This window comes from Mesorhizobium sp. B2-4-19 (assembly GCF_006441315.1).
Classification (GTDB): Bacteria; Pseudomonadota; Alphaproteobacteria; order Rhizobiales; family Rhizobiaceae; genus Mesorhizobium.
The window spans coordinates 1-48,395 of sequence record NZ_VFUV01000027.1; the positions used below are offsets into that span (position 1 = coordinate 1).

Sequence of the window (48,395 nt, forward strand, 5' to 3'; positions counted from 1 at the left end):
AACGTGTCGCTGGCGGCGCGGTCGATGAAGCGCCGCGCCCTTGGCCTCGCAGTGAACGATCCGCTCGCGGGGACGGCATTGGCGCCTTCGGCAGGAAGGACGAGGCGACGATGAACACGCCCTATTACCTGATAGACGAGTCAGCGAACTGGTACTTTTCTTGTCCGTCATCTCTGACCTCCTCTGTTCGCGGAAACCGGGAAACTCCCAGAACATCCGACCTCGGCTGCTTTTGCTCTCTTGCTTCTTTTATGACGCCGCAGGGCGGCTCCTGTCGCCACGCTGCACAAGTTAGGACGAAATTCTGGACTTCGGACGTGCTAGTTTTGCCATTATTGATGCGAGATCGTCATGAATGGTTTGTGGCCTGAGGCTCTGAACTGGCTTTGTCGCAAATCTGAAAACGGCTAACGATTGTTGACCGTGGGGCGTCGTCACGCTGCGGATTCGAACTGTTCAGCAATTGGATGGTAGGCGTAACTCTCCTGCCGCTTGCGCATCATGTGGATCATCTCGATGCCGGATACGGTTATCCCGGCACAAGTCATAGACTTGATGCCGAGCATGGATTGGATCCGGCGCCTTTGTGACCACGGACGTCACGCGTAACCGGCTTGCCGGCAACTCGCTGACTGAGGCGGTGGTTGCCAAATCGATGGCGGACAGCATGACTGAGGCAGTCGTCCGACGCAGGCGCAGCCTGTCATCCCGAGCATGCGGCCTGATCCGACACCATGGACTCCTGTGCTCCCCGTCTTGGATGCGCCCAGAGAGTTAACCCCTTCGAAGCGCTGTTGGTGTGCCACCTTCATGTTGCCGATATACGCGGCTGAAATGCCCAGCATTTGGAAAACCACACCTGTACGCGATTTCGCCGATTTGTAGGTCGCTAGTTCCCAATAGCGTTTTCGCGTACTGCAGACGCAGCGCCAGATAGGCGGCCATAGGGCTGGTTTCTATTTCTGTGGCAAACAATCGCTCAAGCTGGCGGCGTGAGATGCCAAGCTTGCTCGCTACGTCAGTCACTGTGATTTTTTCTTGCAGATTGCTCTCCATCAGAAGCAATGCACGCCTGATGTGGCGGCTTTTCGCTTTGGGAAACAATTCTCCGTTAGGCTGCACGTCGCGGCCGGTTCTAATTCTGTCGAGAACCAAAATTTTTGAAGCTTTCTCCGCAGCTTTGTTGTCAACATGCTTGGACACAAAGTAACTCGCCAAATCGGCTGCTCCGGCACCTCCGGCGCAGGTGGCCCTATTTCCATCGATTGAAAACAACGTGTCAGCGTGCGCACGAACGTCCGGGAACGCATCTCGAAATTGCTTGATGTGAAACCAGCTTACACAGGCCCGATAGTTGTCGAGCAGACCATAGTGGGCCAGCACGAAACTGCCCGTGCATAAGGCCGTAAGAGGCACATCGCATTCTGCCGCACGCCGCAGAAAGTCCTGTTTTTCCTCACTGAGGTACTGGGTGCCATTGAGCAGCCCACCGACAACAACGATATTGTCATAATCCTGCGGATCAGTGATTTGTTTCGTGGGCAGCAACTCCACACCGGAACTTGAGCGGATGGGAAGACCTCGCTCACCGATAATCTGCCAGTCAAATCGCCCCCGCCGACTACGATCACCGTCATCACCCGCAAGGCGCAGCGTATCGATGAAAAGCGACATTGGAGACAGTGTAAAATTTCGGGCAAGTAGGAATCCGAACCGCAATGTCAGCCGCCCTATTCCCCCGGCAGAATATGGCTCGCTTCAGCGCGCCACGACATCCAGATTCTGGCGCCCGGCACCAAGTTGAGCCGCTCCAGTTCGTCATGGCTCTTCTGCGCCTTGAGTTCCAGCCCGTCGGCGCTTTCGAGGTGGATGACGGCAGTAGCGCCGACGAATTCTTCGCCGACCACCGAAGCTTGCATGCCGTTGACGTCGCCGGCAGGCTTCTCGTTGGTCAGCTGTACGCGGTCACCGGACACGACGAAAGTCGCTTTGTCGCCCTTGACCAGCGCCTTGGCCGGATTTCGGGCAACGCCGAAATCGCCTGAAGGCGTTGCGATCCTGATGAGGTCGCCGTCTGTCGCCGAAACCTTGCCGGCGAACACATTCGAGGAGCCAAGAAACTCGGCGACGAACTTTGTCCGCGGCGCGCGATAGATCTCCTGCGGGTTGCCGATCTGCTCGATGCGGCCGCGGCTCATGATGACGACGCGGTCGGCCATCGAAAAGGCCTCCGACTGGCTGTGCGTGACATAGACGAAGGTGATGCCGAGTTCCTTTTGCAGATTGGACAACACAGTCTGCATGCGCACCTTGAGATGCGCGTCGAGCGCCGACAATGGCTCGTCGAGAAGCAGGATTTCCGGCTCCGTCACCAGCGAGCGGGCCAGAGCCACGCGCTGGCGTTGGCCGCCGGAAAGATGGGCGACGTTGCGGTCGGCGAATTCGGTGATCTGCATGCGTTCGAGCCATTTGTCGACGCGCTGCCTGCGCTCGACTTTTTCAACGCCTCGCATGCGCAGGCTGAACTCGACATTCTCGCGCACCGTAAGGAACGGGAATAACGCCAGACTCTGCCACACCATCGGCGTATCGCGCCGCCAGGTCGGCAGATCGTTGATGCGCGCACCGGCAAGGCGTATGTCGCCTTCGGTCGGCGCCTCAAGGCCCGCCAGCATACGGAGTGTGGTTGTCTTGCCGCAGCCGCTCGAGCCCATGATGGCGAGAAATTCGCCCTTGCGAATCTCAAGATCCAGGCGCTCCACTGCAACAAAGTTTCCGAAACTTTTGACGACGCCGTCGAAGACGACGAGGGCTTCATCGGTCATGGGACCAACTCCGGCGCGTTGCTGCCGGCCTGCGGCGCGGCGCTGCGTTTCATGAGAAGAATCTGGGCGAGGATCACCAGCGTCATCGAAGCCAGGAAAACGAACGTGCCGATGACATTGATGCGCGGGCTGACCTGTCCCTGCAGGAAGCCGAGCACCTTGACCGGCAGCGTTTCGTGCAGGCCCGACACGAACCACGACACCGCGAATTCATCGAACGATACCGCCATGGTGATGAACAGCGCGGCGAAGATGGCGGGCCGGCAGAACGGCACGATGACATGCCGCATCGCCATCCATTCGGACGCACCGAGGTTCCAGGCGGCGGCTTCAAGCGATGGGTCCATCTGCGACAGGCGAAGCCGGCAGATCGCCATGGCGAACGGAGCGCACATCACCACATGGGCGATGATGACGGAATGAACCTCGCCGGACAGGCCGACATTGGACAGGAAGGCCAGCATCGCCAGGCCGAGGATGACAACCGGGATGGTCGGCGGCAACAGCGCCAGCGCCACGTAGAACGGCTTGCCGAAGAATTTATAGCGGAAGTCGGTGTAGGCGGCGCCAAAGCCAAGTGCCGTGGCCACGACCGAGACGACGACGCCGACCATCAACGTGTTGCGCAAGCCCTCCCAGACCAGCGGATCGGCATAGACGGTCTCGTACCAGATGGTCGAGAAACCGCCCAGCGGCAAGGACGGAAAACGGTCGATATTCAAGGAGAAGACGAAGCTCGCGGCGATCGGCGCGAAGATGAAGGCAAAGGAAAGCACGATGTAGAGCTTGAGCGCCCAGTCGATCAGCGGGTTGCGGTTGAAGTCGCTCATCGCCCGCGCTCCCTGTAAGCGTAGCTCACCGCCGCGAACGCCACCGCGAGCAGCGTTGCGATCATGGTCAGCGCGATGACTGCCGCGCGGGGCCATTGCTGGCCCGACTTGGTGGTATCGGTGATCAGGATGGAAAGCGTTGGTGGGTCGCCGCCGCCGAGATAGAGCGGGCTGACGAAATCGCCGAAAGTGAGGATGAAGCAGAACAGCGCCGCGATCACCAGTCCAACCTTGGCCGCCGGCACCACTACCTCGAACACGGTGCGCAGGCGTCCGCAACGAAGATTGTGCGCGGCCTCGATCAGCGTGCGGTCGACGAACATCAGGCTGAACAATTGCAGCAGCACGACCAGCGGAAAGCTCAGCGTCAGGTAGCCGATCATCGTGCCGAAGACCGAATTCAGCATGCCGAGCGGCCCGAGACCCGCCTTTGCCAGCAGCGCATTGATGATGCCGTTATCGGACAGGAAAATCTGCCACGAATAGACGCGCACGAGATAGCTGGTGAAGAACGGTATGACCATCAGGAAGATTGCCCAGCGCCGCGCCGTCTCCGACAGCTTGAAGGCGATGCCGTAGGCGCAGGGCAAGGCCAGCGCGCTGGTGACGATCGCGGCCGCCGTCGACAGGACCAGGGTCCGGAAATAGGCCTCCCAGAACACGCCGCGGCCAAGCATCCTGATCCAGTTGTCCGGATTGAAATCCGGCTCCATACGGAAATTCCGGACCGTCCAGAAGCTCAGCGCGATCAAGAAGACCAGCGGCGCCAGGAAGAACATCACCTGCCAGATCAACATCGGCAGCGAGAATGTCAGTCCGTAAAGGGTGATCGATTTCCGCATCGATGCAGGTCCTGCCCGTTGAAGCACGGCTCATCCGTCTGAACGACGCACGACGACGTTTCAGGAAATGCCGGACGGGCCCGAACGCCCGCCCGGCGGTTTATGACCGTTACGATCCCTTGTATTCGGACCAGAAGTCGTTCCAATCTTCAAGGCTCTGCTGAACCGGCAGTTGGCGATATTTGATGCGCCCGTCGCGGATCATGTCCATGACATTGCTCTGGTTGAGCAGCATGCCCTGCCGCTTGGCCTCAGCCGGCGTCTCGGTGGCCAGGAGTTCCCAGCCCTTCTTGTTCGGGATAAGGCAGGGATAGGCGACCATGTTGGCCGACTTAACCTGGCCCTTGGCGGAAGTGATGTATTGGATCCACTTCTTCGCCAGATCGGCCTTCTTCGAGCCCTTGCCGATCGAGAAGGATTCCGTGAACTGCAGGCCGCCCTCTTCCGGAATGACTGTGCGTACTTTGGCGCCGCCCTTTTCCAGCGCCCCGGTGATCCAGTCGCCGATGCCCGCCATGGCCAGCATCTGACCGTTTTGAAGCGACGAGAAGGTGCCGCCATAGTCAAAGAAGCCGCCGATCTGCGGACGCAGCGATTTCGTTTTTTCCTGTAGCTTGCTCCAGGCCGCGTCGTTGATGTCATAAGGCGAGGCGTTGCCATTGAGCAGGCTCATCTGGCCCAGATTGGGCAGATGCCAATCGAAATGCCCAACCTTGCCCTTCAGCTTCTCGGCCCAGTAGACATTATAGGTCGAGGCCTCCTTCTCGGTGATCGCCTCGGTGTTGTAGGCAACACCGAGGAAGCCGAAACGGGTGATGACCGAATAGAGATCGTTGCCCTGCCAATGCCCTGGAAAATGCTGGAATTCGGGGAAGAATTCGTCGAACGGATAGTCGGCCGGGTCGAGCTTCTCGATATAACCGGCGGCGTTGAGCTGCTGCACATACTCGGCATCAGACAGGATGACGTCGAAGGTTCCGGGAGGCGATTGCGCGATCAGCCCGAGCATGTTGTCGCCGCCGGTGTAGTATTTCGGCTTGAACTTGACGTTGTTGGCGGCCTCGAACTCGGCGACCACGTCGGGCTCGGCATGTCCATACCAGGCGAGCATATTGAGTTCGACCGGATCGGCAAAAGCCAGCCGGCTTACGAATGGCATTGCCAGAACGCCGCCACTCAGAACAGTTGCACCCTTCAGAAAGTCGCGGCGCGTGCTGCCGTTGAACAAGCTTTTTTTGATTGTCATGGTTGTTCCCCTTGGCTTGTAGTTCCAGCGAGCCTACGAAGGGGTCAACTATTTGAAAAATTAATTCTCATAATAAATGCATTTGCGCCCTTTATTGGCGGTCCAGTTCGATCGGCCGGCGCACCGGGTCGCCGGAGACGCCGGCTTCATCCAGGCGCGCGACGATGTGATTGACCAGCCTGATTCCCGCATCGGACAGGCGGGGGTGCTTGTAGAACAAGCCGACCCGGATTTCCGCAAGCGCTGGAAACCCGTCACTTTCGTCGAGAACGCGCATGCCGGGCAGCATTGTGTAACGCGTGAGCGCGCTGACGCCAAGGCCATTGACCACGGCATTCTGCAAACCCGCGATGCCGGAGCCGGTATAGGACACCCGCCAGCGAATTTGCGCGGCATCCAGGGACTGGATCATCCGCGCCCGATAGGCGCAGCCTTCCGGGTGCGCGGCCAGCGGCACTCCGGTTCCCAGGTCAAAGCGAGCAGCTTCGGCGGCAGCCCAGACCGGCCGCTCGATCCACGAACGGGACAGATACTGCGAACGCTCATTGTTGACCATCGCCACCGCCAGGTCGAGTTCGTCGGCGCGCAGCCGATCGAGAATGTCGGCGCTCCAGCCGCAGTGGATTTCCAGCGAAATGCCCGGATGCTGGCTGGTGTATTCGGTGATGACGCCCTGCAGGAACGCGACCGCATAGTCATTCGGCAGGCCGATCCGCAACACGCCGGCTATCTTCGACCGATTGAAATAGGATGCAGCCTCGTCGTTGAGCCGCAGCATCTCGCGAGCGTAACTCAACAATACCTCCCCTTCGCTGGTCAGGAGCAGCGTCCGTCCGACCTGTTTGATGAGCGCCGAGCCGACCAGTTCCTCGAGCCGGCGGATCTGCAGCGAGATGGCCGGCTGGGTGCGCCCCAGCGCATCGCCAGCTTTGGTGTAGGCACCAAGATCGATGACCGAAACAAAGGTCCGCAGCAGGTCGGTCTGAAAATTAACGATGTTGCGCATGGATTTCGATTTCTCATACATGGATCATGAATATAAATTTTTCATATCATGATTGTCGCCACTAATCATCAACCCAACAGCTGAAGTTGGGAGACCATCATGCCGGATGCCACCGTTTTTGCCGCCGAACTGCCTTGGCCGGACTACGACGCGAAGGTTCGGGACGGCGCCGTGCCTATCCTGCTGCCGGTCGGTTCGATGGAACAGCATGGCCACCACATGCCAATGCACGTCGACGTGCTGCTACCGGTCGAGTTCTCCCGCCGCGTCGCCGGCGAGATCGGCGCACTTGTCGCGCCGCCCTTCACCTATGGCTACAAGTCGCATCAAAAATCGGGCGGCGGCAATCACCTGCCCGGCACGACCAGTCTGGATGGCGCGACGCTGGTCGCGGCGCTGCGCGATGTCATCAAGGAATTCGCCCGCCACGGCGTGCGCGATATCTGCTTGATGAACGGCCATTTCGAGAACTCGTGGTTCATCGTCGAAGGGATCGATCTGGCGCTGCGCGAACTGCGCTGGGGCGGCATTGGTGACATGAAGATCGTGGTGCTGTCCTATTGGGATTTCGTCGACAAGGCGACGATCGCGCGTCTCTATCCGGGTGGCTTTACGGGGTGGGACCTGGAGCACGGCGGCGTACTCGAAACGTCGCTGATGTTAGCACTGTACCCGAACCTTGTTCATATCGAGCGCGCCGTCGATCATGAGCCGGCCAGCTTTCCGCCGTATGATGTGTACCCGCCCAAGCCTGAATGGACACCGACGAGCGGTACATTGTCGTCCCCCAGGGAGGCGTCGAAGGAGAAGGGCGACATTCTGCTGGATGTTTGCGTGAGCGGCATCGTCAAAGCCCTGAATGTCGAGTTTCCGCGCTGAACCTTGGGCTTCCGCTTGAGTTCCAATGCGCCTTTGGGCAGCGCGCGAAGGCCACGCCAGTCAAGCGAATCTTGATCGACACGCGTCGTCAGTATGGAAACGGCCAGTTCGGTGGCGCCTGCCCTCTCACGGTGTCGGCATTTTCGTCGGGGCAATCATTGCGTTCCACGAGCGTGTCGACCGTGAACACTCTTATCAGCAAAATGAAGAATTCGTGGGCGAAGCCATAAACAGGCGACGCCGCGTAGGGGTTGGGCGGGTTTGTCCGGCCCTCGCCTCGCGGATGCCAATCGTGAGGAATGTAAAGCACTCCCGTCAGTTCCTGACGATGTTATGGTCGGGGCCAAAGGGGAAGCCGGTGATGTTTTCCGCGCTGTCCTCCTTCACGATCAGGATATCGTGCTCGCGATAGCCGCCCGCACCCGGCATGCCTTGCGGCAACATCACCATCGGCTCCATGGACACGACCATGCCGGGCTCCAGCACCGTCTCGATGTCCTCGCGCAGTTCCACACCCGCCTCGCGACCATAATAATGGCAGAGCACACCGAAGGAATGGCCGTAGCCGAAGGAGCGGTACTTCAGCAGATCCCATTCCCGGTACATGTCGTTGAGTTCGATCGCGATGTCCTTGCAGCGCGCGCCCGGCTTGATCAGTTCGAGGCCTCGGCGGTGGACAGCGACGTTCTTCTGCCAGATGTCGAGGCTGGCGTCGTCGACATGGTCACAGAACAATGTGCGTTCGAGCGCGGTGTAATAGCCAAAAATCATCGGGAAGGTATTGAGCGACAGGATATCGCCGGATTTGACGAGACGGTTGGTGACCGGATTGTGGGCACCATCGGTGTTGATGCCGGACTGGAACCACGTCCAGGTGTCCATAAGCTCGACATAGGGGTGCGACTTCGCGATCTCGCGGATCATGGCGTTGGTCGTTGCGATGGCGACTTCGTGCTCGGGCACGCCGGCCTTCACGGCTGCCACACAGGCGGCGCCGCCGATATCGCAGACGCGTGCGCCCTCGCGGATCAAGCCCTGCTCCTCAAGCGACTTGATCGAACGCATCCACATGGACGGCTGGGCGACATCAACGAACTCGACGCCCGGGAGCGCCTCCTCAAGCTGGCGGCGGAAATCAAGGTTCACATGGTCGAACTCGATCCCGATGCGCCTTGAACTGGCGGTGAGTTGGCGCACCGCGCGATAGAAATTGTCGCGGCGCCAGTCCGTGTAGGTGACGTTGTCGCCAAAACTGCGACGATAGGGCTGGCCGCCATCGATGCCGGCGGAAATCGTCGTGGCTTTGTCGTGGTCAACGACCATGCCGTATTTGCGGCCGAAGTAGCAGTAGAGCCAGCCGGAATAATAGTTGATGCAGTGATAGGAGGTGAACAGCACCGCATCCACGTCGTTGTCCGCCATCCAGCGGCGAACGTCGGCCTGACGGCGATTCATCTCGGTGTCCGAGAACGGCGAGTACTCCTTCTCGCCATTGTGCCACGCCATCACGTGCAACATGTCGTCGGTCATCGGGAGCTTCCTGCAATGATAATGCGAGGAGGCTACGATTGGCGCGCGCATCAGGACAATTTATTCACCTGATATGTGCATTTCCAGAAGTTATGGAAGTCCCCAATGTCCCCGCAGCGCGGCCGACCGATTAGCAACCCTAATCGGATGATATCGACTTCTAATTTCCAGTGGCCCGGCCGAATTTTTATAGTCCGCTCCAACCTGAAACCGACCTGGATGCGGAGGAAAGAATGAACGTCTACGCCAAGGGCATGCCCAACGAGTTGTTGCGCCTGCAGAAGATGCACAATGGCGAGAAGGCCGTCGCCACCTTCAGCGCCGCCGAGATGACGCGCCGTCAAGACGGGCTGCGCAGCATTCTGGCTGAACTGAAGCTCGACGCAGCCGTGCTCACTTCCTACCACAACATCTGTTATTTCTCGGACTTCATGTTCTGCTACTTCGGCCGCCGCTATGCCTTCGTGGTCACGGCCGAGAAAGCGGTGTCGGTTTCGGCGGGCATCGATGCCGGCCAGCCATGGCGCCGTACCTTCGGCGACAACATCACCTACACCGACTGGCAGCGCGACAATTACTTCCATGCCCTGCAGCAGGCGCTGCCCGGCGTGAAGCGTATCGGCATCGAGTTCGATCACGTCAACCTCGAATTCAGGAAGCTCCTGCAGGATGCCTTCCCGAACGTCGAGTTCGTCGATGTCGGCGCGCCGACCATGTGGCTGCGTACGATCAAGTCGGCCGAGGAGATCGTGCTGATCAAGGAAGGCGCGCGCACCGCCGATATCGGTGGCGAGGCCATTCGCAACGCGATCCGCGAGAACGTTCCTGAATACGAGGTGGCGCTGGCCGGCACGCAGACCATGGTCCGGCATATCGCCAAGACCTTTCCGCATGCCGAGCTGATGGACACCTGGGTCTGGTTCCAGTCAGGAATCAACACCGACGGCGCGCACAACCCGGTGACATCGCGCAAGGTTCAGAAAGGCGACATCCTCTCGCTCAATTGCTTCCCGATGATTTCGGGCTACTACACCGCGCTCGAGCGCACGCTGTTCCTCGATCATGCCAGCGACGAGCACCTGCGAATCTGGGAGATCAACTGCGACGTCCATCGTCGCGGGCTGGAGCTTTTGAAGCCGGGCGCACGGTGCGGCGACGTGGCGACGGAGCTGAACGAAATCTACCGCAGTCACAATCTGCTCGGCTACCGCTCGTTCGGCTACGGCCACTCCTTCGGCGTGCTGTCGCACTACTACGGTCGCGAAGCTGGCGTCGAACTGCGTGAGGACATCAACACCGTGCTGCAGCCGGGCATGGTCGTTTCCATGGAGCCGATGCTGACCATTCCGGAAGGCCTGGCGGGTGCCGGCGGCTATCGCGAACACGATATTCTCGTGATGACCGAGGACGGCGCGGAAAACATCACCAAGTTCCCGTTCGGCCCGGAGCACAACATCGTCAAGGCGTGACCGCTGACCACCGCGGTTTCTGGCGGGCCTTCCTGACAGGGAAGGCCCGCTTGCGTTTGTTTGGAACCGCGTGATCTAATCGGCCAATGAGGAGCTAACCATGCGCAGCATCCCGACCGACCTCCTCCGCGCCTTTGTCACCGTCATCGACCTGCGCGGCTATACGCGTGCGGGAGAAAAGCTGGGCCGTACGCAGCCCGCGATCAGCTTGCAGATGAAACGGCTTCAAGAGCTGCTTGGCGTCTCCCTCTTCGCCAAGGAAGGCGGCGCGCAGATCACCGAACAGGGCGAAATCGTCGCCGGCTACGCGCGGCAAATCCTGGCGCTCAACGACGACATGATGCTGAAGCTCTCGAAGCGTGACAGCAAGGGCCGGCTGCGGCTCGGCATTCCAAACGACTACGCCGATCATTTCCTGCCCAAGCTGATGGCGAGCCTCGCGCGCGACGGCGGCGACCTCACCTTCGACGTCGTCTGCGATCTGTCGCACAATTTGCTGCAGGGCTTGCGCAACGGCGTCTTCGACATCGTCGTGGCGATGACGCCGGACGGGCCTTCCGAAGGCGCGTTCATGACCTGGAAGGAGACGCTGGCCTGGGTCTGCGGAGCGCAGTCCCCGGATCCAGCGGCGGATGCCGGGGGACAAAGCGAACTGCGCATCGTCTGCTACCCCGAGGGGTGCCTCTATCGACGCAACATGCTGACCGCGCTGCAACGCGACGGCCGCAATTTCGAAATCGTCTACACGAGCCCAAGTCTCGCCGGCCTGGAGGCGGCCGTGGGTGCCGACTTCGGCGTGACGGTCCTGGCGCGCCGAATCATCCCGGCAAAACTCAGGATCGTCGAACCGTCGAGCCATCTGCCGCGGCTCGCGGATGTCGTGGTCGGCATCTATGTCAGCCCCGACCGCAAGCGGTCCTCGGTGGCGCAGAGTTTCGCCGCTCGCTTCGCCGATATGTTCGTCGCCGGTGAGGCGGCCACCAGGGTCGGTTGAGAGCCGCCTTCGGCTCCTTGCCCGAAACCGTGGTGGACAGGCTATTTCACGCGGCGCCGGGTCAGCAGCGCCAGCATGGCGAACAGGACGATCGACAACGCAAGCAGCAGCGTCGCGGCGGCCATGATGGTTGGATTGATCTGGTCGCGGATGCCGGAGAACATCTGCACTGGAAGCGTGCGCTGTTCGGCCGCCGTCATGAACAGGGCGACGACGACCTCGTCGAAAGAGGTGGCAAAGGCGAAGATCGCACCTGAAATGACCCCCGGCATGATGTTCGGCAGCGTGACGCGAAAGAACGCCGACGACGGGGACGCGCCGAGGCTCAATGCCGCCCGGGTCAGGTTGGTGTCGTAGGTGGAAAGCGTCGCCGTCACGGTGATGACCACGAAGGGCGTCGCCAGCGCGGTATGCGCCAGGACGAGGCCGGTGCGGGTGTTCGTCAGGCCGAACTGGCCGAAGAAGAGATAGCTGCCGACAGCCACGATGACGATCGGTACGATCATCGGCGAGATCAGCAATGCCATGACCAGGCGGCGCGCCGGGAAATCGGGACGCGAGATGCCGAGTGCCGCCAGCGTGCCGAGCGTGGTGGCCAGGATCGTGGTCATCACGGCCGCGACGGCGCTGTTGAAGATGGCGTTCATCCAGCGCGCGTTGCCGAAGAAGTCCGCGTACCAGCGCAGGGAATACTCCCGCACGGGCAAGGTGAAGAACGGGTCTTTGGAGAAGGACAGAGGCGCGATGATGAACAGCGGTGCGATCAGGAACAGGAGCACCGCGACGGCGAATGCTATCACCAGCGTGCGCATCAGGCGTTCGGACGGCGTCGCGTAAGAAGGCAGCCACATGGCGTCACCCCAGCTTGATCTTGTCGGCGCCAACGAGGCGCAGGAACAACAGGTAGATGGCAAGCGTCACGACAAGCAGGACCACGCCGAGGGCGGCGGCCAGCCCCCAGTTGAGATCGCGGTTGATGTAGACCGATATGAAGTTGGATACCATCTGGTCGCGTGGCCCACCGACAAGCGCCGGCGTGATGTAGTAGCCAAGCGACAGGATGAAGGTCATCAGACATCCGGCAACAACGCCAGGCAGCGTCTGCGGCGCATAGACGCGCCAGAAGGCTGAAGATGGCGGTGCCCCGAGCGAGCGGGCCGCCCTGAGTTGCGTGGCGGGAATCGAGCGCATGACGCTGTAGATCGGCAGGATGGTGAAGGGCAACTGGATGTGCGTCATCGCGATGACCGTTCCGGCGCGCGTGAAGATGAGCTGAAGCCGCTCGCTAGTCAGGTGCAAGGTCATCAGCACGTCGTTGATGATGCCGTCGGACTGCAGCAGCACGACCCAGGCGGTGGTGCGCACGAGCAGCGACGTCCACAATGGAAGCAGCACCATCAGCATCATGATGCCGGCGATTGCCTTGGGTGCGATGGTCAGCACGTAGGCGACGGGATAGCCCAGGACAAGGGTGAACAATGTCACCAGCCCCGCGACGAACAACGTACGCGCCAGCACGTCGAGGAAGATCGCCTGATCTCCCTTGACGCGTTCGACCGACCCGTTCGGGGCCTGTTGGAGGTCGAGCGCGGTCAACAGATAGTAAGGTGTGAAAGAAGCACCGTTGCGCTTGATGATCGCCCAGGTTTCCGGCGAGCCCCAATCCGTGTTCTGCTCGAGGAACTTCTCCTTGTACGGACCCGTATCCAGCTTTTCGACCATCCGCGCTGCCGCCAGCACGCGGCTGCGCATGCCGGAAATCTCGTAGTTGAGGCGCTTGCCGAGCAAGGCGGCCGTACTGTTGTCCTTGGCGACCTTCAAGTCGGCGGCGAGCGCGGCGTAGACAGGCTCGTCCGGCACTGAAACGCCATCCCAGCTTTCAAGCGCGCCCAACGTGCGCGGCAGCACCTCGCGTGTCTCGGGATTGCCGACCGCCGTGACCAGCAGGTAGAGGATTGGAGCGACAAAGGCGACCACCAGGAAGACGATCAGCGGCAGGGCCAGCGAAAGTGCTGCCCGCCGGGCGGGTCTCTCGGCCCGACGGACGGCCATGAAGACGTTGATCCGGTCCATATTGGCGACGGTCATGGCTCACACCTCCAGAAGGCGGCATTCGGAAATCCCGCATTCAAGGACGACATCCGTGCCCGATGCGAAATGCCGTGCCTGCCGCGCCGGGATGCGCGCGGTGACAAGCTGGCCGCCAAAGGCCTCGATCGACAGCCGCATATGGTCGCCGAGGAAGAAGACGTCGCGGGCCTTGCCGATGAAACGGTTGAGATCGGCACGGACACCCTCGCCCGCCAGTGAAATATTCTCCGGCCGTATGGATATGCTCATGTCCGTGCCGGTGCCGGACACATTGGCGCCAGCGGCCTTCAACGTCGTGCCGTCGGCCATGCGCACGACAGCCAGGCCCCCTTCACGTGCGAGCAAGGTGCATGACAGCGAGTTGTTCTCGCCAATGAAGGAAGCAACGAAGCGGTTGGCCGGCTCGTTGTAGAGCGTTGCCGGAGCCGCGAGTTGCTGGATCCGCCCGTCATGGAACACCGCGATGCGGTCCGACATGGTCAACGCTTCGGACTGGTCATGGGTAACGTAGACCATAGTGATGCCGAGCGAGGTCTGGAGTTGCTTGATTTCGATCTGCATGCGTTCGCGCAACTGCTTGTCGAGCGCCCCGAGGGGCTCGTCCATCAGCACCAGCGAGGGCTCGAACACCAGGGCGCGGGCCAATGCGACGCGCTGCTGCTGGCCCCCGGAAAGCTGCGCCGGGCGGCGATCGCCCAGCGCGTCGAGACTGACGCGGCCAAGCGCCTGGCGGACCTTTTCCTTCGCGGCTGCGCCGGTGATGCCACGGTAGCGCAGCGGAAACGCGACATTCTCCGCCACCGTCATGTGTGGAAACAGCGCGTAGTTCTGGAACACGAAGCCAATGTTGCGCTTCTCCGGCGGCAACCGCTCGACAGGCTTGCCGTCGAGCAGAATACGGCCGAGCGTGGGCTGCTCGAAACCGCCCAGCATCATCAGCGTCGTGGTTTTGCCGGAGCCGGACGGCCCCAGCATGGTCAGGAACTCGCCGCGCAGGACGTCGAGGGTGAGGTCCTTCACGACGAAATTGATGCCGTCGTAGGATTTCTTTACGTCCTCGAACCGAACGAGGGCATCGACTGGTCTGTCCGTTGCAAGTGACATTCGCTGGGAAAAGTTCATCGATGCTCTCCTCCGGAAGTCCTCACTACTGCGCGAGCCAGGTCGTGAAGCGCTTGCGTATTTCGTCCCCGCTGTCGGCCCAGAACCCATTGTCGAGGGTTAGGGACACCGTCAGGTTCTGTGGGCTGGTTGGCAGGTTCTTGGCGTCCTGAGCCGCCACGAACTCGGCCGCCGATTTCCGTACCGGGCCGTAAGGGATGTATTTTGTGATGCCCGCGAGCACCTTGGGCTCAACCGCGTACTTGATAAAGGCAAGAGATCCATCGGCATTATTGGCGCCCTTGGGTATGACCCAATAATTGGAGTCGAGGATCTGGTTGTCCCAGACGATCCGGAAATCCTTGCCTTCCTTGTTGGCGTTGTAGATGCGGCCGTTCCAAGCGGTCGTCATCGTCACCTCGCCCGAAGCGAGCAATTGCGGTGCCTGCGCGCCGGCTTCCCACCACACAATGCTGTCCTTGATCGTGTCGAGTTTAGCGAAGGCCCGGTCCACGCCCGCCGGTGTCGACAGTGTTTGGTAGACCTGGTCAGGCGGCACGCCGTCGGCAAGCAGTGCGAATTCCAGGTTGGTTGCCGGGTTTTTCCAGAGGCCGCGCTTGCCTGGGAATTTCTTGGTGTCGAACAAGTCCTTGATCGTCTTGGGTCCGTCCGGCAACTTGGCGCCGTCATAAGCAAGGATCGTCGCATAGACGATCGTGCCGACGCCGCATTCCGAGGTCGTGCCCTTGATCCAGTCGTCCTGAGACCCGATTTTCGCCCAGTCGATCTTTTCGAAAATACCCTCGTCGCATCCTTGCAGCAGCGTCGGTGCATCGACGTCGACGACATCGATGGTGGTATTGCCGGATTCGATCATCGCCTTGATCTTCGCGATCTCGCCGCCGTATTCCTGCTCGTCAATCTTGGTCCCGGTCTGGGCGGCATATGTTTCGAACACCGCCTTGCGTTGCGCTTCCTGGTAAGCGCCACCAAAACTCATGACCGAAAGCGTGTCTTGCGCTCGCACTGCATTCGAACAAAGCGACGCAAGCGCCACCAGCGACAAAGTCAGCATGCGACTTGTTAAGCGAGGTCTCATTTCCGTCACTCCCGTTGATTGGAAACAGGCCGCAGCTTGGGTCTGGATGAGCTTGGCCGGTGCAAAACGGTAATTTGGCAAGGACGCGACAGCAAATAAGTACATCGCATGACTCCATGAGAATGCGTTATCGAGAATGCGTTATCGCGCTGTGGTAGCCTGACCATTCGAGTACAGCGCGCCCTTGCTTCAACGCATGTGGATGCAGGCTCATCCACAGAAACAGAAAACGACGATGACAGCGATAGCCAAGCCCTGTTTGACCCAATAGCGGAGCACGCGATTTCCGACGTGCAGGCGAAACCGAGGACGGCGCCGACCCGTTTGAGGAAAGCGGTAGCTTGACCGTTGATCGGGCGTATGAAGCCTTGGCGGCGTTCAGGGAAAAGGTCATCCGACCGTCGGCCTCCAATTGGGAGCCGCATCGTTCCGTCCTTCGCGAAGCCATGATCGAAAACGTACGTTCGTCAGAGGATCACCGATCCCGACGACTGGTTCACTCGTGTCCCGCACTATCCGGGCTGACCTACGACGTGGTGCTTGAGGCGCTTACGGCCGAAGGCGACAAGGTGGCCAAAGCTGCGCATGCCGCCGCTTCGTGCCAACCTCTTGCTCCTGGGTCAATGCCGTCGAGGGCTTCTTCGCCAAGCTGACACGCCGACGCCTCAAACACGGCGTCTTCCATTCCGTCGTCGACCTCCAGGCCGCCATCAATCGCTGCATCAAGGAGCACAATCAGGCCTCGCACGCCTTCATCTGGAAAGCCGACCCAAATCAGATAATCGCAGCTGTCAAACGTGGGCACCAAGCGTTGGAATCAATCCACTAGTAGGGGTTTGAGCATCGCGAACAGGGCGTCCGGATCGGTCAACACCGCCGACTGAGGGTGCAAGGCCCCTTGCCGTCGGCGACACCGGTCGCCGTCTCGCCCGTCGGCCCGTCTAGGACCAATCCACATTCCAGATTCCCAAAACTGAGATGTGCTGAATCAATGCGTTCCGGATTTACTGATTCGGAGCGGGTTGATGGGTGTGAAGCGCTATTAACTGAACGAGGCGCAATGGACTCGGATTGCGCCTCTTCTGCCGGGTAAGGTTGGCGATCCGGGCCGCAGCGGTACCGACAACCGCTTGTTCGTGAACGGCGTTTTATGGGTCCTGCGATCCGGGGCATTCTGGCAGCACCTGCCGGAGCGCTATGGCAAGTGGAAGAGCGTCCATGCCCGCTTTACCCGCTGGGCCAACGCCGGTGTCTGGGAGAGGGTGTTCGCCGAACTCATCAAGGATCGTGACAACCAATATCTGATGCTCGACACCACCCTGGTCCGTGTCCACCAGCAGGCGGCGGCGGGAAAAGGGGGCGCATGATCAGGCGTTGGGGCGTTCCCGAGGCGGCTTGACCACCAAGATCCACATGATCTGCGACAGCTTGGGCCGGCCGCTGCGCTTCATGCTCACCGCCGGCCAGCGGCACGATAATCTTACCGCCAAGGCTCTGCTCAGGGGCTTCCACGCCGAGGCCGTGCTGGCCGACAGGGCCTACGACAACAATGATTTACGCCAGACTATTGCCGACATGAATGCCCAAGCGGTCATCCCTTCGACCCGCTCTCGCAAGGTCATGATCTCCCACGATCAGGCAATCTACAGGCTGCGCAACCGCATCGAACGCTGCTTCAACAAATTCAAGCACTTCCGCCGCTTCGCAACCCGTTACGATCGACGCGCCGATCACTTCCTCGCATTCGTCCATATCGCAGCAATCTGCTTGTGGCCACGTTGAATGTGGATTCGTCCTAGACCATAAAAGAAGTCGATCAGTCGCCTCCCATGTTGTAGGCTGGTAATGACCTCTCTCTGACAAGATCGACAACCGACATGTTAGACGCAGGACGATGAGAACATCGCGATCGCAAGAGCCTCTACATTCATCGAAGCCAGATGTGACACCGCTTGTGCTTTTGCTGACTCTTACCGGGATGTTCGAAACTGTTGGCGCCGTGGCCATCTTATTTGGCAGTCCACCAGACCCGACGCTGTGGGTGGTCATTGGAGCCAATGTCGTAGTTGTCCTGTTCTACTTCGCGTTAAAACGCCACTCGCACAAGCGGCACGAGCACGGTGGCACAGGCGGGCGTTAGCGAAGCACGAGCCCTCAATCCGGCGGCGTACCTTGAAACGGAATCTATCCCACCTGAGGCAGGTTCAGTTCTCCGAAGTGAAATGGCGCCGTCATTCGCGCCTCCAGAACCGGAGTTGACCGGTAGCTCCTAGAACCCGCCGGCGATAGTCACCAGTGGTCCTTAAGCGATCGCGGCTTTGTTGGGAACGGCGGGGTTCTAGCCGAATCTCCTGGATCGAGGGCGCAGCTTTTTTCTGCGGGCAGAGGGCACTATCAGTACCGGAATTGTCGGTTTAGGCGGCTTTTGCTTCCGGCACCAGAACTCGTAACGATCGCGAGCGTATGCGATAGCGCAAGGGCATCGCAACGTTGACGGTCTCGCCGTCCATGGCGATACGCATCTGTTTGCGACGCGCTCTGATCTCAAGGCCTTGCGCCCGATACCGTTCCATATCGCGGGCGGCATCGACCAGACCGAAGACGACCCTGAACGGCAACAGCGCGAGCCCCAGCCAGGACTGCTCCTTCACGACGTAGACACTGAGCTCTCCGGACGTGAGATTGCTGCGGTGGCCGAGCACTCTCAGATCATAGAAATTGTTCCCGACAAAAACGCAGGCGGTCCGCTGCGGCACGTTACCGTCGATCGAAATCCTCACCCTTTTCCAGGACGAAGCCCTGAGCATCAAGACAAGTGCTGGACCGAGAGCTGCAAGCTTTCCAACCCCTAACCGTTTCTGCTCCGCGGACCGTTCGGCGACAAAAAACGGGTAAATGCCGATCGATGAATTGTTGAGGAAGACCCGGCCGTTCACCTCGCCGACGTCGATCTGCTTCACATGACCGGCGGCGATGATGTCCATGGCCGCGTCAAGGTCTTTCGAGAGGCCGAGATCCCTGGCAAAGTGATTGAGCGTACCAAGCGGCAGCACGCCCAGCACGACATCCGTTCCCGCCACGGCCGAGGCCACCGAACCCAGCGTGCCATCGCCGCCGCCAACGACGAGCGTGCGTGATCCGTCGCCGGGCGTTTGCGTTGTAACGAACCTGTGAGCCATCGCCGCGATGTCGCTCCCGCCCGCCATTAGCACCTCGGCTTCGATGGCACGCCCTTGAAACCCATCTCGAACGAACGCTTCGACATCGTAGCCGGCGCGCTGAATTGTGCCCGCGCTTGCATTGAGGAGGACTAGAACTGACATGCATGCGCCATTTGAGAAGGTGAGAAGATCCGGTTGACCCGCCAGGCAGGCAGCGTACCAGATGTCCAGCCGGCAATCACCGTGCTAGGCTGAAGGCCATTCGCCTGCGAGACCATATTTCGACAAATCGTGAGGGGCATCGCTGGATGTGGCGCTTGGCGCGTTCGCTGCTTCGGTCCATCCTCGAAGCCATCCGACATGATCCGGAACTTCGGCGTGTCATCGCTGCCCACCCAAGGTGTTGGGGTTGGCTTGCCAGACGATTCAACCGTTTCGAGCCATTTGGCCTGCAGCTTACCGTTGGCGTGGCCATGGCGGTCGTCTTTCTCTTCTTTTTCCTCTCGGTGGTTCAGGATCTGATGGCCAACGAGGCAGTCGTTCTGGCGGACCTACGTCTGTTGTCGCTTGTTCAGATGTATCGGACCCCTAGCCTGAACAGAGTGATGGTCTTCCTGACTTATATGGGGAACTGGCAGGTCGTCACGGCAGGCGCCAGCTTGTTGATGATCTATCTTGCGTTGACGCGCCGATGGCTTTGGATCATGGCGCTGCTCGTCTCGATCGGCGGCGGCGAAATCCTCGTCCAACTGGGAAAGGTAGGCTTTGCCCGTGCGCGTCCCGATCTCGTCAATGCGTTGATCCCGGCCAAAGGCGCGAGCTTTCCGAGTGGCCACGCCTTCGTGGCAATATGCTTCTACGGACTGGTCGGCTGGTTCGCGATCGATCGGGTGCATAGCAGGACAGCGAAGGCCACAATCGCGGTCATGACGATCACCGTCGTGGTTGCCATTGGGTTTTCCCGGATTTATCTCGGAGTCCATTGGCCATCCGACGTGATTGCGAGTTTCAACCTCGGCGCGGCCTGGCTCATCGCGACAATCACCTTTTTCTGCGTTGCAAGAGCGTCTGCCGTTGACGCGATTTCGCGTGCCTCGGGCGCTTGGTCCAAAACAGTGGCCGTCTGTCTGGTCACGGCCTGGGCCGTCTTTGTGGGCGTTTTCGACTACACGCACCCGCTTGTCGACAAGGATCGACCCGCGAACGCCCCGGTTGACCTGCCGGAAGCAAATCTCCCGGAGGCGATGTTCGCCTTGGCGCCGCGCTTCAGCGAAGACATAACCGGCAAACCGATGGAGCCAATCAACGTCATTCTGACAGGAAGCGAGGCTGACCTGGTCAAAGCCTTTGCACAGGCGGGCTGGGAGCCGACGGACAGGATTTCGTTTGCAAGCAGTTGGCGATTGCTTGGCGCGGAGCTACGCAACCAGCCTTCTCCGCGCGCACCGGGACTTCCGACCTTCTGGCACGGGCAGCCCAATCAAAGAGGTTTCCAATATGTGGATCCTGGCAGCTCGGCTAGAGAACGCCACCACATTCACGTTTGGGAAACGGACTTTCGGGTTTCCGGCGTTCCGGTTTGGCTTGGCACCGTTCACTTCGACAAGGAAGCCAAAACGGAAAGCGGAAGGGGGCTACTGATCCACCAGATTGACCCGGACATAGACAGTGAGCGAAACGCATTGCGCTCCGCTCTGCTTCGGTCGAGATGCGTCGCCAAGATTGAGGAGGCGGTCGTGACCCAGCCGATGATGGGCAAGAATGCAATAGGCAACCCGTTCTTTACCGACGGCCAGGCCGTTGTCGCTTTTCTGAATTGCCGAGAGCTGTGATCACAAGCAGCGGCGCCTCAGCAGCGCCAAAGTCGACTGGCATTGGTTGCAGTTGATTTGTTACGGACGTTGCATTAATTCTGAGCGATGGTTGTCCCAACTTGGCTTCTTCTCACCTACAAGGTGCCCCCTGAGCCGGCGACCAAGCGTATCGCGCTGTGGCGGCGGCTCAAAGGGATGGGTGCGATCTATTTGCAGAACGGTGTGTGCCTTCTGCCAAAGACCGATGATCACGTCCGGCGGCTGAAAATGCTGGAGAACGATGTCTCCGGGATGGGCGGCGAGGCGGTGATCCTGGAGACGATAGCGCTGGACCGCGCCCAGGAAGACAAGGTTGTCGCTCGTTTCAAGGCGGATCGCGACGAGCAGTATCGCGAGTTCCTCGGTCGATGCGCGGACTTTGAGAAGGAGATCGCCAAGGAGATCGCGATCAACAAGTTCACCTATGCGGAGCTCGAGGAGGAAGATACCGACCTCAAGAAGCTCCAGGGCTGGCTCGAGAAGATCAAGAAGCTCGATTTCTACGGAGCGGCGCTTGCCGAGGAAGCCACAGCACGGCTGCGTGCTTGCGAAGCATTGCTGGATAGCTATGCCAAGCGCGTCTTTGACGCCCATGACGAGAACCGATGAGATGGGCGGTCGCGACAACGCATCAGCCATGAAGATAGCGGAGATCACCTCTCGCTTTCGAACCCGGCAAGGCATTCCGGCCGGAGTGTGGGCGCTCGGCTTCGTGTCACTGTTGATGGATCTCTCGTCGGAGATGATCCACGCGCTGTTGCCCGTCTATATGGTGACAGTGCTTGGCGCCTCGCCACTCGCCGTCGGCTTCATCGAGGGCATCGCCGAGGCAGTCGCCTCGATCACCAAGGTCTTTTCGGGGGCACTCAGCGACTGGCTCGGCAAGCGCAAATTCCTCGCCGCGCTCGGTTACGGTCTCGCAGCCTTCACCAAGCCGATCTTTCCGCTCGCGACATCGATCGGCTGGCTCGTCGCCGCGCGTTTCGTCGATCGGGTCGGCAAGGGCATCCGGGGCGCGCCGCGCGATGCTCTCGTCGCCGACATCGCCCCGCCGCATCTGCGCGGCGCGAGCTTCGGCCTGCGCCAGTCGCTCGACACCGTTGGCGCCTTTCTTGGGCCGCTTCTCGCCATCGGCCTGATGTGGCTGACGGCGGATCACTTCCAGGCGGTGTTCTGGATCGCCGTCATTCCTGCATTTCTGTCGGTCGCGCTCATCCTTGTCGCCGTCAAGGAGCCGGAACGACCCAAGAAGCTGCGCCAGATCCGCATGCCGCTCCATCGCGACGAGTTGCGCCAACTCAGCGCCTCCTATTGGTGGGTGGTGGCGGCCGCCACGGTCTTCACGCTCGCCCGCTTCAGCGAAGCCTTTCTCATCCTGCGCGCCCAGTCGATCGGCCTGGCACTGGCGCTCGTTCCAATCGTGCTGGTGATCATGAGCCTGGCCTATTCGCTCTCCGCCTATCCGGTTGGCATCCTGTCGGATCGGATGAATCGCGTGACGATCCTGATTTTCGGCCTGCTTTTGCTGCTGGCCGCCGATCTCGTGCTCGCCCTCGTACCAGATACGATTGGGCTTGGCCTCGGTGTGGTCCTCTGGGGCCTACATATGGGGGTCACTCAAGGTCTGCTGGCAACCCTAGTAGCGGATACCGCGCCCGAGGAACTGCGGGGGACGGCCTTCGGGATGTTCAACCTGATGACCGGGCTCGCGCTGCTTGTTGCAAGCGTGATCGCCGGTGCTCTCTGGGATATGGCGGGAGCGCAAGGAACGTTTCTCGGTGGGGCCGCCTTCAGCGTGCTGACCTTGGTGATTTTGTTGTCCATTCGGCTCCAGCTGAGTGGACAGGAACCTGTGTAAAAACGCTCTACACCGGCCCGGAGCCACGACCAATTGGAGACGCAAACCTCATGATTTCCTATTTTCAAGCTGTGGTGCTTGGTTTGTTGCAGGGTGTTTCGGAGCTCTTTCCGATTTCGAGCCTCGGCCACACGGTCCTCGTTCCCCCGTTCCTGAAGTGGCATATCGACCAGTCGAACGACGGATTCCTCGCCTTCGTGGTGCTCACGCATTTCGCGACGGCGCTGGTGCTGCTTGGCTTCTTTTGGCGGGACTGGCTTGCGATCGTCACCGGGATCTTCCGGTCACTCGCGATGCGCGAGATCAAGCCCGAGGACACTTACGCCCGGCTGGGCTGGCTGTTGATCGTCAGCACGATCCCCGCGGGCCTTCTCGGACTGTTGTTCGAACAAAAACTGCGGCTCCTGTTCGCCGCTCCGACGGCGGTGTCTCTGGCCCTAGCCTGCAACGGTCTGGTGCTCTACGGCATCGAGCGGATGCGCAGTCGCCGGGTGGAGGAAGGGCCTCATGACGATGGCAAGCTTGCCGCGCTTTCCTGGACCGAGGCGACCATCATCGGGCTCGCCCAGTGTTTTGCCCTGATTCCCGGCTTTTCGCGCACGGGCCTCTCGATGGCGGGTGGCCTGGGCGCCGGCCTTTCGCACGAGAATGCCATCCGCTATTCATTCCTGCTCGCGACGCCTATCATCTTCGCGGCCGCGGTTCTGAAGGTGCCGGACCTCTTCACTACCGACGGACCAGGTGTCATCGGACAAGCATTCGTAGGGGCCCTTTGCGCCGCGTTCTCGGCCTATTTTTCGGTTCGTTTTCTCCTGAAGTATTTCGAGACCCGGACCCTTACGCCTTTTGCCGTTTATTGCGTCGCGGCGGGCCTCCTCGCCTTCGCAATCTTCTCCTTCTAGGCTAACCGTGTTCGCGGGAACGAATTTCTGAAGAGTCACCGCCGCAAAGAAGTCAACTACATTTTGGAAGGTTATTGGCATGAAGATGATCGTTGTTGCAGGCGCAGTTGTTGTCGGGCTGGCTTTCATCGGTCTCGCCGCTCTCTACTGGCTGACCCCCGCCGGCGATCTCCCGGCCTATCTGCCCGGTTTCGAGCAGGGGTCTGCTCACATCCACTTCAAGCATGGTCTCGGCATGCTCATTCTTGGACTGGGAGCGCTGGCATTCGCCTGGTTCCGTAGCGGCGCCAAGTAGGCGCGGCTACAGATTAGGACCCGCCTGTTTTTGACGGCTTGAGGCGCCGGCAAACCAACGCGCTACTCGATGACCAACCAGGTAGGATGGTGATGTCTCTGCTCTCCGCTGCCACCGCTTTCATCGCGTCGCATCCGCATTTCGCCTATGCGGCAGTGTTTCTTCTGGCGCTTTCGGAGTCACTCCCGATCATCGGTGTCGTCGTTCCCGGCACAGCCGTGATCCTCGCGCTCAGCGCTTTGGTGCCGAGCGGCATCCTGATACTCTGGCCTCTCCTGATAGCCGCCACCCTGGGGGCCATTGCCGGTGATGGTTTTGCGTTCTGGCTCGGGCACCGATACCATGGCCACATCCTCAGCCTCTGGCCATTGAACCGGCGTCCCGACTTGATTGAGCGCAGCGAGGCCTTTTTCGCGCGTCATGGCGACAAAAGCGTTTTTCTCGCACGCTTCACACCGGGGGTCCGGGCCTTTATTCCCCTGCTTGCGGGCGTGCTAAGGATGCCAGTCGGACGGTTCTATGCCGTCAATATCGCTTCGGCGCTTGCCTGGGCACCGTCCCATATCCTGCCAGCTGTGCTCGTCGGTGCGGCTTTCGGCGTTCTCGGCGCAGCGGCAAAGCCGCTCGCAATCCTGCTGGTCGCCCTGGTCGTGATCGGGTGGCTGGTTCTGCATCTCGTGCGCTGGACGTTGCGCCGCGGCATACCACTCCTGATCGTTGGCGTGGAACGGCTGCGGACCTGGGCCGCGGCCCGCGACACCTGGATCAGCCGCGGCCTTTCCAGTTTGCTGGATCCTTCGCAGCACGAAGCGCGAGCGCTCGCGTTGCTGACGGTTCTGCTGATCGGCGCGGCCTGGCTGTTCTTCGGCGTCCTTGAAGACGTCGTCAGCGGCGACCCGTTGGTGCTTACCGACAGCGCGATCTACCACGCGCTCCAGGAAGTCCGCTCCGCCCCCGGAGATGCGATAATGATCGCCATTACGGAACTCGGCGATACCATCGTTGTCGTGGCGGTCACGACCATCGTGTTTTTGTGGTTCGTCTGGAAACGCGCCTGGCGGACGGCCGGCTACTGGCTTGTGGCGTTAGCCGGGGCATCAGCCCTCAACACGGCCATCAAGGTGGCGCTGCATCGAGCCCGCCCCGGTGAAGGGCTCTACTCCGGCTCGAGCGCCTTCTCCTTCCCCAGCGGCCATAGCACGATGAATATGGTGCTCTATGGATTTCTCGCCTTCCTCGTTGCGCGTGAGCTTCGTCCGGCGCTGCGGGTACCGATCGTCCTCGGCGCAGCGACGCTGGTATTCCTGATCGCGTTTTCGCGGCTGTACCTGGGGGCGCACTGGCTCTCCGACGTGCTTGGCGGCCTGGCGTTCGGGTCGGCGTGGCTTGCCTTGCTCGGACTATCTTATCTGCGCAGGCAGACCGAGCGCATTGAACCGGGTGGATTGCTCGCGGCCGGATGTGCCGCCCTTGTGCTGGCCGGCGGCGCCCATATCCACCGCAGTCACGCAATGGACGTTCAGCGATATGCCGTGCAAAGTCCAACCCCTTCCATCTCGGTCGCCGAGTGGTGGGCGTCGGATTGGCAGCAGCTACCGTCCCAACGCATCGATCTTACGGGCGAGACGCAGGAGCCGTTGACGTTCCAGTGGGCCGGCAACTTGCAAACCTTGCAAGACGTCTTGTCGGGGAAGGGCTGGCACACATCGGCATCCTGGAGCGCACTGACGACGCTGACCTGGTTGACGGGATCGGCCAGTCCGACCGATCTTCCGGTTGTGCCTGCGTTGGCCAGCGGACGTCTTCCCAGCCTGAGCCTCATTCGCGCAAATGGCGACGGCGCACCCGCCGGGCGCCTCGTGCTTCGCTTGTGGGCTGTCGACCTCGAGCTTACGAACGGACAGACGGTCCCGCTCTGGATCGGATCAGTCGTCGAGGAGCGGCTCTATCACCCGATAGCACTCGTCACACTTGTCTCGACGCAGCCGGATGCAAATGCGCCACGGAAGGTTCTTGCCGGCTCTCTCATCGGGGAAGACTTGGCTTCCCGTGCCAGTGGTATCGTAAGCGCCGATTGGGATGGCAACATTCTGTTGGCCCGCGAGGCCCAAGGCACACAATGATCTGCTGCGCTGGGTGGCAGTGTCCGGCCCGGTGGGTGCACCGTGTTCCACGTCAGGCTTGAATAATCGCATGGGACAGCGTCTGTCTGGTATCCGCACCAATATAGCTTCAGTCCGATTGCCTAGCCGCCCCTTACCGCGCGCAGGCCGCGCCAACGCCTTGTCGGTAACCTTGGCGGCGGGGCTCCGCCTGGAGAGACTGCAACGCGGCGATATGTCAGCAACGTCATTGCCTTGTTCTGCGCCGCCCGGATCGCAAGCCCGGTCGAGATGCCGCCGACGACCGCCAGCGCGGCGATCCCTGGCTGTAAATACGCCGGATCAGGCTGCGGCAGTAGCAGTTCCGGGAGGATGCGGTGGAACAGATAGATGTTATAGCCGGCAGCCGCCAAAGGCAGCACGGCCCGCACGAGCCATCGTGGCAGATGGACCCTCGGCATGTAGAGCAAAGCCGCCACGGCAACGAACAGCAACACGAACTTCACCCAGGAACCCGTCCAGTTGCCACCCATATACGCAAGAAACGAGAACAGAAAGGCAGTGGCGCAGAGCATCAGAAGGCGCGTCGGAGAACTCAAGGCGAAGTATATGCACCACCCGATCACAGCCAGATAGAGCACGTCTGGCGTGGTGAATATCTGAGCCGGCCCGACATGCCACACGAGCGGAACAGCGAATTTCGCAGCCACTGCCAGGCCTAGAAAACCGATCCCGAAGTTGAAGGGATTGCGGCTGGCGAACCTCCGAAGCGGCGCGAACGCAAAGATTGCCACCCACAGCAGAGTGATTTGCGCATAGGCTTCGACAAACCAGTAGAGGTAAGGCAGCTTTTGCGTCGGGTCGGTCAGCTCAAGATTGCCGACCAGCAATATGGAAGGCCACAGCACCTCGCCCCACGCCAGCGAGTAGCCGATCACGATCGGCGCATATATGGCGAGGTTCATTGCGAGCGACTTCATCAGTCGCCAGGGATCGCCGGCAAACAACGTGGCCGAATGGAACCGCGCGATGCCGTGACCCACAAGCACCATCAAAATTGCGGCACCAGCCGGGATCGGCCACAGGGTCGCGTGGTGAATGACGATGAGCGTGATCGCTAAGGCGCGCAGCGGCAGCTCGGTATCGACGATTCGCGATGCGCCATCTATCCTCGCTGTCGCCGCGATTTCGCGGATAGGTCTCTTCTCCCATCCTTCAGGCACTTGCCCGAGTTCGCGATCGAGCGCCAGCGAGAGTTGCACATAGAGCAGGGAGTCTCCGCCCAAGCTTTCGAAACTGTCATTCGGACCGACATTGCTGAGACAGAAGGCGCGGCGAAAGGCGTCAAGTAAGTCGGCATTCGCCTCGCCGACAATAGCGTCAGCCTCGAGGCGCGCCGCTATGGCTACATAGTCTACCTTGCCTGACGTCAGGCGCGGCAGGTGATCCAGGCAAAACGCGTCGACGTGCAGCAGCGAAAGCCCGCTCGCCCTCGCCATAATGCCGCGCGCCCGCTCGGGCGAATGGCCGGATGGGATGGCCGCCATGAGGCGCCGGTCGTTGCCAACCACTGCTCCGGAAAGCCCGGCCTGCGACAGGGCATGTTCGATTGCCGCGTGATTGATGCGAAGTCCTGCGATCTTCGAGAAGCGCTTGCGGCGCCCCACGATGCGGTACAAGCCATCGACATCACGCTCGGCAATGTCGCCAGTCTTCAACTCGTCGATCTCATGGCCTCGAGACAGGTCGTCGCCGTTTTCGGCGTAGCCCATCATCACATTGGGACCCCGGTACACAAGTTCGCCGACCCGGCCCGCCTCTTCAACTGGTGCGCCGGTGTCATCAACGAGGCGGAGCGAGCCGCCGGGAATGGCAATTCCGATACTGTCGGTGTTTTCTGCTAGCTTTTCCGGCGGCACATAAGCGACGCGAGCGGTCGCCTCCGTCTGACCGTACATCAGGAACAGCTGCTTGCCGTGCCCGGCCAGACGTTGGCGCCAGCACTCGACAAGGTCGGGCTGCATGCGTCCGCCCGCAGCTGTCATGAAACGCAAAGCCGGCAAGGACTCTGCCCGGACACCTACGCGCTCCATCAATTCGTAACAATAGGGAACACCCGAGATGTTGGTGCAGCCTGCCTCAAGCATCTCTTCAAGGAAGCCAGATTGAGCAGTACCATGCGCCGCCAGGTGAATGGCGGCACCGACCGCCAGGTGCGAGTTCAGGACCGAGAGCCCATAGGAATAGTGCAAAGGCAGGATCAATGCGGCTCGATCGCTGGCATCCAACCCGAGAAACGAAGCGATCGAGCCTGCATTTGCTTCCACCGCCTTCGCCGAAAGCCGAACGAAGCGACGCTTTCCGGTAGAACCTGATGTACCCAGCAAAAGACTTAGATCGGGATGCAGGTTACGCGCGTTTGGCCTATGCATGTTTGTGCTTCGCCAACGGCCATCGCTTTTTCGAAAAACTACATCTGGCGCGAAGTCCTCTTCGAAGTCGCTGACCGCGACATCGTCACCGGGAGGCAGCAATGCCACGGCATGGCGACCCCGCAATGCCGCCAGATAGGCGATGATGGCATGCTCGGACGCGCAGGCCTCGACCGCAATGAGCTTACGGCGGGCGCCGAGATTTCGGCAGAGCCCGTCGGTGCGCCGGTCAAGCTCGGCGTAAGTGATCGCTTTGCGGTTGGGTAAAGACAGCGCGACTGCGTCGCCGCGCGATCCGAACTTGTCAACGAATGCCATCGGCCCTTCCCGTTTTGGCGTACCATGTGGACGCAATCAAAACGCTTCACTATTATTCATGACTATAATAGTCAAGAATTTGGACCGCACTTCCTCGCTAGTTATTGCCGGGCATGCGGTAGCTCGGGGGAAGCGATGCATCGAGCGCGCCTGGCAGACGATCCTGCCCGCCAGGGCGCGCAAGCCGCGATCCGGCAGATGGTTTGGCTTCTGAGTTGATGAAGCCGTCTCACTCAGCCTGAAGCGCAACATCGAGCTGAAACTCCCGGCCGAAGTGCAAGGCCATCGTCGGCAGGACCAACAGGTTCAGCAAGGTCGAGGTCACCAGCCCGCCGAGGATCACGATCGCCATTGGTCCTTCGATCTCGTTGCCAGCCGCGTCGCTGGCCCAGGCCAGGGGCAACAGGCCAAGCGCGGTCACGACAGCCGTCATCAGGATGGGCACCAGGCGTTCGGCCGCACCCCTGCGGGCGGCTTCCGGTCCCCACTCCATTCCCTCCTCGTTCACCAGGTGCTCGTAGTGCGAGATCAGCATGATCGAGTTGCGGAGCGTGATGCCGAACAGCGTGACAAAACCGACGAGCGAGCCGAGCGAAAGGTCGCCGCCGCTGACCAGCACCGTCAGCACCCCGCCGACCAGGGCGAACGGCAGGTTGACCAATACCAGGAGCAGTGCCCGCGTGCTTTTCAGCGCCAGAAATAGCAGCAGCACGATGCCGACATTGGCAGCCACGGTATAGATCAGGAGGTCTTGCTGCGATTGCGCGCGCGCCTGCTCCTCGCCAGCAAACATCAGGTAGGTCCCTTTGGGCAGGCTGACTTCCCTGGCGATGCGCTCTTGGGCCTCCTTGACGAAATCGCTGACAGCGCGCCCGTGCACCCCCGATGTCACAGTTTGCAGGCGCTGGCCGTCACTATGCAGGATCTGGTAGCGGCTGGTGGTCTGGCTGATATCGGCAAGCTGCCTGAGCGGAACCGTCACGCCTGCCGGGCTGCGCAGCAGCAGTGAGCCTACCGCCGCCAAGTCCTGGTGCGCCGTTGGAGTCAACGACACGTTGACGTCGTAAGCCTGATTGCCTTCGTAGACCTGGCTGGCGGCTATGCCTTCATACGCCGTCTGGATCGCCTCCAGCACATCCACCGGCGTAAAACCCCAACGGGTCAACTGCTCCGGCTTGAGACGCATCGTCAGTTGCGGCAGGTATTGGGCGGCCTCGACCCGCACGCCGACGGCGCCCGGGATGGTGCCGACCAGTTGAGCGATCTCACCCGCCTTGCCGTCGATGACATCCAGGTTCTGCCCAAAGATGTTGATCACCACCGGCGCGGTCACGCCCGAAATGCTCTCGTCGATGCGTTCGGCCAGGAAGGTGTTGACCGAAGTGGTGAGCCCGGGGAAGCTTGCCAATGTCTGTTGAATGTTGACCAACGCGCGGCGATGCTCGGCCGGCGACAGCGGCTTCAAGTCGATCTCGAACTCGCTGATATGGACGCCCGTGGGATCGACCACTTCGTTGGCTCGGCCGGCCCGCTGCGCCACCAGGCGCACGCCTGGAATTTGGCTCAGCTGTGAGCTCACCTCTTTGCCCACACGCATCGATTCGGCCAAAGACGAACCCGGGGCCAGCGCCATATGGGCGAGGTAGTGGCCTTCCTTCAGGTCCGGAATGAAGTTGCCGCCGAAAAACGGCAGCGCGCCGAGCGCTGCGATGCAAAGCACCCCGATTGCCCAAATGATCAATCGGTAGCGCCGCTCGATAGCGGCAAGAATTGCAAAATAGCGTGCCTTCAGCGCTTGCACCAGCCTGGGTTCCTGCTCCTTCAGCGGTTTGCCTGTCAGCAACAGGAACGCGAGCGCCGGCGTCACGGTCAACGCCACGACCAGCGAGGCCAGGATCGCCAGGATGTACGAGATGCCCAGTGGCGCGAACAGCTTTCCGGCGATGCCGGACAGCGACATTACAGGCAGGAACACCAACACGACGACCAGGGTGGCGTAGACCACGGCGCTTCGTACCTCGAGCGAGGCGAGCAGTACGACCTTTGCAGGCGGCAGCGGGTGGGCCATCTGCTGGTTCTGGCGCAGGCGGCGGAAAATGTTCTCGACGTCGACGACCGCATCGTCGACAACCTCGCCGAGCGCGATCGCCAGCCCGCCGAGCGTCATCGTGTTCAGGCTTATGCCGAAGTGGGAGAGCAGGATCACGGCCGTCAGCAGCGACAGCGGGATCGCGGTGGCGGAGATGATCGCGGTTCGCACGTTGAGGAGGAACAGGAACAGCACGCCGATCACCAGCACGCCGCCAAGGAGAAGCGCGGTGCGCAGATGGCCGATGGCGGTTTCGATGAAACGGGCCGGCCGAAAGATGTCCGGGTGCAGCACTACCTGCTGTCCTGCCAGGACGGGCTGCAGCTCGCTCAGCACCTGTTCAACCCTGCGCGACACCGACATCATGTCCGCGCCGTACTGGCTCTCCACCATCAACGAGACGGCAGGCTTGCCGTCGACGGAGGCCGCGCCCACAGCCGGCGCTGGCCCGATCGCGACTTTGGCGACGTCGCCCAGGCGCAACGCGACGCCGTTCTGGTAGCGCAGCACCACCTGTGCCAATTGCTCTGGCGCAAGCGACTGGCCTTCGGTGTTCAGCACGATCCGCTGATTGGCATTTTCGACATAGCCAGCGCCGCGAACGCCCGTCGCGCGTTGGGCGACTGTCAGCAGATCCTGCAACGCCACGCCGTACCGCACCAGTTTCTGTGGATCCGCCTGGACCTGGAACTGCTTGACGTCGCCGCCGAACACGATCACGTCGGCGACGCCCGGCACACGCAGGAGCTGAGGCTTGACGGTCCAGTCCGCCAGCGTGCGAAGGTCCATCAACGAAAGACGGTCGGAAGTCAGGCCAGCCACCAGCGTCACATTGGTCGAGGACGTAAGCGGCAGCAGTGCCGGAGGCTTGACTCCGAGCGGTAACGTGCCGCCCAGTGCGTTGAGCCGTTCGACCGCCAGTTGACGAGCCCTGTAGATATCGGTGCCGTCCTGGAAGGTAAGCGTGACCATGGACAGCCCCTGCAGCGACTTCGAGCGCATGCTGTCGAGGCCGAGCGTGCCACCCATAGCGTTCTCTACAGGCTGGGTGACAAGCGCTTCGACCTGCTCCGATGTCAGGCCGGGCGCTTCGGTCTGGATCACTGCCAGCGGCGGCGCGAACTCCGGAAAGACATCCTGGCGAGCCTTGGTCAGCGTATAGACGCCGTAGCCAGCCAGCAAGCAGGCCAGCGCAATCACCACGCCGCGGAAGCGGACGGAAAAGCGAATGATGGAACTCAACATGAAAGCGCGCGCGAGTCCGGTTAGTCGTCACATTCGGGATCTTTGCAGGCGGCGGCCGCGGTGACTGGCGGGCGCTGTTCCTCCGACAACAGCAACTGCGCGCCGCGCGTCACCACGCGTTCGCCAGCCTCGAAGCCGGCGTCCACGAAATAGCCGCCGTCGTATGGCGACTGTTCATCGACCAATCGACGTACGAAGCGGTCCTTGCCCTGCTGGATGTAAGCCCAGGGCAGCCCGCCGAACCACAGCACTGCTGTCCGCGGGATGACAATCCCACGGGCGGGTTGCTGGCCCACCGGCAAAAAAGCGATCACCTTGCTGCCGACCGGCAGGCTGGCAGGTGCGCGATACAGGAAGGTTGGTCCTTCCGCGATTGGATCGCTCTGCGGCGATGCCGAAATCAGGCGGGCGGTGAGTCGGCCACGCGCGCCACCGTCGAAAGTAATTTGGTCCGGTGCTGGCGTATTGCTGTCGATCGGCAACACGATCCTCAGCATCATATCCTGGCCTTCCAGGAGGCCGGCGAGCGCCGTGTCCTTGCCTGTGATAAGCGAAGCGATTGGGGGGCCGAACTGTTGCTGTGCGCTCGCGCGCGCCCCTTCGAGACTCGCTTCAGCCGACTGGAGCTTGGCTAGGTCAGCTGACCACGCCGCTTGCGCCGCCTGCATCGCCTTCTGCGATATGTTCATATGGTCCTTGAACAGGACGCGGTTGCGTTCTGCTTCCTGGCTCGAGGCATCAAGGGCTGCCTGTGCACTGGCCACCTCGGCCACAGCAGCGCGATAGCGGGTCTGGAGATCGATCAGCGGTTGCAGGTCGAGGACGCTGCCATAGGCAGTCTCATCGAGCTGTCGCTTCGTTGCCGTGAGCGCGTCGGTCGCGATTCCGCTGCGTTTCTGCGTCGCTTCGTCCAGCGTCACGATGGTCAGCCCGTCCTCGCTACTGACCCGACTGGCGGGGGTAGCGACCGGAGCGGCTATGCTCGGCGCTGGCTGGTACGAAAGCCAGCCCCAGGCCACCAGTGCGGCAGCCCCGGTCGGCACAAGCGCGAGGAGCAGGCGTCTGCCGAGGGTACTCATGACTGAGGTGTTTTCCTTCCTGGGGGCATATGACGCGCATTGCGGATAGCCAATGAGGGGTCGAGGCTATCGCACGCTCGCTTAAGTCCACCTGAAATTTTCCTCAGGGGCGGCGACCAGGCGATCAATGATCGGTATCGCGATTTCAGCCAGGCTTCATCTTGGACCGCGTATTGTCTCTCAACTGCCTGCCATCGCGATGCAGGGCGCACTAAGGTCAAGATTGATGCGCAGAGCGGCGCGAGGCCTATAAGGTATCGGACGGTCCAAGCGGACCCGGTGTGCGCTCACCAACCAGGAGGCGAAAGATCGATGCGCTTGCTGCTGGCTGAAGATGACCCAATGATCGGCAGCGGCCTCCAGCAAGGGCTGCGAAAGAAGGGATTTACCGTTGACTGGGTGCAAGACGGCAAGTCTGCGCTGCTCGCATTGGAAGCGAATCCTTACGCCCTGCTGCTGCTCGATTTGGGGCTGCCGCAGAAAGACGGGATGGACGTCCTGAAGGCATTGCGCCAGCGCGGTGAAACGCTGCCGACCATCATAATCACGGCGCGCGATGCGTTGCCCGACAGGTTGGCCGGGCTGGACGGTGGCGCCGACGATTATCTGATAAAGCCGTTCGCGCTGGAGGAGCTGATCTCACGCATTCACGCCGTGAGCCGCCGCCATGCAGGCCGAGCGCAGATCGAACTGCATGTTGGCCCCCTTCGGCTCGACCCGGTCCGCCATTTGCTCTGGCTATGCGACGAGCCGGCCGACGTGTCCGCCAAGGAATTTGCGCTGCTTCACGCCTTGATGCGCGAGCCCGGCGCGGTGCTCTCGCGCGAGCAACTGGAGGATCACTTGTACGGCTGGGACAAGGAAGTGGGCAGCAACGCGGTCGAAGTGCACATCTACAACCTTCGCAAGAAGCTCGGCGCCGAGGTGATCCATACGGTACGCGGCGTCGGCTATTGCATTGGCGAGGGTACATGAACCTTGGCTATCACCGACTGCGGCTGTGGTTCAAGGGCTCGCTGCGCCGCCGCCTTCTGTTGTGGCTGCTGCCGGCAACGTTGCTGGCAGGGATTCTGGCGAGCATCGGCACCTACTGGGGAGCCTTTCTCGAACTGGGAGATCTTCTCGATGATCAGATGCGCTATGTCGCCGAACACGTCGATGTGAATGCCGACCGCGTGTCACTAACCGACGACGGCAAACGCCAGCAGCAAGACAACGACGAAAAGGCCGACGAGGTGCTGTTGGAGGTGTGGCGCGACGGGAAGCTGGATTTCACCACCGACGCGACGCTGACGTTGCCGCCGCCGCGGCGACCGGGGCTGAACGATGTCTCGTTCAATGGCCAGACCTGGCATACCTTTGTTGACCAGCGGGGCAGCCGACTGATCCGCGTCGGGCAAGCCCAGAACGCTCGCTGGGAGGCATTGGCCGGGCTATCGGTGCATCTCTTCTGGCCCGTTCTGTCATTGCTGCCGCTGCTCGCATTGTTCCTGTGGTACGGCATCGGCTACGGGCTGAAGCCGCTCTACCAGATCACCTCGGAGTTAAAACGGCGAGATGCCGAAAGCCTGGCGCCTATCGGGCCTGGTCCGTTGCCAAACGAGGTCAAGCCCTTGGTCGACGGCCTCAACGACTTGCTGCGGCGGCTGGACCACGCATTCACCATGCAAAAACACTTCATCGCCGACGCTGCGCATGAGCTACGCACGCCGATGATGGCTCTCAGTATCCAGACGCAATTGGCGCAGACGGCCTCGACCGAAGAGGAACGTGGACAGGCGCTATCGCAGTTGCAATCCGGTGTCGTTCGGCTTGCCCACCTGGCGCAGCAATTGCTGACGCTCGCCAGGTTGGAACCGCAGGGACAAGCCGTTGCGCCGCGGTCGGTAGAGCTGTCCCGCCTTTGCAAATCGGTGATCCTGGATCAAATCCAGCTGGCCGAAGCCAAACACATCGACCTGGGGTTAGTCACTCAGGACAAGGCCGAAATACAGGGTGACCCGGATGCGCTGCGCATCCTGCTCAACAACCTGGTTGACAACGCGATCCGATATACCCCTGCGCGCGGCACGATCGACGTGGCGGTGCGGCGGAAAGGGAATGAAGTCGTGTTGGAGGTCTGTGACAACGGCCCCGGCATCCCGGAATCTGAACGGGAGCAGGTGCTGGAACGGTTCTACCGCGGCAGCAATCATGAGGTTCAGGGGAGCGGCCTAGGCCTGTCGATCGTCCAGCGCGTCGCCGCGCAGCACGGTGCGCGCCTGGTGTTTGGCAGCGGGCAAGACGGTCGCGGACTGCTGGCCCAGGTGCGGTTCCCCGTGAGATGACGCTGTGAGCCAGATCCTGCCTTCTCTCGCATCATTCGGCATGTGGTCTATTGGATCTTTGGGCTGGCTTCATTGCTTGAGGCCTTTTTTGCCACGGGCGTGCTCGTTCCGGGGATCCTGTTCGCCGTAGGCGGGGGGAACCTCGTCCAACCGAGGCGAGCGGCGCCACGTCGCCTCCCTGGCGGGCCAGAGAGGCGACGTTGCCGAAGGCATCGGAATGTCGATTGTGGTCGATGGCTCGCTTTCTGCGCCTCTGATCCACCCGGACCTCAGCGCGTTTGGGGAAAGACCCATGGCACGCTGGACATGCTGACCCGCCTCGGCCTCCCGACAGGAAAGCTGACTTCGACAAGCTGCCCCCCGGCCAGCCGGACGCGAGCGGCAACGGCTCGCGCAAAGCTGCGGCGGAGCTGATCGGCGATCTTGAGCGGAATGCGGCGCTGACGTCGAAACTGTCACCGGCCGAGTCGGGGACAACCCGGCGACAGGCAATGCCTATGGCAATACCGACGCCGAAGGCCGGCGCTAGCGCCCCAGGAGAAGCGTGGCTCCCGCTGGGTGTCGAACCTGCTCCAGCCGACCAGCAGCCTACCGCTTCGCCCGAAACACCCAAGAAGGGCGAGATAGACACGCTTCTCGATCAGTTGGCGAACTAGACTAAGATTAGCGTGACGTTGACGCCGGCTCTACCGTCCGAAGCGGAGACAATGCGGTTGCGGGTTCAGGTCGCTGCTGGCTGGGTACATGGCTAGACGACTCGCTTGGGAACTGTTCCGTGTGCATTTTATGAGCTCATCGGCTGTGTCTCCGAGAAACATCTTATTGACTTTGTGTCCGGTCGCTTCGGCATGCAAACGCGCCAGGCTCCTACCAGCGCGGCTTTGTGGTCTCCATCTCAAGGTTTCACCCGTGTCGGGGTAGTCCACCAAAACCTTCGGGCGGTTGCTAAAGCAGCTACGCAGGCGCCTGGCCATGATCATCCGGATGCGAAGCGCAGTTGGGCTCCGGTGGCCGCGCTTTACATTTTTGTAAATTGCCTTCGAAGGCTTGTTCGCGATACGGCTCACTGGCGCTCGGTCCGCGCGTCCGACCAGTCAGGCAACAGAACTCTCCGGATGAACGGGCCGAGCCGTCCTTAAGCTGTTCATTGATTGGGAGAACACAATGATTCGCAAGGTTCTGGCCGCAGCTGCGGTTGTGACGCTCGTTAGCATCCCGGCATTTGCCGCCACCCAATACTGGGTTGCGAAGGATGCCACAACCAAGAAGTGCTCTGTGGTTTCCACCAAGCCGGACGGCAAGAAACTGACCGACGCCGGAACAAAGACATACGATTCCCAAGCCAACGCCGAGAAAGCGTTGAAGCTGCTGAAAGACTGCAAGTAGGGTTCAATAGCTCGTCCGTCGCCCGCTCTTGCCGGACTGCCAGAGCGGGCGTTCTTTTTCGTCGGACCCGAGCGCAACCGCCACTAGTTCAAAAATAGCGACGGGTCCAAGTGCTCATTGTGAAGCAAGGCGGGGGCACATAGGAGAAGGACGCGCCCGCTTTTCCTAAAACCCAGCGCGGAGGAGCCAGTTTCGAGAAACTGGCATCCGAGATGCGGACGTGATTGCCGTCGAATACGAATGAATTTTCGATGAGACGCCGGCGGAAAGCTCCGATGTCAGTCCGTGATCAGGCGACTTAGGATTGCGAAACCTCGGTTTTTTGGATGAAATTCTGCCCTGAGGCCGCCTTCTTGTGACGTCAAATTTGCATGCTTCGGGAAACCTTCCGACCCTTTCTACGTTCAATGTAGTTGGCGGATTGCGATGCGTATGCTTCAGAAAGTCCTTGGCTTCGTGCTGGTTCTACTCCTCCTCATGGCCCCTTCCTGGGCACAGGCGGGCGGTGAAAAGCGCTTGGCGTTGGTTATCGGCAATGGTGCCTACAAAACCGGCGAACTGGCGACGGCGGCGAACGACGGCGGTCTGATCGCGCAGACCTTGCAGGCGGCGGGCTTCGACGTGATCGGCGCGCGCGACCTGGACCAGGATTCGCTGCGAGGGGCGTTCCGCGATTTTGTCGCCAAGGTGTCCGCGGCCGGCCCCGACGCCGTTGTTTTTGTCTATCTTGCCGGCCAAGGCGTACAGCTCGAAGGCGACAACTACTTCCTGCCGGTCGATGCACAGATCGCCAATCCCAACGACATCCCGCTTCAGGCAATGCGGATTTCTGACGTCACCAGATCGCTTTCCGGGCTGTCGGCGAAGGTCAGCGTCGTCGTGCTCGATGCGGCCCGACCGACGCCCATGCCGCCATCAAGCCAGCCGCTGGCTGGCGGCCTTGCATTGGTCGACCCCAGCCCTAACATGCTGATTGCCTTCAACGCTGCTCCGGGAACCATCGCGCCCGAGGGCAAGGGGCCTTACGGCGCCTACGCCCAGGCGCTGGCCGAAATGATGCGCGAGGGCGGCTTGTCGCTTGACGATGTATTCGATCGCACGCGCCTGCGGGTCAACGAGGTGACCCAGGGTGCCGAAGTTCCATGGCATGCTTCCAAGGTCAGCGCGCCGTTCGTCTTCTTCGACCGTGCGCCCGATGCGCCCGCGCCCAGAGTTTCCGAAGCCGAATCCCGGGCCAACCGGACAAGGGCGATCCGCGATTTCGACGCACATGAGGCCTATACCGCTGCGCTCGACCGCGACACGATGCGCGGCTATGAGGATTTCCTCGTCGCTTACCCGCACGATCCGATGGCCAAGCGGGTGCGCGCGATCGTTGCGGTGCGGCGCGAGGCGATCACTTGGCGCGAGACCTGGCTGCGGGATTTGCCCAATGCCTATTGGTCCTATCTCCGGCGGTACCCGCATGGTCCGCATGCCTGGGATGCGCGCCGGCGCCTTGAGCATTTCGACGCTGCCCTGGAGCCTCCCGAGCAATTCACCGTCTATGCCTATGATGTGCCGCCGCCGCCGGAGGAGGAAATTGTCTATGTCGATCGCCCGGTGCTTTATTTCGACGATCCGGATTTCGACTTCGAGCCGCCGCCGCCGGTCCCGGTGATTTTCCTGCCGCCGCCGCCGCCCGACTTCGTGGAACTGGTGCCGCCGCCGCCGCCGGTCGATGTCTTTGTCCTGCCGACACCGGTGTTCGTGCCGATACCTGTGTTCATTGACCCGCCGCGTGACATCGTGGCGCCGCCGAACGACATCATCTTCAACAACATCCACAACACGACCGTCATCAACAACATCAACAACACGACGATCAACGAAGGCTCCGGGCAGGCCGGGCAGCCGAACGGCAGCAGCCAAGGCACCCTCACCACAGGCCAGAAGTTGGCCGTCGGCGTCGGCGCCACCGCGCTGGCGGCCAAGGTGGCGCTGCCGCCATTGCTGCAGAAGAGAGCGGCATCCGCAAAGGCTCCCAACAATCAGGCCCCCACCAATCAGGCTCCGGCCAATCAGGGACAGAGCAAGTTGCCGCCGAAACTCGGCCAAGGTGTCACGCAAAGCCAGCAGCCCGGCACCGCGACGCCGAAGCAGAAGCAGACGCCCGGCAGGCTCACGACCGACCACGCCCTGCCGGGCGCGAACGGCAAGATGCTGCCGCTCGTCAACGGGAAGCCCGTCCTCAACGGCCAGAACGCACCCAACGAAAAGTTCAGGAGGGCGCAGGGCAAGCAGGACATGTCGGTCGGCAACGGCCGCAGGGCCACCGGAGACAAGCAACCGGATACCGGGAACGCCGGCGCCGCTGGCACGGGACAGCAGGGGAGGGAGAAATTCCGTAAACTGCCGGCTGCAAATGACGCCTCTGCCGAAAGCGGGCAAAACGCGCAAGACAGGTTGAGGAAGAACAATCCGAGTGCGCTCTCCGGGCAGAACGCGCCCGAGGGCAGGCAGAAGAAGCTGCCCCGCAACCAGGGCTCCTCGTCCGGCCAGGCCACAGTCATGGGGCCAAGTGGTAAGGGTGTCGGTTTGCCGAACGCAACCGAGAAGAACAAGAGGTTGCGCAAGCTTCCCGACGCGAATGGCATGCCTCAGGGCGGTGACGTGAACGTTCAGCGCAACTCCAGGCAAAACAAGCCTAACGGAGGTGCGCAAAGGCGGTTCGAGCAGCAAAATCCGCATATCCAGGCGCTGAGGCCGCAGAAACCACAGTTCAACGCACAGCCGAAGCCCCAGACGCAGGAACGCCGCCTGCCGCAGGTGCAGCAGCCGAGGCTTCAGATGCAGGAGCGGCGTCTACAGCAGGAGCAACAGCCAAGGCCTCAGATCCAGGAGCGTCGCTTGCCGCAGGTGCAGCAGCCGAAACCTCAGATGCAGGAGCGCCGCCTGCCCCAGCAGCAGCAGCAGCAGCCAAGGCCTCAAATCCAAGAGCGCCGCGTACCGCAGGGGCAGCAGCCGCAGCAACCCAAACCGCAACAGCAAGAGGTCAAGAAGAGGCCTCCTTGCGGACAGCAGGGCGAACCTGCCTGCGGCAAGTAGGCGTGTAGGAACTGGGCGAAGGGCGTCTGAACGCGACAAAGTCAAGCGTCCACGCCACGTCCAGCTTTCTTGGACCTATCCTTAGGAGCTATGGCACCGATTTGGGCGCGGCCCGTCAGGCCGCATCGCCCGATCCTGACCCTCGATTATTGCTGGAGGTATCGGCGGCCAAAAGGATCGAGGCCACTTCGTTGCGATCGAGGTCTCCGATCCCGTTGTCCAAGACGGCGAAATTCGACTTTCACCCTGAGGCGTGCTGCTAGTGGATAGAATCTGGCGCTTGATACCCGCCGAACAATCCACGCCAGTGTCGCGCGACATCACAGCGTCGTGATGCTCGGGATAAGCAGGGGTCCAAAAAGCGTTTATGCCATGTTGTCCAACTCGCCGGGTGCTCCCACGACCCGAGCGCCCTCCCCCAACGCTTGGGAGAACACCATGAAACATCTCCTCACGCCAATGACGGCCGGCTTGTTCATAGCCTCCAGCGGCATGGCTTTGGCCGCCGACGTCCACACTGTGACAGGCACGACCGGTCAGCCCAATCAACAGATTGGCAGCCCTCAGACAGGGAGTGTTACGCCGGGGCACGCCAGCACTGCCCCGGGTTCAGCCTTCAACCCGGATGGGAACGCGGGAACGCATTATGCCGGCACCCAGCCGCAGAACTCCAAGAACCCGAAGAGCGTATCCCAGTACGACGTTGCCGGCTTCCAGCAGTCGCATAAGTGACGGAATTGCGCATGAGCGGTGCCGTCCCGGGGTGATAGATTCGCTGCGTCCTGAAAATTGGAGGTCGCAGCGAATCGGCCCGCCTGCAGTGCGGGCCTCGGATCCCGGATTGGAGGAATGCTGGCGGTGGCATGCATCGTTCACGGTGTTCCGGTCGCTTTCGACGCGATACCTTTCGAAAGTATAGATCGGGCCTCGGTTCAAAGTCCGGCCCGCGCTCATCGCGGTGCCCCGCCGGTCAGGCTTACCGGCTTACCTGCGTAGCGCGTGAGCGGTCCTTGGCTCCCGCGTCCCCAGGACTCGGCCCGGACTAGTCCTGCACGCGGCGAGCGACGCCGATGCCCATCAGTTCAATCTAGAGGTGGTTTAGATCCGGTCCCCGGAAAATTGGAGCTTGCGGTGGCGGGGAACTGCATGATGGGAAGCGGACAATGCCCTATCCACGATTTACGAGACGGAATGCTTGAATTTCAATGTCCAATGCTCCCACCCGATCGTCAGGAAGGGCGCCTGGGTCAGAACAATTTGCCAATTTCAGGGTACGATAGATGCCGCGCCAAGGCGCGGATCACCCATTCCGAAAAGCTTGCCATTTTCGAGAAGCACCGGAAGTTAACTGCTACCCGTCCAAGTGAACCTTTCTCCAGCTAAACTACTAATATGGCCAACCTAGGAAAGTTCGTGAGCGGACCAGACGGCGATACCCCTCTACGCTATCGGGTGCACGAAAAGAGCTTGATCTCGCCGACGGCTGGATGTGACTTCTTGGTGCTGGATAAAGCAGGTTCGGGGCTTCATTTCCCGAAACGCCGATGCCGCTGCTGGAAAGCGCGAACTGCGCGGAGGAAATCGACTTTGCGAAATTCCGGCCAGTCCACGTCCGAAAAATAGAACTCACTCCGAGCGCTCTGCCAAAGAAGAAAACCCGACATGCGGATCTCGCCGCTGGTACGGATTATCAGATCTGGATCTGGAAGCCCAACCGTATAGAGATGTTCGTCAATATCCTTAGGGCTGATTGTAGCAAGCATTGTATCAAGTTCGATGCCTTGCTGCATTTTGTGACGAATGAGGCTGCGGACCGCGTCCACGATTTCCTCGCGTCCCCCATAGGCAATTGCGATTGTAACCGTCAGGACGTCATTGCCAGCCGTCTTCTCGGCGGCCGTCTGAAGCACTCTCACCGTCGACGGCGGCAGCAGGTCGAGCCGGCCGGCTGCCTTCAGCCGAATGCATCGCTGCTGGATCAAGGGGTCATCCGCCAACGCCGAAATTTTGCGCTCGACGGCTGCAAGAATGGCAGACACCTCCTCGGCGGGTCTTTGCAGGTTGTCGATCGAGAACACCCAGAGCGTGACCGCGCGAATTCCGAGTTCGATGCACCAGGCAAGCACATCGTCGAGCTTTTCAGCGCCGAGATCGTAGGCGGCGCGGGGATTGGTGTAGCCGCTCCTTCGCGCGAAACGCCGGTTGCCGTCAAGGATGATACCGACGTGACTCGGGCTTGGATGCGCGCGGATCTGGCGCCGCAGCCTGATTTCATAAAGCCAATATAAAAATCCGATCACCGCATAGCCCTGTCGAATGTTCCGTAGCGCGGGCAAGCGATTGCTCGCGCATCTCCTTCGTGAGGAAGCCCGCCGCTACGTGTCCAAAAACACGGCGCGAGCGCGGCGCTCGACCTGCTATTCGTCCGCGCCGGTTTGTGGAAAAATCGTCGTGCTGCGGTTTCGATTCCGCGGGCGCCTCTGCAAAATGGACGCGGTTCACATGGACTTCCAGAGTTTGATCCTTGCTGAAGCGATGCTCCAGTGTCAACGCAACAGCAATTTCGCGGAGCTTCCGACCAATCATAGATCGTTGCGGTGGAGTTCGGTTCTTGGCAAAGCGATTGTGCTGCTCCTTGGTCTGCTCCATCCTGCGCGCCATTGATGTCGTGGGAAGGTTGCAAATGTCGACCTTGGGATGAGCAATGGCGACTACTTTGCGAACGGATCATCGACTAAGCGTAGGAAGAGCAACGCCGCATGGTCTGAGGCAACGGCTTGGCTTATCCGCCACGTACTGGCGGCGGCACGCGCATGTTTCTGCGTCACCAACTGATCCATTGCATTGTCGCTGTCGATGGTTACGAAGGGGCGTTTTAAGCCCCAGATGTCCGCATTGCGAGTAATCGGCTATCAAGGCGGTGTTTTGCTTGACCGCCAAAGCGCACGTCGATGACGGCACGATCGTCATCCGCAGCCTCGAAGGACGGTCGAAAAATGAGCGCGGGCTGCCCGTGGGCGGGCAGGTTAACCCGGCCGACCCAATGTCGCCGGTGCGCGGCGGCAGGAGCTTCTAGTCCAGATCTATGCTTCCGCACTGTTGGGGTTGGTTTCCGAAGCCGACCCTCGAACGAAACCTCGACATAGGTGCCAACTCCGAAGCCTCAAACGGAGCGGTCATGAACTTCCGCTGAATAGAGCCTTCAGCCCCCATTCCGGACGAGCTCTCTACAAAGGGACCGTTCAACCGCGGTTCCCCCGCACCGAAGGAGAAGTCTCATGACCCGCACCTCAATCATCGCCACAGCCCTTGCCGCCGTCGTCGGCTTCATCGCCGCCGAGCCCGCCATGGCCAACGATGTGAACATCGAACAGTATGGCTGGCGCAATTCCGCCGGCGGCGGGCAGCACGGTTACCACAACCGCATACATTTCTATCAGGATGGCCGGTTCAACACCGCGATCGGCCAGCAGAATGGTCATCGCAACCGGTCGGTGATCGGCCAGCAGGGCATCAACAATTATGGCGCGACCTACCAGTACGGCAACCGCAACGCCGCGGGCATTGCCCAGTTCGGCTCGAACCATACGGCCATCCTGACGCAGGACGGCAACGGCAACGTCGCCGCCGGTGTCCAGGTCGGCCACGGGTGCAATGCCGATGTCAGCCAGGGCGGCAGCGGCAATGTCGCCGCCTTCGTCCAGGACTGCCCCTGAACCATGGACGGCCGGCAAGAGTGTTGCCGGCCGCCATCCCTGCAATCGCGAGGAGATCAACCATGACCAGACTGGACAAGCGAACAATAGCAGCATCCGCCGCGCTCCTGGCTGTCATCGTCGCCGGCGCAACCGCCGCAACGGCCGGCAAGGATGGCTCGAATTCCGAAACTCTGCGATGCGAGATCCGGGACACGCTCCAAGGCGACGCCATCCTGCTTGAGCCCGTGGTTTATGCCGACAGAAGCATCAACGGCACCTACACGGTCAGCGTCTCCGGGGGTGGCGCGTCCGGCTCCGCCAGCATCCGGCAGGGCGGCGCCTTCGAGGTCGGTCCCGGCAATCCCGCGTCACTCGGCCGGATGAGCGTGGGAGCCAATGGCGCTGCCTACGACGTCAAGCTGAAAGTGACTGCTGGTGGAGCCAGCGTCACCTGCGTCAAACAGGTGTCCGGCGCGACCTGAGCGCCGGCTATTCTCGAGGATCGAAAGGAGGGCTCCGGGCAACCGGAGCCCTTCCCCTTTACACGATGGGTTCCTTCCGAAGTGATGCAAAAAAAGTATTTAAGGCTTCGGCGGTTCCGTCGAAGGCCGCGCCGCTCCAGGTCTTGAACCGCTGCTGAACGGACCCTTCCGTCACGGTTCAGCTTCGCTGTGCGACTGTGGCTCATCAGATGATGAAGCCACAAGGAGAGGCATCATGAACCGCCAGGTCACAAAACTTATCGCCGCCATCGCGCTCGCGACAGCCATCGGTCTGCCCCTTGTCTCCGCTCCGGCGAAGGCGGGCGGTTCGATCGGGTTCTACTACGCGCCTCCGACGGCCCGCGATGGGCGGGCGCTGGATCTCGGCCTGCGCGCCTATTCGGTCTACAACGGGCTCCGCAGCAGCGCCCATATCAGGCAGTTCGGGTGGAACAATCGTGCCGGCATAGGTCAGGACGGGGCCGGCAATCTCGGCATAATTCGACAAGAGGGCAGCGGTCACTCGGCCACCTTACGGCAGGATGGCAATGACAATTCCTACGGCATCTTCCAGTTCGGCACAGGCACCGACGCCGACGTCACACAGACCGGCAACGGACAGAGCGGCGCGGCGCTGTTGTTCGGCTGGTAAACAAGAAACCGCCCGATTTCGGATACGTGGACGATTGTCCGGCGAATCCCTGCGGTGATCGGCTACGGCCCACAAGCACGCCTCTTGGCAAACGAAGGGGCGGCCATGGGCCTCAATCGTTCCAATTATCCTTCATCCTGTTGCCGATAGGTGTCAAACGGCAATTTTACACGCCGATTCACAGCAGGCGGGGATCATGACGCTTGACGCACCTCCCGAGCCCGGTACAGCGCGTCGTAGCGTTCGACGTTGGCCTGCGGTTTCTTGGCCAGGGTCCAGCAGTGGGTCAACTATCGCCAGGGTCATCGTGTTTGCGTTGTTCACTTATATGAACGGCCCAACGGAACAGGGGCGATCCTGGTCGTCTTGCGCCGTGCTGCTCGCCAACCGTTCAGTAGCGATCCGCCCCTCCAGGGGGTCACGACGCGATGCGTTGCCGTCCCGTGGCAGTCGCGACGACGATGGCTTCAACTAAACTGCGTTCGCCTCGATCGTCGCCACCTTGATCTGCCTTGCGGTCTCAATGCGCCTGATCGGCCCCGGCGCGGTCGGCGAGGCTTGCCGCCAGGAGGCGCACGTGGGCCTCGGCGGCCGCCATAGCTTCATCCTCGGTATCGAAGTCATCCAGCCGCTCGCTGGAATTGAGACGGAAAAGGCCGATCTCCGGCTGGCTGACTCGCGCTTCAGCCGACATGCGCACGTGCCCAACGACGGCGCCCAGTGCATTCGCCACGTCGGCGTGTTCGGCGATGTGGCAGTCATTGCCAATCAAGGGCGGCAGGCCAGCATAGTGGAGCGATGCGGAGGCCCCGAGCCCGATCACCGGCCGGTCGAGCACGATCGACAGCTGCGCCATCCCGCACCGCTGGCGAACCGCCCGCTGGACCAGCGGATTGGCAACGGAGACGCCGCCGTCCAACCCGTCCTCGGCAAAGACCGTTTCAAGGATTGCTTCGGCCGAACGCCGGGTGACGGAAACAAGAACCATCTCAGAGAATGTGTCCGCGTCTTTCGCGATGTGATGCCCCTGGCCGTCGCGTCTGAGTGCGAACAACTCGGCGCCCATTCGCGCCGCAACAGAATCCCAGTTGGCCTGTCGGCCAAGCACATGAGCCGCATCGGACGGCGTGAAGCCGACGATATGCACCAGCCTGCGTCCGGCCAGCCGATCGAGTGTCGCCACCTGCGACGTCAACACGAGCAGCTCATCGAGCGCGGCGGGAATTGCCGAGATGACGGCGTAGAGCCGCGCCTCCGTGGCCGTCAGGCCGGCCGCGAGACGATCAGGGACCCCCGTGCGCAATGCAAAGCGGCCGTCGAGCCGGCTGGTGTTGGGGTTGAGCAATTGACGCTGCAGATCCTTGCGCACGACATCGCCATGCGTCACCGCTGCGAGCGCCAGCGGCACGAGCCGACGCGGCCCCAACACGATGGAAGAAGTCAGGGACCTCTCCTGAAGCGAAACTTCCGAATCTCCCCCGAGGCCGAAGGCGCGCATGGCGACAGCCTCGACCATGGTGCGCTGACCACCGACGGTCGCGCCTTCGGGATCGAGCCGCAGGCGGCCGGCTTCCAGAACGGCGATATCGGTGGTCGTGCCGCCGATGTCGGAAATCACCGCGTCGTCGAGGTCCGTCAAGTACCGCGCTCCTACTAGGCTGGCCGCCGGGCCGGAAAGGATGGTCTCGATCGGCCGCGCGCGTGCAAATTTCATCGTGACCAGCGAGCCGTCACCGCGCACCATCATCAGCGGCGGCGCTATGCCCCGCTTTTGGAGAAAGCCTTCCGTGGCATCGACAAGGTGGGCGATCATGGAAATGAGGCGCGCGTTGAGGGTCGTCAGCGCGCGCCTCGGCCCGCCGAGCTTCGACGACAGTTCATGCGAGCAGGTCACCGGAAGCCCGGTACGCTCACGGATGAGTTCACGCGCCGCGACCTCATGTTCGGGATTGCGAACCGCGAAATACGAGGCCACGGCGATGCCTGACACGGTTTCGGCGAGAGAGGGCAGCGCTGCCGCAAAAGGGTCCAGATCAAGAAGTCTGGATCACCGTGGACGTCTTGCCCGCCTGGGCAAAAAATGACCGGATCGGTGCCCAGCGCCTGTGCCAAACCGCTCCGGACAAGATCGCCTTCGGCGAAGCCGATCATCACCAGGGCGACCCGTCCGCCCTGCCCTTCGATCAATGCGTTGGTGGCGAGCGTCGTCGACATCGACACCAGCTTGATCGCCGAGGAAGAAATGCCGGACTCGTCGACAACCGCGTCGACGGCGCCGCCGATACACTGGGCGAGGTCGTGCCTGGTCGTCAGTGACTTCGCCTTGGCGACGATGCCCATGCCCTCAGACCACAGTACGGCGTCGGTGTGGGTGCCGCCCGTGTCGATGCCGAGATACAGCGGGAACGCCTGCCCGGTACTTATGTTCATGCATCCCCCTCGCCCGGATTGGGCGAGAAGTACCTCGCGAGCTTTCCCGTTTCGCCGTCGAATGCCTTCACATCCGCGGGCGGATCGCGTTTGATTGAGATGTTTGGCCAAGCCGACGCGTATTCGGCGTTCAGCACCAGCCAATCCTCAAGGCCGGACACGGTGTCGGGAAAGATTGCCTGGGCAGGACTCTCAGGCTCGCAGACGCCGCAGTCGATGCATTCGTTAGGATGGATGACGAGCATGTTTTCGCCCTCGTAGAAGCAGTCGACGGGGCAGACTTCCACGCAATCCATGTATTTGCACTTGATGCAGTTGTCGGTGACCACGAACGTCATGCGGCACCCGTGTCGTAGAACAAGTCCACGAGATGGCGGATCTGTTGCTCGGAAACCGGGGCCGTATCCCTCACACTGATGCTCATCGGTTCGATACCCTGCGGCCCTTCAAACCAGCGCGTAGGAGATGTCGAGCGGAACGCGATGATCATCGACCGCCCGAACGCCGGAGATGTTCTCGGCCAGAACGAGCGACGCCTGCCGTTCCTGCTCCGACATGTAGCCGCCCCAGAAGGCGACCACCCCGTTGGGACCGTGCTGGCGGCATTTCTGAACCGTGAAAGCCTCGGCTCAACAGGTATCGGGCATGGCATCGCAGTTCCCCACGCGCTCCTGGAGGAGCTCCTGGCTCCTACTGCGACGCTGGCGGTCATGGACCGCCCGGTCTGGTTCCGGGCTCCCGATGAACAGGCTGTCGACGTGGTGCTGGCGGTGATCTGGCCGCGGGAGCGTGCGGGGGAGTTCATGCCTGCGCTCGCGCGCTTCTGCCGTAAGCTGTCTCGTCTGGACGTCCTGAAAGGGATTCGATGCGCCGCGTCGCCCGACGGAGTCCTGGCATGCCTCGGGGCTTCAGACGGCCTCGGTCATCAACCCCATCCCGCAACCCTGGTCTCCTCGGCGCGGACGGCGGGCGGAGCGACACGGGAGGGCATTCAATGATGGCGAAGGTCGAAGCCGGCCGGAGGATTGCTTGGCGTGACGGAATGATGACCGATCAGGATGTCGCCGACGCGCTGGAATGCGACGTC

At 61.2% G+C, this 48,395-nt stretch carries 39 protein-coding genes and 3 pseudogenes; 22 read left to right on the forward strand and 20 right to left on the reverse strand.

Translation table 11 applies throughout. From position 1 onward, the window contains the following. Positions 1-371: hypothetical protein (locus FJ546_RS31435; protein ID WP_210243127.1), on the forward strand; the 371-nt coding region annotated here is incomplete at its 5' end. Between the two features lie 63 nt (positions 372-434). On the opposite strand, the pseudogene FJ546_RS31815 reads toward FJ546_RS31435, so the two are convergent. The 7 genes and pseudogenes from FJ546_RS31815 to FJ546_RS29430 all read right to left on the reverse strand — a co-directional run. Further along, a pseudogene (locus tag FJ546_RS31815) lies at positions 435-584 on the reverse strand (IS6 family transposase); the annotation flags it as partial. A gap of 190 nt (positions 585-774) precedes the next feature. Next, entirely contained in the window at positions 775-1,674 is a 900-nt protein-coding gene (locus FJ546_RS29405) for a GlxA family transcriptional regulator (RefSeq protein ID WP_224570440.1), read from the reverse strand. Positions 1,675-1,730: 56 nt separating this feature from the next. Then, positions 1,731-2,825, reverse strand: coding sequence for an ABC transporter ATP-binding protein (locus FJ546_RS29410; RefSeq protein WP_140892669.1), 1,095 nt, complete (start codon positions 2,823-2,825; stop codon positions 1,731-1,733). Next, on the reverse strand, positions 2,822-3,655 hold the full coding sequence (locus tag FJ546_RS29415) for an ABC transporter permease (RefSeq protein ID WP_140892670.1): 834 nt from the start codon (positions 3,653-3,655) through the stop codon (positions 2,822-2,824). Before FJ546_RS29415 ends, FJ546_RS29410 begins: the two co-directional genes overlap by 4 nt. After that, a complete protein-coding gene (locus FJ546_RS29420; protein ID WP_140892671.1) occupies positions 3,652-4,497 on the reverse strand; it encodes an ABC transporter permease in 846 nt (281 codons plus the stop codon). The genes FJ546_RS29415 and FJ546_RS29420 overlap by 4 nt, the downstream gene beginning before the upstream one ends. Before the next feature lie 109 nt (positions 4,498-4,606). Beyond that, positions 4,607-5,743 (reverse strand): extracellular solute-binding protein, encoded by a 1,137-nt coding sequence (locus FJ546_RS29425; protein ID WP_140892672.1) that lies wholly within the window; start codon positions 5,741-5,743, stop codon positions 4,607-4,609. Positions 5,744-5,834: 91 nt separating this feature from the next. Next, a complete protein-coding gene (locus FJ546_RS29430) occupies positions 5,835-6,749 on the reverse strand; it encodes a LysR substrate-binding domain-containing protein (protein WP_140892674.1) in 915 nt (304 codons plus the stop codon). A 99-nt stretch (positions 6,750-6,848) separates the two neighbouring features. On the opposite strand from FJ546_RS29430, the gene FJ546_RS29435 reads away from it, so the two are divergent. Further along, the gene (locus tag FJ546_RS29435) at positions 6,849-7,628 is read left to right on the forward strand and encodes a creatininase (protein ID WP_140892675.1); all 780 of its coding nucleotides are present in this window, start codon (positions 6,849-6,851) and stop codon (positions 7,626-7,628) included. 315 nt (positions 7,629-7,943) lie between these two features. Here the strand turns inward: FJ546_RS29435 and FJ546_RS29440 are convergent, their stop codons facing one another. After that, the gene (locus FJ546_RS29440) at positions 7,944-9,158 is read right to left on the reverse strand and encodes a M24 family metallopeptidase (protein WP_140892676.1); all 1,215 of its coding nucleotides are present in this window, start codon (positions 9,156-9,158) and stop codon (positions 7,944-7,946) included. 254 nt (positions 9,159-9,412) lie between these two features. Here FJ546_RS29440 and FJ546_RS29445 point away from each other — a divergent pair, with 254 nt between their 5' ends. Further along, a complete protein-coding gene (locus FJ546_RS29445) occupies positions 9,413-10,627 on the forward strand; it encodes a M24 family metallopeptidase (protein ID WP_140892713.1) in 1,215 nt (404 codons plus the stop codon). A 100-nt stretch (positions 10,628-10,727) separates the two neighbouring features. Next, positions 10,728-11,621 (forward strand): LysR family transcriptional regulator, encoded by an 894-nt coding sequence (locus tag FJ546_RS29450; protein ID WP_140892677.1) that lies wholly within the window; start codon positions 10,728-10,730, stop codon positions 11,619-11,621. A gap of 41 nt (positions 11,622-11,662) precedes the next feature. On the opposite strand, the gene FJ546_RS29455 is transcribed toward FJ546_RS29450, so the two are convergent. From FJ546_RS29455 to FJ546_RS29470, 4 genes are read right to left on the reverse strand one after another with little or no spacing between them, the layout of a single operon-like run. Beyond that, positions 11,663-12,472 carry an ABC transporter permease gene (locus FJ546_RS29455; protein WP_140892679.1) on the reverse strand — a complete coding sequence of 270 codons (810 nt, stop codon included), beginning with the start codon at positions 12,470-12,472 and terminating at the stop codon, positions 11,663-11,665. 4 nt (positions 12,473-12,476) lie between these two features. Then, entirely contained in the window at positions 12,477-13,709 is a 1,233-nt protein-coding gene (locus FJ546_RS29460; RefSeq protein ID WP_140892681.1) for an ABC transporter permease, read from the reverse strand. 3 nt (positions 13,710-13,712) lie between these two features. Next, positions 13,713-14,834 carry an ABC transporter ATP-binding protein gene (locus FJ546_RS29465; RefSeq protein ID WP_246687013.1) on the reverse strand — a complete coding sequence of 374 codons (1,122 nt, stop codon included), beginning with the start codon at positions 14,832-14,834 and terminating at the stop codon, positions 13,713-13,715. A gap of 25 nt (positions 14,835-14,859) precedes the next feature. Next, positions 14,860-15,888 carry an ABC transporter substrate-binding protein gene (locus FJ546_RS29470; RefSeq protein WP_140892716.1) on the reverse strand — a complete coding sequence of 343 codons (1,029 nt, stop codon included), beginning with the start codon at positions 15,886-15,888 and terminating at the stop codon, positions 14,860-14,862. Between the two features lie 619 nt (positions 15,889-16,507). On the opposite strand from FJ546_RS29470, the pseudogene FJ546_RS29475 reads away from it, so the two are divergent. Further along, positions 16,508-16,741, forward strand: a pseudogene (locus FJ546_RS29475) (IS630 family transposase); the annotation flags it as partial. A 217-nt stretch (positions 16,742-16,958) separates the two neighbouring features. Continuing rightward, a protein-coding gene (locus tag FJ546_RS29480; RefSeq protein ID WP_246687015.1) for an IS5 family transposase occupies positions 16,959-17,694 on the forward strand; the annotation gives its coding sequence in 2 pieces (ribosomal slippage) (positions 16,959-17,263 and positions 17,262-17,694; 738 coding nt in all). A gap of 632 nt (positions 17,695-18,326) precedes the next feature. Here the strand turns inward: FJ546_RS29480 and FJ546_RS29485 are convergent. Further along, positions 18,327-19,235 carry a diacylglycerol kinase family protein gene (locus FJ546_RS29485; RefSeq protein WP_140892683.1) on the reverse strand — a complete coding sequence of 303 codons (909 nt, stop codon included), beginning with the start codon at positions 19,233-19,235 and terminating at the stop codon, positions 18,327-18,329. Between the two features lie 155 nt (positions 19,236-19,390). Between FJ546_RS29485 and FJ546_RS29490 the strand changes: the two genes are divergently transcribed. The 6 genes from FJ546_RS29490 to FJ546_RS29515 all read left to right on the forward strand — a co-directional run bounded on the left by FJ546_RS29490 (position 19,391) and on the right by FJ546_RS29515 (position 26,104). Continuing rightward, positions 19,391-20,905 (forward strand): LssY C-terminal domain-containing protein, encoded by a 1,515-nt coding sequence (locus tag FJ546_RS29490; RefSeq protein WP_181168134.1) that lies wholly within the window; start codon positions 19,391-19,393, stop codon positions 20,903-20,905. 87 nt (positions 20,906-20,992) lie between these two features. Beyond that, complete coding sequence (locus tag FJ546_RS29495) at positions 20,993-21,535, forward strand: Chromate resistance protein ChrB (RefSeq protein ID WP_140892686.1); 543 nt, start codon at positions 20,993-20,995, stop codon at positions 21,533-21,535. A gap of 28 nt (positions 21,536-21,563) precedes the next feature. Beyond that, positions 21,564-22,784, forward strand: a complete 1,221-nt coding sequence (locus tag FJ546_RS29500) for an MFS transporter (RefSeq protein ID WP_140892718.1) — start codon at positions 21,564-21,566, stop codon at positions 22,782-22,784. Between the two features lie 50 nt (positions 22,785-22,834). After that, on the forward strand, positions 22,835-23,686 hold the full coding sequence (locus FJ546_RS29505; protein WP_140892688.1) for an undecaprenyl-diphosphate phosphatase: 852 nt from the start codon (positions 22,835-22,837) through the stop codon (positions 23,684-23,686). Between the two features lie 79 nt (positions 23,687-23,765). Next, positions 23,766-23,981 carry a hypothetical protein gene (locus FJ546_RS29510; RefSeq protein WP_140892689.1) on the forward strand — a complete coding sequence of 72 codons (216 nt, stop codon included), beginning with the start codon at positions 23,766-23,768 and terminating at the stop codon, positions 23,979-23,981. 92 nt (positions 23,982-24,073) lie between these two features. Next, complete coding sequence (locus tag FJ546_RS29515) at positions 24,074-26,104, forward strand: bifunctional DedA family/phosphatase PAP2 family protein (RefSeq protein ID WP_246687014.1); 2,031 nt, start codon at positions 24,074-24,076, stop codon at positions 26,102-26,104. Positions 26,105-26,226: 122 nt separating this feature from the next. Here FJ546_RS29515 and FJ546_RS29520 read toward each other — a convergent pair whose 3' ends face one another. The 3 genes from FJ546_RS29520 to FJ546_RS29530 all read right to left on the reverse strand — a co-directional run bounded on the left by FJ546_RS29520 (position 26,227) and on the right by FJ546_RS29530 (position 33,246). Further along, complete coding sequence (locus FJ546_RS29520; protein WP_140892692.1) at positions 26,227-28,833, reverse strand: AMP-binding protein; 2,607 nt, start codon at positions 28,831-28,833, stop codon at positions 26,227-26,229. Positions 28,834-29,062: 229 nt separating this feature from the next. Beyond that, positions 29,063-32,167 carry an efflux RND transporter permease subunit gene (locus FJ546_RS29525; RefSeq protein WP_140892694.1) on the reverse strand — a complete coding sequence of 1,035 codons (3,105 nt, stop codon included), beginning with the start codon at positions 32,165-32,167 and terminating at the stop codon, positions 29,063-29,065. Positions 32,168-32,187: 20 nt separating this feature from the next. Next, on the reverse strand, positions 32,188-33,246 hold the full coding sequence (locus tag FJ546_RS29530) for a metal transporter (protein ID WP_140892695.1): 1,059 nt from the start codon (positions 33,244-33,246) through the stop codon (positions 32,188-32,190). Positions 33,247-33,558: 312 nt separating this feature from the next. Between FJ546_RS29530 and FJ546_RS29535 the strand changes: the two genes are divergently transcribed. The 5 genes from FJ546_RS29535 (at position 33,559) to FJ546_RS29555 (ending at position 40,778) form a co-directional block, all read left to right on the forward strand. After that, positions 33,559-34,221, forward strand: coding sequence for a response regulator (locus FJ546_RS29535; RefSeq protein ID WP_140892697.1), 663 nt, complete (start codon positions 33,559-33,561; stop codon positions 34,219-34,221). Beyond that, positions 34,218-35,573 carry an ATP-binding protein gene (locus tag FJ546_RS29540; RefSeq protein ID WP_140892698.1) on the forward strand — a complete coding sequence of 452 codons (1,356 nt, stop codon included), beginning with the start codon at positions 34,218-34,220 and terminating at the stop codon, positions 35,571-35,573. The genes FJ546_RS29535 and FJ546_RS29540 overlap by 4 nt, the downstream gene beginning before the upstream one ends. 1,164 nt (positions 35,574-36,737) lie before the next feature. Beyond that, positions 36,738-36,959 (forward strand): hypothetical protein, encoded by a 222-nt coding sequence (locus FJ546_RS29545; protein ID WP_140892699.1) that lies wholly within the window; start codon positions 36,738-36,740, stop codon positions 36,957-36,959. A gap of 426 nt (positions 36,960-37,385) precedes the next feature. Beyond that, a complete protein-coding gene (locus tag FJ546_RS29550) occupies positions 37,386-40,046 on the forward strand; it encodes a caspase domain-containing protein (protein WP_140892701.1) in 2,661 nt (886 codons plus the stop codon). 438 nt (positions 40,047-40,484) lie between these two features. After that, complete coding sequence (locus FJ546_RS29555; RefSeq protein WP_210243128.1) at positions 40,485-40,778, forward strand: adenylate cyclase; 294 nt, start codon at positions 40,485-40,487, stop codon at positions 40,776-40,778. A gap of 794 nt (positions 40,779-41,572) precedes the next feature. On the opposite strand, the gene uppS is transcribed toward FJ546_RS29555, so the two are convergent. Next, the gene (gene uppS, locus FJ546_RS29565) at positions 41,573-42,346 is read right to left on the reverse strand and encodes a polyprenyl diphosphate synthase (RefSeq protein ID WP_210243129.1); all 774 of its coding nucleotides are present in this window, start codon (positions 42,344-42,346) and stop codon (positions 41,573-41,575) included. Continuing rightward, positions 42,318-42,695, reverse strand: a complete 378-nt coding sequence (locus FJ546_RS29570; RefSeq protein ID WP_181168137.1) for a transglycosylase domain-containing protein — start codon at positions 42,693-42,695, stop codon at positions 42,318-42,320. Before FJ546_RS29570 ends, uppS begins: the two co-directional genes overlap by 29 nt. Before the next feature lie 280 nt (positions 42,696-42,975). Here FJ546_RS29570 and FJ546_RS31390 point away from each other — a divergent pair, with 280 nt between their 5' ends. From FJ546_RS31390 to FJ546_RS29585, 4 genes are all read left to right on the forward strand, one after another. Beyond that, positions 42,976-43,122: a hypothetical protein gene (locus FJ546_RS31390; RefSeq protein WP_181168138.1), complete on the forward strand. Its 147-nt coding sequence runs from the start codon at positions 42,976-42,978 to the stop codon at positions 43,120-43,122. Positions 43,123-43,324: 202 nt separating this feature from the next. After that, on the forward strand, positions 43,325-43,762 hold the full coding sequence (locus tag FJ546_RS29575; protein WP_140892704.1) for a curlin: 438 nt from the start codon (positions 43,325-43,327) through the stop codon (positions 43,760-43,762). Between the two features lie 62 nt (positions 43,763-43,824). Continuing rightward, positions 43,825-44,226 (forward strand): curli-like amyloid fiber formation chaperone CsgH, encoded by a 402-nt coding sequence (csgH, locus tag FJ546_RS29580; RefSeq protein WP_140892706.1) that lies wholly within the window; start codon positions 43,825-43,827, stop codon positions 44,224-44,226. 235 nt (positions 44,227-44,461) lie between these two features. Further along, the gene (locus tag FJ546_RS29585) at positions 44,462-44,878 is read left to right on the forward strand and encodes a curlin (RefSeq protein ID WP_140892708.1); all 417 of its coding nucleotides are present in this window, start codon (positions 44,462-44,464) and stop codon (positions 44,876-44,878) included. 418 nt (positions 44,879-45,296) lie between these two features. On the opposite strand, the pseudogene FJ546_RS29590 reads toward FJ546_RS29585, so the two are convergent. Continuing rightward, positions 45,297-47,308, reverse strand: a pseudogene (locus tag FJ546_RS29590) (hydantoinase/oxoprolinase family protein). Then, positions 47,305-47,646, reverse strand: coding sequence for a ferredoxin FdxA (gene fdxA, locus FJ546_RS29595; RefSeq protein WP_140892709.1), 342 nt, complete (start codon positions 47,644-47,646; stop codon positions 47,305-47,307). The pseudogene FJ546_RS29590 and the gene fdxA overlap by 4 nt, the downstream one beginning before the upstream one ends. A gap of 144 nt (positions 47,647-47,790) precedes the next feature. On the opposite strand from fdxA, the gene FJ546_RS29600 reads away from it, so the two are divergent. After that, complete coding sequence (locus tag FJ546_RS29600) at positions 47,791-48,306, forward strand: PTS sugar transporter subunit IIA (RefSeq protein ID WP_140892711.1); 516 nt, start codon at positions 47,791-47,793, stop codon at positions 48,304-48,306. The last annotated feature ends 89 nt before the right edge of the window (positions 48,307-48,395 follow it).

Excerpts from the sequence above, each read along its gene's own strand:
- FJ546_RS29515 (WP_246687014.1), top strand. The coding sequence starts at position 24,074 with ATGTCTCTGCTCTCCGCTGCCACCGCTTTCATCGCGTCGCATCCGCAT.
- FJ546_RS29460 (WP_140892681.1), bottom strand. The coding sequence starts at position 13,709 with ATGACCGTCGCCAATATGGACCGGATCAACGTCTTCATGGCCGTCCGT.
- csgH (WP_140892706.1), top strand. The coding sequence starts at position 43,825 with ATGACCAGACTGGACAAGCGAACAATAGCAGCATCCGCCGCGCTCCTG.
- FJ546_RS29440 (WP_140892676.1), bottom strand. The coding sequence starts at position 9,158 with ATGACCGACGACATGTTGCACGTGATGGCGTGGCACAATGGCGAGAAG.
- FJ546_RS29495 (WP_140892686.1), top strand. The coding sequence starts at position 20,993 with ATGGTTGTCCCAACTTGGCTTCTTCTCACCTACAAGGTGCCCCCTGAG.
- FJ546_RS29420 (WP_140892671.1), bottom strand. The coding sequence starts at position 4,497 with ATGCGGAAATCGATCACCCTTTACGGACTGACATTCTCGCTGCCGATG.
- FJ546_RS29575 (WP_140892704.1), top strand. The coding sequence starts at position 43,325 with ATGACCCGCACCTCAATCATCGCCACAGCCCTTGCCGCCGTCGTCGGC.
- FJ546_RS29525 (WP_140892694.1), bottom strand. The coding sequence starts at position 32,167 with ATGTTGAGTTCCATCATTCGCTTTTCCGTCCGCTTCCGCGGCGTGGTG.
- FJ546_RS29425 (WP_140892672.1), bottom strand. The coding sequence starts at position 5,743 with ATGACAATCAAAAAAAGCTTGTTCAACGGCAGCACGCGCCGCGACTTT.
- FJ546_RS29455 (WP_140892679.1), bottom strand. The coding sequence starts at position 12,472 with ATGTGGCTGCCTTCTTACGCGACGCCGTCCGAACGCCTGATGCGCACG.
- FJ546_RS29500 (WP_140892718.1), top strand. The coding sequence starts at position 21,564 with ATGAAGATAGCGGAGATCACCTCTCGCTTTCGAACCCGGCAAGGCATT.
- FJ546_RS29585 (WP_140892708.1), top strand. The coding sequence starts at position 44,462 with ATGAACCGCCAGGTCACAAAACTTATCGCCGCCATCGCGCTCGCGACA.
- FJ546_RS29505 (WP_140892688.1), top strand. The coding sequence starts at position 22,835 with ATGATTTCCTATTTTCAAGCTGTGGTGCTTGGTTTGTTGCAGGGTGTT.
- FJ546_RS29570 (WP_181168137.1), bottom strand. The coding sequence starts at position 42,695 with ATGGAGCAGACCAAGGAGCAGCACAATCGCTTTGCCAAGAACCGAACT.
- FJ546_RS29405 (WP_224570440.1), bottom strand. The coding sequence starts at position 1,674 with ATGTCGCTTTTCATCGATACGCTGCGCCTTGCGGGTGATGACGGTGAT.
- FJ546_RS29410 (WP_140892669.1), bottom strand. The coding sequence starts at position 2,825 with ATGACCGATGAAGCCCTCGTCGTCTTCGACGGCGTCGTCAAAAGTTTC.
- FJ546_RS29485 (WP_140892683.1), bottom strand. The coding sequence starts at position 19,235 with ATGTCAGTTCTAGTCCTCCTCAATGCAAGCGCGGGCACAATTCAGCGC.
- FJ546_RS29470 (WP_140892716.1), bottom strand. The coding sequence starts at position 15,888 with ATGCTGACTTTGTCGCTGGTGGCGCTTGCGTCGCTTTGTTCGAATGCA.
- FJ546_RS29535 (WP_140892697.1), top strand. The coding sequence starts at position 33,559 with ATGCGCTTGCTGCTGGCTGAAGATGACCCAATGATCGGCAGCGGCCTC.
- FJ546_RS29555 (WP_210243128.1), top strand. The coding sequence starts at position 40,485 with ATGAAACATCTCCTCACGCCAATGACGGCCGGCTTGTTCATAGCCTCC.
- FJ546_RS29545 (WP_140892699.1), top strand. The coding sequence starts at position 36,738 with ATGATTCGCAAGGTTCTGGCCGCAGCTGCGGTTGTGACGCTCGTTAGC.
- FJ546_RS29520 (WP_140892692.1), bottom strand. The coding sequence starts at position 28,833 with ATGGCATTCGTTGACAAGTTCGGATCGCGCGGCGACGCAGTCGCGCTG.
- FJ546_RS29540 (WP_140892698.1), top strand. The coding sequence starts at position 34,218 with ATGAACCTTGGCTATCACCGACTGCGGCTGTGGTTCAAGGGCTCGCTG.
- FJ546_RS29510 (WP_140892689.1), top strand. The coding sequence starts at position 23,766 with ATGAAGATGATCGTTGTTGCAGGCGCAGTTGTTGTCGGGCTGGCTTTC.
- FJ546_RS29435 (WP_140892675.1), top strand. The coding sequence starts at position 6,849 with ATGCCGGATGCCACCGTTTTTGCCGCCGAACTGCCTTGGCCGGACTAC.
- fdxA (WP_140892709.1), bottom strand. The coding sequence starts at position 47,646 with ATGACGTTCGTGGTCACCGACAACTGCATCAAGTGCAAATACATGGAT.
- FJ546_RS29550 (WP_140892701.1), top strand. The coding sequence starts at position 37,386 with ATGCGTATGCTTCAGAAAGTCCTTGGCTTCGTGCTGGTTCTACTCCTC.
- FJ546_RS29415 (WP_140892670.1), bottom strand. The coding sequence starts at position 3,655 with ATGAGCGACTTCAACCGCAACCCGCTGATCGACTGGGCGCTCAAGCTC.
- FJ546_RS29450 (WP_140892677.1), top strand. The coding sequence starts at position 10,728 with ATGCGCAGCATCCCGACCGACCTCCTCCGCGCCTTTGTCACCGTCATC.
- FJ546_RS29465 (WP_246687013.1), bottom strand. The coding sequence starts at position 14,834 with ATGAACTTTTCCCAGCGAATGTCACTTGCAACGGACAGACCAGTCGAT.
- FJ546_RS29430 (WP_140892674.1), bottom strand. The coding sequence starts at position 6,749 with ATGCGCAACATCGTTAATTTTCAGACCGACCTGCTGCGGACCTTTGTT.
- FJ546_RS29530 (WP_140892695.1), bottom strand. The coding sequence starts at position 33,246 with ATGAGTACCCTCGGCAGACGCCTGCTCCTCGCGCTTGTGCCGACCGGG.
- FJ546_RS29445 (WP_140892713.1), top strand. The coding sequence starts at position 9,413 with ATGCCCAACGAGTTGTTGCGCCTGCAGAAGATGCACAATGGCGAGAAG.
- FJ546_RS29600 (WP_140892711.1), top strand. The coding sequence starts at position 47,791 with ATGATCATCGACCGCCCGAACGCCGGAGATGTTCTCGGCCAGAACGAG.